Source organism: Sulfitobacter sp. HNIBRBA3233, from assembly GCF_040149665.1.
Lineage (GTDB): Bacteria > Pseudomonadota > Alphaproteobacteria > Rhodobacterales > Rhodobacteraceae > Sulfitobacter > Sulfitobacter marinivivus.
Window position 1 is genome coordinate 1,857,367 of the sequence record NZ_JBEFLP010000001.1, and the last position, 54,593, is coordinate 1,911,959.

Consider the following 54,593-nt stretch of genomic DNA (forward strand, 5'->3'; position numbering starts at 1 on the left):
CTCAAAGCGGGCATCGAGCGCGCGCTTCTGGATCTCGTACTGTTCGTTCAGGGCCTCGACGATTTTCGCGTCGTCCTCGTCCTCGAGCGCCAGTTGCCACCACTGACCGCGTGTCAGCGTGTCGTCCAGCAGTTCTTCGGTGATCTGGCTGTTCGCCTTCACGCCTTTCGGGCCCTTCACGGCCACCTTGCCCAGCAGCATCTCGCGCAGACGCGCGTAGATGTTGCGGTCGAGAATCGCGAGTTCGTCGTCGCGGTCACGGGCGAGGCGTTCGATTTCCTCACGCTCGATCTGCAGCGCACGTTCGTCTTTTTCCACGCCGTGGCGGTTGAAGACACGCACTTCGACGACCGTGCCGAAATCGCCGGGCTTCACCCGCAGCGAGGTGTCACGGACGTCCGACGCCTTCTCACCGAAGATGGCGCGCAGGAGTTTCTCTTCCGGCGTCATCGGGCTCTCGCCCTTCGGTGTGATCTTGCCGACCAGAATATCGCCCGGCTCCACGTCCGCGCCGATGTACACGATGCCCGCCTCGTCGAGGTTGCGCAGCGCTTCTTCACCGACGTTGGGAATGTCGCGGGTGATTTCCTCTGGCCCAAGCTTGGTGTCACGGGCGGCGACTTCGAATTCCTCGATGTGGATCGAGGTGAAGACGTCGTCACGGCTGACGCGCTCGGAGATCAGGATGGAGTCTTCGTAGTTGTACCCGTTCCACGGCATGAAGGCGACGACGACGTTCTTGCCGAGCGCCAGTTCACCGATGTCGGTGCTTGGACCGTCCGCGATCACTTCGTTCTTCTGAACCTTGTCGCCCACTTTCACCAGCGGACGCTGGTTGATGCAGGTGTTCTGGTTCGAACGCTGGAATTTACGCATGCGGTAGATGTCCACGCCTGCGTCACCCAGTTCCAGATCCTCGGTGGCTCGGATCACGATACGCGTGGCGTCGACCTGGTCGATGATGCCGGCGCGTTTCGCCATGATCGCCGCACCGGAATCCCGTGCCACGACTTCTTCGATGCCGGTCCCGATCAGCGGCGCTTCGGCCTGCAACAGCGGCACGGCCTGACGTTGCATGTTCGATCCCATCAGGGCGCGGTTCGCGTCGTCGTTTTCGAGGAACGGGATCAGCGAGGCCGCAACCGAAACCAACTGCTTCGGGCTTACGTCGATCAGGTCCACGTTTTCGACGGGTGCCAGCGTATAGTCACCGGATTGGCGTGTGTTGACCATCTCGTTGGTGAACTTGCCGTTCTCGTCCAGGGTCGCGTTGGCCTGCGCCACGGTGTGGCGCATTTCCTCTGTCGCGGACATGTAATGAACTTCGTCTGTCACCGTCGCGTCTTTGACAACGCGGTAAGGTGTTTCGATGAAGCCATACTTGTTCACGCGCGCGAAGGTGGCGAGCGAGTTGATCAGACCGATGTTCGGGCCTTCCGGCGTTTCAATCGGACACATCCGGCCATAGTGGGTCGGGTGAACGTCGCGGACCTCGAAGCCCGCGCGCTCGCGTGTCAGACCACCGGGTCCAAGCGCCGAGAGGCGGCGTTTGTGGGTGACTTCGGACAGCGGGTTGGTCTGGTCCATGAACTGCGACAGCTGGCTGGAGCCGAAGAATTCACGCACGGCAGCGGCAGCAGGCTTCGCGTTGATCAGGTCCTGTGGCATGACCGTGTCGATCTCGACCGAGGACATACGTTCCTTGATCGCGCGCTCCATGCGCAGCAGGCCGACGCGGTACTGGTTTTCCATCAGCTCGCCGACAGAGCGCACGCGGCGGTTGCCGAGGTGGTCGATGTCGTCGATGTCGCCGCGACCGTCACGCAGATCCACCAGCGCCTTGATACAGGCCACGATATCGTCGCGGTCCAGCGTGCGCTGCGTGTCTTCCTTGTCCAGCGCCAGACGCATGTTCATCTTCACACGGCCAACGGCGCTCAGGTCATAGCGTTCGCTGTCGAAGAACAGCGTGTCGAACAGCGCCGAGGCGGCTTCGACGGTGGGCGGCTCGCCCGGGCGCATGACGCGGTAGATATCCATGAGCGCGGTGTCGCGGTTCATGTTCTTGTCCTGCGCCATGGTGTTGCGCATGTACGGGCCGACGTTGATGTTGTCGATGTCGAGCACCGGAATCTCGGTGATGCCCGCGTCGATCAGCTCTTTCGCGGTGCCGCCGATCAGCGTGCCGTCCTTGTCGTATTCCAGCGTCAGCTCGTCACCGGCTTCGACATAGATCGCGCCGGTTTCTTCGTTGATGATGTCCTTGGCGACGAACTTGCCCTGAATGTGGTCGTAGGGCAGCAGGATGTTTTCGACCGAGCCTTCGTCGATCAGTTTCTTGACCGCGCGAGGGGTCACTTTCTTGCCTGCTTCGAACAGGATCTCGCCCGACGACGCATCGACGATGTCGTAGGTCGGACGGGTGCCGCGCACCCGCTCGGGGAAGAACGGGGCGACCCAGCCTTTGCTCTTCTCCAGCTTGTAGGTCACGGTGTTGTAATAGGCATCCATGATCGCTTCCTGGTCGAGCCCCAGCGCGTAAAGAAGCGTTGTCACCGGCAGTTTGCGGCGACGGTCGATGCGGGCGAACACGATGTCCTTGGCGTCGAATTCGAAATCGAGCCAGCTGCCGCGGTACGGGATGATGCGGCAGGCGAACAGCAGTTTGCCGGATGTGTGTGTCTTGCCCTTGTCATGGTCGAAGAATACGCCGGGCGACCGGTGCATCTGGCTGACGATCACGCGCTCGGTGCCGTTCACGATGAACGTACCGTTGGGGGTCATCAGGGGCATATCGCCCATGAACACGTCCTGTTCCTTGATGTCCTTGACGGACTTGGCACCGGTATCTTCGTCGATATCGAATACGATCAGGCGCAGCGTCACCTTCAGGGGCGCGCTGTAGGTCATGTCGCGCTGCTGGCACTCCTCGACGTCGTACTTCGGCTTTTCCAGCTCGTACTTCACGTACTCGAGAACCGAAGTCTCGTTGAAGTCCTTGATCGGGAAAACCGATTGGAAAACACCCTGAATGCCGTCACCGTCGGTGGGCGTCTCGGCATCGCCGGAGTTCAGGAACAGGTCGTAGGAGGATTTCTGAACCTCGATGAGGTTCGGCATTTCCAGCACTTCGCGGATTTTGCCATAATATTTACGAAGACGTTTCTGGCCAAGGAAGGATTGTGCCATGTGTCGTGTCACCTTTCGTGTCTCTTGCCGGGAGCATCATCGCCGGGGCCGCGATGCACATCCCTCAGAGCGGGTTGATCCGGTCAATGCTGGCACGCGTCCCACCGCGCACCTTCCGACCTTGGGACCTCTCCAGAAAGACACTCGGATCGCAGGAGTGCCTTTCAAGACAGGTTAGGCTGGACAGGGTTTTCACCCCGTCCAGCCATTTTTACGTGTGAGCGTCTGCCCACAAGAGAGGCTTAGGCCAGCTCGACTTCCGCGCCAGCTGCTTCCAGCTTGCCTTTGATGTCTTCTGCTTCGGCTTTGTCGACGCCTTCTTTGATCTTGCCACCGGCTTCGACCAGGTCTTTGGCTTCTTTCAGGCCGAGACCTGTGATGCCGCGGACTTCCTTGATCACGTTGATCTTGGATGCGCCGGCGTTCTTCAGAACGACGTCGAATTCTGTCTTCTCTTCTTCGGCAGCGCCGCCGCCGTCCGCAGGACCGGCCATCATCACTGCGCCGCCAGCGGCGGGCTCGATGCCGTATTCGTCCTTCAGGATTGTTTTCAGTTCTTGTGCTTCAAGCAGGGTCAGACCAACGATCTCTTCTGCCAGTTTCTTCAGATCAGCCATGTTTAGCTCTTTCCGTTAACGATATGTGTGTTCCAACGTGTCGGTTCAACCCGAACGCCGGTTTGACGTAGATGTTGCTTACGCAGCCTTGTCCTCGATCGTGGACAGGATGGATGCGATGTTGCTTGCAGGTGCGCCAATCGCGCCGGCAATGTTCGAAGCAGGTGCGCCCAGCATGCCCGCGATCGTGGAGATAAGCTCCTCGCGCGAAGGCATCTTGGACACGGCTTCTACACCGGCGACGTCCAACGCGTTCTCACCCATTGCACCACCGAGGATCACCAGCTTGGGGTTATCCTTGGAGAAGTCCTGAGCAACCTTGGCCGCGGCCACTGGATCCTCAGAATAGGTCAGAACGGTCATACCCGTCAGAAGGTCAGCAATGCTTGCGCATGGCTTGCCCTCAAGGGCGATCTTGGCGAGCCGGTTTTTGGCAACACGCACGGCCCCGCCCGCAGCGCGAGCGCGCGCACGAAGGTCCTGCATTTCGGCAACTGTCAGACCGGTGTAGTGGCTAACCACGACAACGCCAGAGCTTTCAAAGATCTGGCCGAGTTCGTCGACCAGCTGTTCTTTTTGTGCTCTATCCACAGTTTCACTCCAAAGTTACGGAGGGGATATCCCTCCGGGCTCGTTTCGTCAGGCAGAGTTGCCTGACAGCGGGTCCATACGGGTCCTTCCCAAGACCATCCGAGAGCGAAGCTCTGAAAAGTCGTGAATTCCCCGTCTCAGGCAGGATTTATGGAATGGTTCCCCAAACCACCGGCCATCTCGGACGAAGTGCAAAAAGCGCACGACGAATCGCACGCTTGATTGCAAGTGTTGGATTAGAGTGAATGCGGCGGAATGCCAACCGCAAAAAGGCCATCCGGGTAAAATGGCCTTGGTCCCACTACAAATTCTATCCCGAGACGGCGGCGGAAAGCAACGGATTTCGCGCGCCACGGCGCGATGCCCCGCCACCCCGCCGCCACGCGAAAACCGCGGACGGGGAACGGAAAAGGGCGCCCCGGTCACGGGACGCCCTGCTGGCACGCAATACTGCGAACCGTTGTCTTATTCGGTAACCGCGTTGTCCACAGAGACGGTCACACCGGGGCCCATTGTCGAGCTCAGTGCGATCTTCTTCATGTAGGTCCCCTTGGCACCGGCAGGCTTTGCCTTGGCCACGGCACCGACGAAGGCGCGCACGTTCTCGATCAGCTTGGCTTCGTCGAAGGACGCTTTGCCAACGCCGGCGTGCACGACACCGCCTTTTTCGGCTTTGAACTGCACTTCACCGCCTTTGGCGGCTTTCACGGCAGCTTCGACATCCATGGTCACTGTGCCGACCTTGGGGTTCGGCATCAGGTTCCGGGGGCCGAGAACCTTACCCAGACGGCCCACGATAGGCATCATGTCCGGTGTCGCGATGCAGCGGTCAAAGTCGATCTTGCCCGACTGAACCGTTTCCATCAGGTCTTCGGCACCGACGATGTCCGCGCCCGCTGCCTGTGCTTCTTCGGCTTTCGCGCCACGGGCGAAGACAGCGACGCGGACGTCCTTGCCTGTGCCGTTTGGCAGGCCGACTACGCCGCGGACCATCTGGTCTGCGTGGCGCGGGTCGATACCGAGGTTCATCGCGATTTCGACGGTCTCGTCGAACTTCGCGTTCGCATTGCCCTTGATCAGCGAAATCGCCTCTTCAACGGTCAGGTCTTCCTTGCCGACGAATGCTTCGCGCGCGGCGCGGCTGCGTTTTCCAAGTTTTGCCATCTTACTTTACCTCGATGCCCATGGACCGTGCGGAGCCCAGGATGATCTTCATTGCCGCTTCCACGTCGTTCGCGCTCAGGTCGGCGGCTTTCGCCTCCGCGATCTCGCGCAGCTGCTTGGTGGTGACGGTGCCGACTGTCTCACGCGACGGTGTCTTCGCGCCCGAGTTCACCTTGGCGGCTTTCTTCAGGTAGTAGGACGCAGGTGGCGTCTTGATGTCCATGGTAAAGGACTTGTCCTGGAAGTAGCTGATGACGGTCGGGCATGGGGCACCGGGCTCCATATCCGCTGTCTTGGCGTTGAACGCCTTGCAGAATTCCATGATGTTGATGCCGCGCTGACCCAGCGCAGGGCCGACTGGCGGGGATGGGTTGGCTTGCCCCGCCTTGATCTGCAACTTCATCGTACCGACGAGTTTCTTGGCCATTGGCCTTCTCCTTTCAACGCCTTCGGGACGCGTCCCTCAGGCTTTTCGTTGCGTGGTCCGGTTCGGATGCCGCGGCATCCTCGCCTCCCACAATGATGGGGCGCTGCCCCGATAAAGGGCCTGTCGCCCTTCATACGCTCGCGCCACCGGCGCGGGTGTCTCTCGTGGCGCCGACGGACGCCTGCGGGGCCTCAGCCCTGCTTGTTGACCTGCGTGAAGTCCAGCTCAACCGGTGTTTCGCGCCCGAAGATCGAAACCATGACCTTGAGCTTCTGGTTGTCCTCGTCGACTTCCTCGACCATGCCGTCGAAATCCTCGAACGGGCCGTCGGCCACTTTGACCTTCTCGCCCACTTCGAAATGGATCAGCGTGCGTGGCGTCTCTTCGCCCTCCTGCACGCGACCCAGGATCGCCTGGACTTCGGCATCGCGCATCGGCATCGGGCGACCCTGCGGGCCCAGAAAACCGGTGACGCGGTTGATCGAGTTGATCAGGTGGTAGCCCTTGTCCGACATCTCCATGTGCACCAGCACGTAGCCCGGCATGAAACGACGCTCGGTCGTGACCTTCTTGCCGCGCCGCACCTCGATCACCTCTTCGGTCGGCACCAGCACTTCGTCAATCTGGTCTTCGAGCTCCTGCTCGGCCACGGATGTGCGGATCTGCTCGGCGATCTTCTTCTCGAAGTTCGACAGGACGCTGACCGAATACCACCGTTTTGCCATATGAACTTTCCGCCCTTGTCTTGCGCGGACATCAGTCCGCAGAAACCTGATTTGCGGGGCGATGCCCCTGCCCGCCAGCGACAAAAAATCGGCGCGCAACTCGAATCGCCGCACGCCATGCCGTTGGTCAGGCCTGCGGACTAGCCCACGTACCTTCGGGAATCAAGCCTTCGAGGGGAAATTCGTGCAGCGCCCGAACGCGCCGCGATGCTGTCAGCCGAAGACGTTGAGAACGTACTGCAGGCCGGTCCGGATCACGATATCGACAAGCGCGAAAAACACCGCCGTCAATGCCGCAAGGATGAACACCATCACGGTCGTCAACATGACTTCGCGGCGGGTTGGCCAGACGACCTTCGCCACTTCGGCACGGACCTGCTGGATGAACTGAAGCGGATTGGTGGTGGCCATGGAACTGATCCCGTTGCTGTCGGTTGCCCCGCATCTATCCGCTCGGGACAGGTCTTTCAAGACTGCTGATCCGTACGCGCTCAGGCGTTGCCCTGACGCAGCCCTTCCAGCCGCCGCGCGACCGCCTCGTCATGGCGTTTGTTGGCGGCTTCGATCTGCCCGATGTCGGGCAGGTAAAGACCATCTACAGTCCCTTCGGGAAAGCGGTCGAGCACGGCATCCCATTTCATCGCGAAGGTATCGATACGGCGGTGAAGCACGGCGGCGCGGCTTGGCCGGCGGCGGCCGTACCAGCGCACCAGCTTGACCACGCCGTGCCAGAACCCGTCAAAACCGAGGATCAGGAAGATACCTGTCATGATGAAAGCGAACAGAAACAACAGCCCGACAACCAGCCACGGGCGCATCACCACAAGAAGCACGAGCGCCGCAAGCGCGATATGGCGCGGGGTCGGACGGTAGCCGAGAACGGCCGCCTTCGCCCGTGCGCTCGCGCCCTCCTCCGTGGCCTGTGGCTGCGCGCGGCGCGGGGGCGTCACCGCGGCGGGCTCGGCATAGCTGTCATAGGCGACGTCCTCGGCACCGCGGGCCTTCCGGCGCAGGCCGAGCCGGGGCAGCCGCAGACCGCGACGGCGCGAGGGCTTGCTGTCCCGCTCGTCCAGATATTCCGGTGTATCGTTGACGGCCTCTTCCAGCACTGGCAACGCATCGGCCTTGGTCCGCTTGCGCGGCGCGGGCTGCGGGGCCGGAGCGGGTTCGGGCGGGGCGGTGTCTTCGACTTCGCTGCGGCGTCGCGAGGGCGGTGCTTCGGCAAGTGCGGGCTCCTCCGCGATCAGCGACCGGATCGCGGCCAGCGATTCAGCGTCCAGCCCTTCGTCCGAAACATCGGACCCGGTTGTCTGGTTTTCGGAAACGGAGGTCGAGGCAGAAGTCATGAAGTAACACCATAGCGCTGTTCAGGAAATCTCGGCCTAGGTGGCCTTTGGGGCTGGAGCGTGGAGAAACCATGACCGAAATGCGTCAGAATTTCGCCCGCGAGGGCAATGGCCGCTCAGACGCGCGATTATCCCGCGACTGCGAACAGCAAGCGCGCAAACGATCCAATATTTCCGGAAATCTGGCAGGGGCTGAGGGACTCGAACCCACGACCCTCGGTTTTGGAGACCGATGCTCTACCAACTGAGCTAAACCCCTACGCCGCCGTGTCACTAGCCTTGATCGCGTGCGGGATCAAGAGCGTTTGCGCCCGTCCCGAAGGTTTTGACCGACAGGATTCATCGGAACGCTAACAGGTGTCGGACGTTGAACCAGTGACACAGATATAAGAAAGGGATCGATATGACACTCAATACGCTCCAAGACGTTTACAAAGACCAGCTTCAGGATCTCTACAGCGCATGCAAGCAATCGCTTGACGCCACGACCGAACTGGGCCGCGCGGCAGAGGACAAGGAACTCAGCGAGGCCCTGATCGCCGGAGCGAACGGCATCAGCGCCGGCATCGACGAGCTGAAGTCCCTATGCGCCAAGCACGACATCGACCCCGATGGCGAGCATTGCAAGGGCATGGAAGGTCTCGCACGCGAGGCGCGTTCCCACGGAATCGAACAGTCCTTCAGCGACAACGACGCGCGCGACGCGATGATCATCACGCAGTACCAGCGCATGGTCCACTACGCGCTCGCCGGTTACGGCTGCCTTGTGGCCTTTGCCAACCGTCTGGGACTGGGCGAGGACGCGGCAGTGCTTCAGCGCATGCTCGACGAAACCTACGACGGCGACCGTCGCATGACGCATATCGCGACCGAAGGCGGCATCAACAAAGAAGCCGCGTGAACGCATACGCGCATCTGAAAGAATGACCCCCAAACCCCCGCCGCGTGCGGGGGTTTTTCTATGAGCGCCCCGATCAGGCGGCGGTACGTGGCCTGACGAAATCGGGCGACTGCACGATCCCGCGATCGAAGAGCTGCGCAATTTCCGTGTCGGTCATGCCGACAACATCACCCAAGACCTCTTCGGTATGCGCGCCCAGTCGCGGGGCCGCCACAGGCGCCTTGCGCGGCCCGCTCGAGAAGGTCATCGGCGCGCCCGGGACCGGATACTGCCCGATTCCCGGCTGCTCGAGCGTGCGGAACATCGGGTTCGCGCTCGACAGGTCCGGATCTTCGGCAACCGCCCGACGGATCGTGCGGAATTGCGACCACGTCAGGCCCATCTTGTCGAAAAGCGGGGCGATCTCGCTCACCGCGCGGACGGCGAACCACGGCTTCAGGATCGCGGTGATCTCGTGCCGCACACGCCAGCGGGTGCCCTCGTCGCGCAGCGATGCGCCGGTCCGCGTCTCCAGATGTGCCATGGCGTTGGCGGTGCCCGTGGCTTTCACCAGACCGGACCATTGCCGCCCCGTCAGACCGATCACCATGACACGCTCGCCGTCGGCGCATTCGAAATCCTGCCCGTAGGCGCCATACAGCGCGTTGCCCGATTTCTGGCGCTCCTCCTCGTTCAGCACCGCATCGCCGATCAAGCCCAGATGCCCCATGGCGGCCGCCGCGACGTCCTTGAGCGCGAGTTCGACCTCCTGCCCGGTGCCGTGGCGCAGCCGGTGCCGTTCGGCGGCGAGCAGTGACGACACGCACAGGTTGCCCGCGATCAGGTCCCACGCCGGCACGGCATTGGCGACCGGTTCGTCGTGTCCTTCGGGGCCGGTGATATCCGGCACACCAAGCGCGGGATTGACGGTATAATCCACCTGCGGGCGACCGTGCCGGTCCCCCGTCAGCGTGACCGTGATCAGGTCACTTCGAAACTGCCGCAGCGTGTCGTAATCCATCCAGCCACGGACCCGCAGGTTGGTCAGGAACAGGCCCGCGTCCTCGCCCGGCGCCGTCACGATGCGCGTCACCAGTTCGCGGCCCTCCTCGGATTTCATGTCGACCGCGACCGACCGCTTGCCCTTGTTCAATCCGGCCCAGAACAGGCTTTCCCCCGTTGGCGCCAAGGGCCAGCGGCCCGCGTCCAGCCCCCCCTCGATCCGGTCGAAGCGGATCACATCCGCGCCCATCTGCGCCAGCGTCATTCCCGCCAGCGGCACCGCGACAAAAGCGGACCCTTCGACCACCCGCATTCCCTTGAGAATATGTGTCACATCAGATCTCCCATATGGCGCTGGCCTGCATGCCCTGATGGCTGCCGTCCGCGATTGTACAAAGCGACCATTCCGCATCGCCGGTTTTCTGTGCCGCAAGCGTCAGCCGGTCGGAGGCAAAGACCGGATGCACCCCGCGGAACGAGAACATGGAAGGGGCCCGTCCGCGTTCGCGTGTCGCCAGATCCATCAGCAGATTGGCCTGCAAAGGTCCGTGAACCACCAGATCGGGATAGTGTTCGACCTCCCGGGTGTAGGGCAGATCATAATGGATGCGGTGCGCATTGAAGGTGATCGCCGAGTAGCGGAACAGCAGCGGGGGCGAAACCTCGACCGTCTGGCTGATCTCGGCCTGCGGCGGCGCGATGGGCTTGGGCGCCCTGAACCTGTCGGGGATGTCCAGATAAACGATATCCTGACGCTCGCGCACGGCCAGCCCCTGCGCGCCGCTGATGTCATGCTCCAGCGTCACGAACACCATGTCGCCCGCCGCACCGCGCTTCTCCGAGATGTTCAGGATCCGCGTCTCGCGCGTCAGCCGTTCGCCCACATGCAACGGCGCAAGAAACTCCAGCGCGCCGCCTGCCCACATCCGGCGGTTCAGACGCACGGGCGGCAGCAGCCCGCCGCGACGCGGGTGGCCGTCCGCGCCCAGCCCCGCCATCGGTGTGACAGGCGCAAAGCCGAACCAGTGCCACAACTGCGGCAGGCGATCGCCCGCGCGGGGTGCCTGCGTCTCGGGCTGGCCCAGCACGGCGTGCGCCATGGCCGCCATGCCAGCATCCACACCGCCGGTGGTGATTTCACTGCGGTCGATCCATGCGGATAGGTTGATCTGATCCATAACGTGCCTCCCTCTATGCCTTCAGAGTTTGGACGGAACGATAAAAAATCAAGTAATTTTAATAGGTTAACGGTAGACCATGGTATACATTCGGGTTTGTGCTGCACTTGCATCCGCACAAGGCGCATTGAAATTGCTTGCTTTCGTCAGCTTTATTCACGCTCTGCCGCGACGCGGCAGAACACGCATTATTTTTAGGCAAACGGATGGATTTTCGGACCGCATGGCATGGGTGCCGTGGTCCGAAGGCGCAGAATCGGGGCGCAAACCGCCTCGCTTTCCTACTCTGCTGTCAGGGTCTTTGCAGGCTTCTTGCGGGTCGCTGTCTTGGTGCGCGGCGCGGCGGCCGGCTTGATCGGGGCCGGTTCCGCCCCGTTCCACTCCGCGATCAGATCCTTGAGCAGGGGAAAATACTGGATCATCCCATCCAGCTCTTCCGCCGAAACGGCATCGTCCTGATACCGGCCACGGCTGTCGTTATCGTCGTGCAGCGACCGGATGTAATAGGGCGACTGCGAATAGATCACCCGCGTCGGACGGTCACGCGGCACGTTGTTGTGCGAGATGTCAAAGAGGTTGTACTTGGTTTTGCTCGGCGCGACGATCGCGAGGCCAAGGTTGATCGCAGGCTTGGTCAGCCGGTGAAGCTCCAGCTTGCCATCGCGAAACAGCGCCGTCAGCCCGTTCGCAAAGGAAATGCACCCGAATTTTTCGCCCCGTGCGCGCATGTTCTTCACGCCGAAGGCCTCGACCTTCAGTTTCTCGTTGAAATCCATGGCAAGCGCGTCGTCGTCGTCGAGAACGATCTGGCAGCTCCACGGGTCCTTTGCGTGATACTCCCAGCGATAGTTCCGGAAATGCACGCGCGGCGGCGCCTCTGCGGCGCCAAAGATGACATGCGCGCGCTCGCCCAGACTGTCCTTGCACAGATCCGTCAGGCGGGTCTTGTACTTCTTCGGCATATCCTCGGAGGCCAGAACATTCAGCACAAAGTCCTGATCGGTCTGGTCCGCCAGTGACCGCAGCGTCACCTTTTCAAAGAAATATTCGCGCCGCGCGAGCCTTTTGCTGTCAAACAGCGCCTTCTTTTCCTTGCTCGCCTCGGACCGCCATCCCGGAGACGGATGGAAAAAGGAATACCGTGTCTGGTAGATCATATGCATGGAGTGACGTCCCGAACGCTGCCTCTGACTGTCCTGCCGCGTTTCCGGGCGCGGGTCGCGCGCTGTAGCAGGTTGGCCGAAAGCGTGGCAGCAAACCCGCCACCGAACCAAGCGGTTTCGTGGCAGCAATCCGACATTTTCCCCGACTATTGCGAAAACGACTCAATCACGGCACTTGCGCGCACGGACGGCGGGCGGGCGATGCCGCATTGATTTTCCAAGCAGTTTTTCCTCGCGCGGGGGGGGGACAGCCACTAGAAACACCCTGCACCCTTCCGACCTGCGACAGCGTGGACCCCGAATACCCATGACCAAAGACCGCAAGAACATCGTCCTGATCAGCTTTGATGATGCGTTTTCTTACTGGCACTACCGCGATGTGTTCGGTCTGCGCCTGCAAACCCCGAATCTCGACCGGATCTGTGCACAATCGACCGCGTTTCACGCCGCCTATTGCCAGTCGCCCCTGTGCGGCCCGTCCCGCGCCAGTTTCATGTCGGGCAAGACGCCCCCGCAGACCGGCGTCTACGACAACCGCAAGAAAATCTACGACGTCGTGCAGCCGCAGGACATGTGGCAGGTGCGGCTGAAGGACGACGGGTATTTCTGTTCCTCGGGGGGCAAGGTCCACCACGGGTTCAGGCCGCTTCCCGAAAAGATCCACAGCGTCCTCTATTCCGACAAGCGCAAACATTTCCGGATCGACCTCAAGCTGCGCGAGGAATTCGAACAATCGCGCAGTGGCGGAAACGGCGAAGGCATATCGACCACCAACCCCAAGGACGACGGCTATTACCACGACGCGCACAGCGCCAAATCCTTCGTGAAGTTTCTGGAGGACTACGATGGCGACGCGCCCTTCTACCGCGAGGTCGGCTTCTTCAGCCCGCACAGCCCCTTCATCACGCCGCTGCCCTACAAGCAGATGTATCCGTTCAAGGAATTCGATTACCCGGCGGAATGGGCGGAGGGCTTCGATCGCAGTGCCTTTGCCGACAAGAACGTGCGCCTGAATTTCAAGACCCAGAACACACGGCACTGGCGCAAGAGCGTGCGCAACTACTACTCGGCCTTCACCCACGGGGATCATCATCTCGGAACCGTGTGGGACGCGCTGATGGCTTCGCCTCACGCCGACAACACGGTGGTGGTGATCCTGACCGACCACGGCCACCATCTGGGCGAAAACCAGCGTTTCGGAAAATCCACACTCTACGAGCAGACCTGCCGCGTGCCGATGATCATCTACGATCCGGACCTGCGCAGACCGCAGGTGGTGAACGATCCGGTGGCCCTGCTCGATGCGGGGCCAACGGTGCTGGACTACGCCGGATTGCCGCCGCCGGAGGACTGTTTCGGCCGCTCGCTGCGGCCGATGGTGGACGGCACGGCGCAGGACCCCGACCGCGCGGTGCCCACGTTCAACCACCACGGATCGGCGATCCGCAAGGGCAATTACCGTTTCATCCGGTACCGCGACGGCACGACCGAGCTTTACGATCTGGAACAGGACTGGTGGCAGCAGCGCAATCTGGGCACGGCGCATCCCGATCACGCCGCGATGGCGCAGGCCCATGCCGCGTGCTGTCTTGCCCACGGGCTGGACCTGACCGGCGCGGATCCCGTCAGATAATCAAAGGCACGGGCCTGAAGTCAGACAGATCAGGGGCCAGTTCCGCCGCCCGCTCAATCCTGCTTGCGCAAAAGGGTCGTGATCTCTTTTTCAGGCGCGCCGTTATGGATACGCAGGAACCGCAGAGCCAGCCCTTCGTCGACCAATATGCGGTGGAATTCCTGGATTTCGTATTCCCCGGTCTCGTTGATGAAAAGAGAGAAGACAGACAGGGTATCCCCCTCCAGACGCGCCCAGACAAAGGGCTCTCCCTGCAAGGGATCCAGCGGGACTTCCTTGCCGAAAAGATTCTGCTTCATCGCGGACTGGTAGATGTTTTCGCGTGCCGACGGCACGAATTCGATCCTATAGGTCTTCGCCTTGGTCCGGCCTTCGGCCTTGTAGCTGACCGAGGTCCACGTCAGCACGAAACCCTGCTTGGTCGGCTCGATGGTGGTGCTCATATCGCGCCGCTGCATTTCACCGTCGTAGATGAAATCGGCTGAACCTGCGTAATCGCCCGCGAAACGGTCGATCCCTTGCGCACAGAGCGCGGCAGGCATCACCAGCGCGGCGACCAAGAGTAAACTGCGAATAATCGAATGAACCTGAGCCATAAGCCCCATATAGCACGCGCGGGGCGCAAGAACACGTCCTGCTTGTGACGCCGCGCGGCGCGGCGGGGATCCCTTTGCCGTGGCGCGTGATCATTGCCTGTCGGAGGCCATGCGCCTTCGGTATCTCCCATTGCGTTCTGCGCGCGCCGCAAATGCCAAGGGCCGCCCCCTGCGGGGCGGCCCTTGTTTGTTGCAACCGGTTTGTCTTCCTGCGCTTTCGCAGCCTTGCTTGCAGCAAGGCGCCGTCGCGCGGGAAGAGCGGCTTATTCCGTGATCTTCGACACCACGCCCGCGCCGACGGTGCGGCCGCCTTCGCGGATCGCGAAGCGCAGGCCCTGCTCCATCGCGATCGGTGCGATCAGCTCGACGTCGAACTTCAGGTTGTCGCCGGGCATGACCATTTCAGTGCCCTCGGGCAGCTGGACCGTGCCGGTGACGTCTGTTGTCCGGAAGTAGAACTGCGGACGGTAGTTCGCGAAGAACGGCGTGTGACGGCCACCCTCTTCCTTCGTCAGGATGTAGGCCTCGGCCTCGAACTTCGTGTGCGGGTTCACCGACTTCGGCTTGCACAGAACCTGACCGCGCTCGACGCCGTCACGCTCGATACCGCGCAGCAGAACGCCCACGTTGTCGCCCGCTTCACCGCGGTCCAGCAGCTTGCGGAACATCTCGACGCCTGTGCAGGTCGTCTTCTTGGTGTCGCGGATGCCCACGATTTCCAGTTCGTCGCCGACGTTCACAACGCCACGCTCGACACGGCCGGTCACAACCGTACCACGACCCGAAATCGAGAACACGTCCTCGACCGGCATCAGGAACGGCTGGTCCACGGCGCGCGCGGGCGTCGGGATGTATTCGTCAACGGCGGCCATCAGCTTGCGGATCGACTCTTCGCCGATCTCCGGATCGGTGCCGTTCATCGCCGCCAGAGCGGAGCCGGGGATGATCGGAATGTCGTCGCCGGGGTACTCGTAGGAGGACAGCAGCTCGCGGATTTCCATTTCGACGAGTTCCAGCAGCTCTTCGTCGTCAACCTGGTCAACCTTGTTCATGTAGACGACCATGTAGGGAATGCCGACCTGACGGCCGAGCAGGATGTGCTCGCGCGTCTGGGGCATCGGGCCGTCGGCCGCGTTCACAACCAGGATCGCGCCGTCCATCTGCGCCGCACCGGTGATCATGTTCTTCACATAGTCCGCGTGGCCGGGGCAGTCGACGTGCGCGTAGTGACGGCTCTCGGTCTCGTATTCCACGTGCGCGGTCGAGATCGTGATCCCGCGCGCTTTCTCTTCGGGCGCGCCGTCGATCTGGTCGTAGGCACGGAAGTCGCCGAAGTACTTCGTGATCGCCGCCGTCAGCGTCGTCTTGCCGTGGTCAACGTGACCGATCGTGCCGATGTTTACGTGCGGTTTCGTGCGTTCAAACTTTGATTTTGCCATGGGGGCGCCCTTCCAAATTCATGAGGACCCTGTGCAGGCCCGGATTCCATATGGCGCGCGGCATAGTTGGTCTGGCGGGCGAAATCAAGCGCGTCTTGCGCAAGCAACGCTATTTGCGCGCCCGCTCACCCTTCGACGGCAGCAGGCTCTTCTTCCGTCGCGGTTGCAACGGGCGCGCTGCCGAACCAGCCCTCTTCCTCGTTGCGCCTGACCAGATAGGTTTCGATCTGTTTCACGGCGTTCTGGCTGAGGTTCTTGAACTGCTCTTCGGCGGACTTCGTATAGCCCGATCCGACAAGCGGCCCCTGGTCGAGCGACTCGATCACGGTGAGCTGGTGCGCCTTCTCGGTCAGCTTCTTGTTCTTCGCATCATCCCAGACCGACAGGCGGATGATCATTGCCGATTTCGGCGCAGCGACCACCGGCACACCGGGCGGTGCAAGGAAATAGCTCTCGATCGAAATGCCGAAATGATAGAGCCCGGTCCCCTCGTAGCGTGCGAAACGCTCGTCGACGGCCTCTTTCAGCATCCGCTCCATCAGCGCCTTGTCCAACTCGCGCCCCAGCGGGACTTTCTGCGTCTTGGGTGTGACGACAATATTGTGGCCCAGCTTGAAATCGCCCAGCGGCACTGCCGGATCATCGAGGTCGGACGCCCCGTTACAGGCTGTCAGCAGTCCTAGAAGCAGCATCGCCGCTACGGTTTTCTTCCACATGCTCGGGCACCCTTCGGCTGTATCCTGCCTGTTTGGGTATCCCATGGCCGTCCGCCGCGCAACGCGCGGATGGCGGCACGCGAAAGTTTGCGATGCCCCGCCTGCGATCTATCTTTTAGGGTGTGAGCATCAAGAGCCCCTCTTTTCCCGTCCGTGTGCCGCTGCTAACGCGTGATCCGGGCCTGCTGCGCAGCATCTCGCTGGCGCGCGACAACATCCTGTCGATCATTCCCGCCGCAGCGCTGGAAGAGCCCATCGTCACCGGACGCACCGGCAAGCGCTGGCATATGGTGATGGAGCCGAAATCGATCCGCCGCGTGCTGATCGAACGGCTGGACAGCTATCCCAAGTCGGACGTCACCAAATCGCTGCTGTCCCCCGCCATTGGCGAATCGCTTTTCATCGCCGAAGGCAGCCATTGGCGCTGGCAACGGCGTGCGGCTGCCCCGGCCTTTGCACACCGCGCCATCCGCGACCTCGGCCCGGTGATGAGCGCGGCCGCCGCCGCCTGTTGCGACCGTATCGCGCAGGCGGGACCGCGCGCGGTCAACATGGCCGACGAGATGGTCGCAACCACCTTCGACGTGATCGCAGACGTCACTTTTTCCGAAGACGACACGCTGGACCGCGCCGCCGTGCACCGGGCCATCGACGAATACATCAACGCGGCGGGCAAGATCAGCGTGCTGGACGTGCTGGGCCTGCCCGACTGGCTGCCGCGTGCCGGGCGCGCGGCCTCGATCAGTCAACTCGACCAGACGAAACGCGCGGCAGATGAAGCGATTGCCCGCCGCCACGCACGGGGGCCACGGCAGGTGCCGGACCTTCTGGACCACCTGCTGGCCGCCGAAGACCCCAAATCGGGCCGCGCGATGACCACGCCCGAGCTGCGCGACAACCTGCTGACCTTCATTGTGGCCGGGCATGAAACAACGGCCCAGACGCTGGCCTGGGCGCTTTATCTGATGGGGTTCGACACCGAAACCCAAGCCCGCGCGCGGGCCGAGGCGCAGGCGGCGCTGGGGGGCCGTACCGCCACGGCGGACGATCTAGAGGCGCTGCCGCTGGTCCGGCAGATCATCGACGAGACGCTGCGCCTCTACCCAGCGGGGGGATTGCTGTCGCGGACCGCAAGGGCCGATGACACGCTCTGCGGCACGCGCATACGGCCCGGCGAGACGGTGATGATCCCCGTTTACGCACTGGGCCGTCACCGTGCCCTCTGGAACGATCCCGACCGGTTCGACCCCTCCCGCTTTGCCGAGCGCAGCCGCATCGACCGTTTCGCCTATCTGCCGTTCGGGGATGGCCCGCGCGTCTGCATCGGCGCGTCCTTCGCCCTTCAGGAGGCGGTCATCATCCTTGCCACGCTGCTGTCGCGCTTTCGCTTTGACGCGGTACGCGGCCGCACGCCCGAACCGAAGATGATCCTCACCCTGCGCCCCGAGGGCGGCGTGTGGATGACCGCAACGCCGGTCTAGCCCCTAGTCGCAGACCGATTTCAGCGCCCGCCATTGCGCGTCTGTCAGGATATCGCCGTAGTCCGCCTGCGGATCGGCAGCGGCGCGCGCGGCGGCGATCCGGCTGGTCAGTGTCGGGTGGCTGACGAAATGGGACACGACGCCTTCGGTATCGCCGTATCTGTTGCGCAACCGCTCGAACATGTCGCCCAGCGCGGCAGGGGACACGCCCGCGCGTTCAAGCGCGCCGTAGGCGAAGACATCCGCGCCCGCCTCGGCGCCCTGCGCGTATTTCGCGCTGATCAGGCGTTCGGTCAGAAACAGCACCACCGCACCGCCCGCGAAATCGCCGAACATCAGCCCCAGTATCCCGATGGACCCCGCCGAGCGCAGCGCGTGCCGGGTCGGATCGCGGTTCACCACATGGCCCAGTTCGTGCGCCATCACCGCGGCGACCTCGTTGGGGCTTTCGGCGGCGTCGATCAGGCCGCGAAAGAACACCACGAACCCGCCGGGCAGCGCGAAGGCGTTGACCATCTCGTGATCCAGAACGAAAACCGACAATTCGGTATCCGTAGCGCCCCCTGCCCCCAGCGTGGCCAGCATCGCGTCGAGCGCGGCAAGGCCCTCTTCGTTCTGGCAGGTCGCCAGCGGGGGCAAGGCCGATCCGGCAAGCGCCTGCCGGATCTGCTCGAAGGTCGCCTCGCCCAATGCGCGCTCGCCGGCGGGGGGCACAAAGACCGCCAGACGGTCGGCCAGCGCGGGGATCAGAAAGCCGATCTGGAGGCTGACCGCCGCCACCGCCGCCACGGCCCAGCCGGCCAGCCGCCGCCGGCCTTTCGGCGGTGCGGGGCGGCGCAGGTTCGGCATATGGCGCGTGATGTCGGCATCGTGCAGGTGCAGCCGCGCCAGCGGATCGGCGGTCCAGCGCAGGATCATCCGGTCGCGGCCCGCCACGTCCTCGACCGCCCGGATTTCCAACAGGGGCCAGACCACATCCGCCGCCCCCGCGCGCGCGATAACGAGCGCTCCGGCAGGCACATCCACCCGCAGCAGCACCGAGCGGGGCAGCGGCGCGTCGCCGTCGAAATAGGTCGCGTCATGGACGCGGGCCTGCACAGGCACCGGCGGCGGCTGGTGCGGTGGCGGATCGGGGGGCAGGGTCATATGGCAGCCCCCAGATCCAGCGCCTCGGCAAAGCCTTCTGCCTCGGCGAATTCATCGCGGGCGCGTTGGCTGACCTGCGCCAGCCCCGCCACATTCACCAGCGCCAGCGTGATTGCCATATGGCGCATCAGCGGGAAGGTGACAAAGACCTGATGCAGCACGCTCCACAACAGGAAAACGCTGAGGTAGGCAAACCCGAGCAAGCCGACAGACAGCCAGCGCGGCAGCGCCCCCAGCGGGTCCGCCGTGCCGATCTGCGCCTCCAGAAAGGCGTCCGGCCCCAGCAGGCCAAGGGCCAGCAGGACCAGGGCGACCACACCGAAAAACAGGATCGTATAGGCGATCGTCGTGCCCACCGCATAGATCACCGACACCCGCAGGCCGTTCAACTCCGAGCTCAGGCGCACCCCGTCCGCCACCTTGTGATTGGCCAGTATGCGCTTGCTGACAAACCGGTAGTGCACCGCGCCGTAGATCAGCAGCACGGCAATCGGCAGGACAAGGAACAGGCGCGCGGGGCGGTCCCAGTCACCGGGTATGAACCGGAAATCGACCACCGCCCCGATGTTGGTGAAAAGATCCGACAGCCCGTCCCCCGCCAGCGGTATCACGGGCCTGAACCACAGAACCCACGCCGCCCAGAGGACCAGCAGGCCAACACCTGCGATGAAGGGCCGCGCCGCACGGTAGAGCATCCACCACCGCCCCTCCTGCACCAGACGCGCGGAGCCGAACACGGTGCGGTCGGTCTTGTATTTTTCCAGCCAGAAGGTCATGCGCGGCCACAGGATACCCAGCGAACAGATCGTCACCAGCCAGTGGATCATCGCGCGCCACGCGTACCCCCACGCCCCCGGCTCCAGCCCGAAGCGCACGCCGCGCCAGCGGGTGCGCGCCAGCACGTAGCGCCGCGCGCGGTACTGCGCGAAAAACCACAGCGGAATCACACCCAGAAAGCTGGCCATGTACCCCAGAGAGGCGCTTTGGAAGACCGAGAAGCTGACGAACATCAGCACGAGGTTCACCAGCCCGATGTAGAATGTCAGGATCACCACGGCGATGAAAAACCCCAGCAGCTTTTCCCACGGATCGCCGGTATATTCCATCGCGTGACCGCCGGGGCGGATCGCGGACCAGTACCACCGGCGCAGGCGTGTTTTCATCCAGAAACGGTAGAAGCCGAGCGTCAGGATCGTCCAGAAGCCGGTCTTGATCGCCAGCCAGAACAGCGCCGAGCGGTTGCCGACAAACCAGACATCAAGCCCGTGTTCGGGCAGTCGCGGCGGTGCGCCGACCGCCGGAGCCGTTTCAGGTAAAGACGTTGTCACGCGGGAAGCCCCGTGGTGCCATACGGCCCGCCGACGCCCGCTTGCCGGTCCATTCCGCCAGATCGGTCTCGGTGCGCGTGCGCCCTGCCGGGTCGAGCCAGCTGAGCCCGTCGGCACGGGTAAAGGTCGTCACGTCAGACAGCCCGCCGTCCTTGTATTTCTGCAGCCGCACGCCCTTGCCGCGGCCCATTTCCGGCAATTCGTCCAGACCGAACACCAGAACCTTGCGGTTCTCGCCCACGGTCGCCACGCTGTCACCGCTGACGGGTTTGCAGACCAGCGCGCGGGTGTCGCCGCGCACGTTCAGCACCTGCTTGCCGCTGCGCGTCTGCGCGACCACCTCGGCCTCCGGCACGATAAACCCGTCCCCCGCCGAGGACGCCACGATCAGTTTGCCCTCGGGGTTGTGGATGAAGAGCGACACGATCTGCGCCTCGTTGGGCAGATCGACCATCAGGCGCAGCGGCTCGCCCATGCCGCGCCCGCCCGGCAGGTTGGCCGCAGACACCGTGTAGAACCGCCCGTTCGATCCGAACACCAGCAGGCGGTCGGTGGTATGGGCGTGGAATATGAACCGCGGCCCATCGCCATCCTTGAACTTCAACTCGCGGTCGAGGTCGATATGGCCGTTCATCGCGCGGATCCAGCCCATCTCGGAACAGACGACCGTGATCGGCTCGCGGTCGATCATTGCCTCCAGCGGCACTTCCTCGATCTCGGCGGCTTCCTCGATCAGGGTGCGGCGCGCGCCACCGGCATAGTCCTTGCCGAACTGCTTTTTCGTGGCACGCAACTGGTCGGTGATGCTGTCCCACTGCAGCGTCTCGCTTTCCAGCAGGTCTTCGAGGCCCGCGCGTTCTTCCATCAGCTCGGACTGCTCGCGCAGAAGCTCCAGTTCTTCGAGGCGGCGCAGACTGCGCAGGCGCATGTTCAGGATCGCCTCGGCCTGGGTCTCGCTCAGCTCTCCGTCGCCGGGGGGCGGCGTGACGTAATCCTTTTCGTCCATCGCGCGGACGTGGTCGCGGCCCCAGTCCTCGCGCATCAGCGCGGCCTTGGGATCGTCGTCGTAACGGATGATGTCGATGACGCGGTCGAGGTTCAGGAAGGCGACGATGAACCCTTCGAGCACTTCCAGACGGTGGTCGATCTTGGCCATCCGGTGGCGCGACCGGCGCACCAGCACATCGCGGCGGTGGTCGAGGAAGGCGCGCAGCACCTCCTTCATCGAACAGACGCGTGGCGTGACGCCGTCGATCAGCACGTTCATGTTCAGCGAGAACCGCACCTCCAGATCGGTGGCGCGGAACATCATGCTCATCATCACCTCCGGATCCACGTTCTTCGAGCGCGGCTCTAGCACCATGCGCACGTCTTCGGCGCTTTCGTCGCGCACATCCGCCAGAACCGGTATCTTCTTGGTCTGGATGGCCTCGGCGATCTTCTCGATCAGTTTGGACTTCTGCACCTGATAGGGGATTTCGGTCACGACGATCTGCCACTGGCCACGGCCCAGATCCTCGACCTCCCATTTCGCGCGCAGGCGGAAGCCGCCCTTGCCGGTGCGGTAAGCGGTCGCGATGTTCTCTGGCGGCTCGACGATCACGCCGCCGGTGGGGAAATCAGGGCCGGGTACGTAGTTGAGCAAGGTATCATCGTAGCAGTCGGGTTTCTTGATCAGATGAATGCAGGCATCGCACAGCTCGGCGATGTTATGCGGCGGGATATTGGTCGCCATGCCGACCGCGATGCCGGACGATCCATTCGCCAGCAGGTTCGGGAACTGCGCGGGCAGCACCACGGGTTCGGTCAGCCGTCCGTCATAGTTGTCGCGGAAATCCACGACATCCTCGCCCAGACCCTCCAGCAGCGCCTCGGCCACGGCGGTCATCCGCGCCTCGGTATAGCGGCTGGCCGCCGGGTTATCGCCGTCGATGTTGCCGAAGTTGCCCTGCCCGTCGACCAGCGGGTAGCGGACGTTGAAATCCTGCGCCAGACGCGCCATCGCATCATAGATCGCGGCATCGCCGTGGGGGTGGAAATCCCCCATCGTGTCGCCGCTGATCTTGGCGGATTTCAGAAAGCCGCCGGTCGAATTCAGCCGCAAGCGGTTCATCGCATAGAGAATCCGGCGGTGGACCGGCTTCAGCCCGTCGCGCGCGTCGGGCAGCGCGCGGTGCATGATCGTCGACAGCGCATAGGTCAGGTACCGGTCGCCCAGCGCGCGGCGCAGGGGTTCGGACATATCGGCAAAGCCGGTGCTTTCGGGATCGGTCGTATCAGCCATGCAGACTGCATATCGCCGCCGCCGCGCCCCCACAAGGACCGGAATGCCCGATCACGCGCGGCGCGGTCCTGTTTGTGGCAGATATGTGATGCGTCAACTTTCTTCCTTTTTCCCCTAAAAAGGAATCACCGCATTTGGTATTGAAACAAAAGGGTGTGGTACAGCGTTGTACTACAAATGATCTGCCGGGGTATTCTTTCATGAAAACGTTCATTGTTCTGACATTCGCATTTCTGGGCTTTGCCCTCTACGAAATGAGCGGCGGAGAGGATTTCCAGCCCGCGAGCGCACGCGCCGAGGCTCCTGCCCCCGTGGCAGAACCGGTCCAAGTCGCTGCCGCGCCTTCGCGGACCGAAACAGACGGACCCAATGCCAACGTGATCACAACTGCGGACGAGACACCGGCAGTGACCCGCGTCTCGCTGAACCTGACAAATGTCACCGAGGCTGCTCCCGCTGCCACCCAGACCACCGCGCCGGAGGCGCAGCCGGCGACCTTCAACGCGGGCACGATCACCGACAGCACCGAAACCCCGCAGATCATCCTGCCCAGCCTGATCGCCACGTCGCCACGGACCGAAACCGCGCTGAACGGCTCTGTCGGGGATGTGCGCATCGTGTCGGGCAACCGGGTCAACGTGCGCGGCGGGCCATCCACCGACTACGGCGTGGTGGGCAAGCTTGCGCGCGGCGACGAGGTCCGCGTGATCGAGGACAACGGCAACGGCTGGGTCCGGATGGAATCGCTCGACACCGGCGAAGAAGGCTGGATGGCCGATTTCCTGCTCACATCGGGCTGATTTGCACGGGCCGATTGCCAAAGCGGCCTAAAACGCGCATGGGAGGCCTCGAAACTTCGGGGCCTTTTTCATGTCAGAACGTGCGATCCTCATCACCGGCTGTTCCTCGGGTATCGGCTATGCCGCCGCACACGGGCTGCGGGCACGCGGCTGGCGCGTCTTCGCCTCCTGCCGTCAGGAGCTTGACTGCGCCAACATGCGCAGCGAAGGCTTCGAAAGCCCGCGCATCGATTACACCGACGCCGACAGCATCATCACCGGTCTGGCGGACACGCTCGAAGCGACGGGCGGGCGGCTGGACGCGCTGTTCAACAATGGCGCACATGCCACTCCCGGCGCGGTCGAGGATCTGCCGACAGAGGCCCTGCGCGATATTTTCGAGGCGAATTTCTTTGGCTGGCACACACTGACCCGCGCGGTGATCCCGGTGATGCGCGATCAGGGCCACGGGCGCATCGTGCAATGCTCATCGGTGCTGGGGCTTGTCGCCTACCCGTGGCGCGGTGCCTATACGGCGACGAAATTCGCCCTCGAGGGGCTCACGGATACGCTGAGGCTGGAAATGCGCGGCACGGGCGTGGTGCCGATCCTGATCGAACCCGGCCCGATCACCACCCGGTTCCGCCACAACGCGATCGCCCATTTCGAACGCTGGATCGATTGGGAAAACTCGGCCCGCGCCGAGCAATACGAGACCCAACTGGCGCAACATCTCTACAACGATCACAAGGCGAAGTTTGAACTGCCGCCCGAAGCTGTCGTAAAGAAACTTGTCCACGCGGTCGAAAGCCGCCGCCCGCGCCCGCGCTATTACGTCACCACACCGACGCATGCGGCGGGGCTGCTGCGGCGGATGCTGTCCACAAGGGCGCTCGACAGGCTGGCTGGCAGATAAAGAATTTGCACTCACGGCTCGGACCGCTACATCGCGGCCCAGCCAACCCCAGGAGTATTACATGGCCGACGCGTTTTTCATTCTCGTCATCATTTCGGTTCTTGCCGTGGTGGTGGTTCTCATGTTCGGGCTGGGCGGCTTCGCCAAAGGCGGCAAGTTCAATCGCGAGAATTCGAACAAGCTGATGCGCCTGCGCCTGATCACGCAGTTCATCGCGGTCTGCCTGATCGCAATCTACGTCTTTTTCATCAGGGGCTGAGCAGATGGTCGTTCTCAACAAGATCTACACCCGCACGGGCGACAAGGGCGATACCGCACTGGGCAACGGCGCACGCGTGGCCAAACACGACGTGCGCGTCGAAGCCTACGGCACAGCGGACGAGTTGAACTGTTTTGTCGGCGTCGCGCGCCTGCACGCCACCAAGGAAACCGACGACGCGCTGTCGCGCATCCAGAACGACCTGTTCGATCTGGGGGCCGATCTGTGCCGCCCCGACATGGAAAAGGACGCCGAGGCGGAGTATCCCCCCCTGCGCATGACCGATGCGCAGGTCGACCGGCTGGAGGCCGAAATCGACCTGATGAATGCCGAACTCGAACCGCTGCGCAGCTTTATCCTGCCCGGTGGCAGCGAGCTGTCCGCGCATCTGCACGTCTGCCGCACCGTCGCGCGCCGCGCCGAACGGCTGGCCACGGAACTTGCCCTGAATGAAACTGTCAATGCCGCCGCCGTGCGCTATCTTAACCGGTTGAGCGACTGGTTCTTCGTGGCCGCACGCATGGCAAACGACAGTGGGCGCAAGGACGTGCTCTGGGTGCCTGGCGCCAACCGCTAGGCCGCTCGCGCCTCTGCGCCATCTCGTCGCACAAAGGCCGGGATGCCCGCGGGTGAATTGGTCACGAAATAATCTTGCTATTTCCGCCCGAAGATTATTGTTACGTGACGTGTCCGGACCGCCGTAAGGCGATTTTTCCCTGTTTTGGCCGGTCACGCTTCGGTAGACAGGGCGCAGATTCAACGATCCGGGGGTCTCCCCCGAGTCGCAAACAAGGAGAGAAACGCTCATGAAGGTGCTCGTACCTGTCAAACGCGTGATCGACTATAACGTGAAAGTCCGTGTCAAAGCGGACGGTTCCGGTGTCGATCTCGCCAACGTGAAAATGTCCATGAACCCGTTCGACGAAATTTCCGTCGAGCAGGCGATCCGCATGAAAGAGGCCGGTCAGGTCGATGAAGTCGTCGTCGTGTCCATCGGCGTCAAGCAAAGCCAGGAAACCCTGCGCACCGCTCTGGCCATGGGTGCCGACCGCGCGATCCTGATCGTCGCCACCGACGACGTGCACAACGACATCGAACCGCTGACCGTTGCGAAAATCCTCAAGGCCGTCGTCGAAGAGGAACAGCCCGGTCTGGTGATCTGTGGCAAGCAGGCGATCGACAACGACATGAACGCGACCGGCCAGATGCTGGCGGCCCTTCTGGGCTGGAGCCAGGCCACCTTTGCCTCCGAAGTGGAAATCGACGGCGACAAGGCGAAAGTCACCCGCGAGGTTGACGGCGGTCTGCAAACCATCGAGGTCGCCATGCCGACGGTCGTCACCGTGGACCTGCGCCTGAACGAACCGCGCTACGCCTCCCTGCCCAACATCATGAAGGCGAAGAAAAAGCCGCTGGATGAAAAGACACCCGCCGACTACGGCGTCGAGGTGAAGAACCGTCTCGAAATCGTCAAGACCGAAGAGCCGCCGGAACGCTCCGCCGGGATCAAGGTTGAGTCCGTGGACGAACTGGTGGCGAAACTTAAAGAGAAGGGCGTTGTATAATGGCTGTTCTACTCCTTGCAGAAGTCAATGACGGCGAACTGGCGATGGACGCCACCGCCAAGGCCGTAACCGCAGCCAAGCAGCTGGGCGAAGTGACCGTGCTCTGCGCGGGCGGCTCTGCTGCCGCAGCGGGTGAAGCCGCCGCGAAGATCGACGGCGTGTCGAAGGTTCTGGTTGCCGAAGACGACAGCCTTGGCCACCGTCTGGCGGAATCCACAGCGGCGCTGATCGTGTCGCTGGCTGGCGACTACGACCACATCACGGCGCCCGCGACCACGGACGCCAAGAACGTGATGCCCCGCGTGGCGGCCCTGCTTGACGTGATGATGATCTCCGACGCCTCCGGCGTTGTGGACGCGGATACGTTCGAGCGTCCGATCTACGCGGGCAACGCGATCCAGACCGTGAAATCTTCCGACGCCAAGAAGGTCATCACCTTCCGCGGTGCGTCCTTTGACGCGGCTGGCGACGGCGGCTCCGCCTCGGTCGAAACCATTTCGGCTGCCGAAAACCCCGGTCTCAGCACATGGGTCGAGGACAAGCTGGCCGAAAGCGACCGTCCCGAACTCACCTCCGCAGGCGTTGTCGTCTCCGGTGGTCGCGGTGTCGGCTCGGAAGAGGATTTCGCCCTCATCGAGAAGCTCGCGGACAAGCTCGGCGCCGCCGTTGGCGCGTCGCGCGCGGCTGTCGACAGTGGCTACGCCCCGAACGACTGGCAGGTTGGCCAGACCGGCAAGGTCGTCGCACCCGAGCTCTATGTCGCCGTCGGCATCTCCGGTGCGATCCAGCACCTCGCGGGCATGAAAGACAGCAAGATCATCGTCGCGATCAACAAGGACGAAGAGGCCCCGATCTTCCAGGTGGCGGATTACGGCCTCGTGGCCGACCTCTTCGAAGCCGTGCCAGAACTGACCGAAAAGCTCTGACAAGGGTTTCCCCGAAGAACGACCGAAGGCCCGCCGGTTCCGGCGGGCCTTTCGCGTTTCACCACCCGCCGCCCCGTCAGGGCAGCATGTCGAGAACCGGCAGCAGCGCACGCGCCACACGGCGGTGCAGCTCCGGCCCCGGCACCCGCGCGGCGGCTGCTTCTTCGAGCGGCGAGAAATGCTTGCCCTCCCGCTCCGCGTCGCCGCCTGTTTCGGCAAAGGGCACATGCACCCGCGCGACATAGAGCGGCGCCAGCGCATCCAGCATGGCCCGCGTCACGAAACGCGGCGCTGCGGTCGGGCCGGCCACGCATTGCACCGGCGGCGCAGCCTCCGCCAGCCACAGCAGGACCACAGGCCCGTCGATCCGCTTCAACAGATGCTCCATCCGTCGCAGCCCCCCGCGTTGCAGATGCTTGCGCACCACATCGAACCGGCCCGGATCGCACCGCTGCAGCGTGGCAATCAGATGCTGCGTGAAGGCGACCGCGGTAAAATCAACCTCCGGATACAGCCGCTGCAACACAGGATGCGCCGCCAGGAAACGGTCGTTCCGGCGCGGATGTACGCTGTAGAAACGGTTGCTGAAGTTCACCGCCCCCGGCACCTCGATCACCGTCACGCGCGCGCCCTGCGCCGCCTGTGTCAGAACAGGATCCGTATGGAACAGATCCGGCCCCGCATGGCACTGGCCGAAATTGACCGACGGAAATCCTGTCAGATGTTCAACCAGCAGCGGAAAGGGCTGTTCGATGAAGCGCCCGAAGGTCAGCATACCGCCCAGAAATGCGGTATAGGGCCCTTCCAGCCGCCGTTCGGGCCCACGAAAGTTCAACTTGGACGTACCATACCGGCACGTCAAATAGTCAAGAGCCGGAGGCCCCAGCACATCAAAGGTCATCACACCCACCTCATTTTCACCCAGCTGAACAATGCTGCGCGCGCGGTTGTGATTCGGTTAAACGCGCAAATCTTGGAAAGTTTTGCGCGCCTGCGGCCCTTGCGGCATCCCGCCGCTCCGTCCTAGAGTGGCGCGAAATGTGAAAGGGCGTAGAAACATGGACATCCGGACAATCGGTATCGTCGGGGCCGGTCAGATGGGCAACGGCATCGCGCATGTGATGTCGCTCGCGGGGTACGAGGTGCTGCTGAACGATGTCAGCGATGACGCACTGAGCCGCGCGATGGAAACCATGCGGGGCAACATGTCGCGTCAGGTCGGACGTGGCAAGATTTCCGAAGAGGACATGCAAGGCGCGCTCGACCGCATCAGGACGACTTCGAAACTGACCGATCTGGGCCCATCGGACCTGATCATCGAGGCCGCGACCGAACGCGAAACGGTCAAGCAGGCGATTTTCGAGGATCTTCTGCCCCACCTGAAACCCGAAACGATCCTGACCTCCAACACCTCCTCGATCTCGATCACGCGGCTGGCGAGCCGGACGGACCGGCCCGAAAAATTCATGGGCTTCCATTTCATGAATCCCGTGCCGGTCATGCAGCTTGTCGAACTGATCCGCGGGATCGCCACCGACGAAGAGACCTTCGATGCCTGCAAGGCCGTGGTGGACAAACTGGGCAAGACCGCCGCCTCGGCCGAGGATTTTCCCGCCTTTATCGTCAACCGGATCCTGATGCCGATGATCAACGAGGCCGTCTATACGCTCTATGAGGGCGTGGGATCGGTGCAATCCATCGACAGCTCGATGAAGCTGGGGGCAAATCACCCCATGGGTCCGCTGGAACTGGCCGATTTCATCGGTCTCGATACCTGCCTTGCGATCATGAACGTGCTGCACGACGGGCTTGCCGATACCAAGTACCGCCCCTGCCCGCTGCTGACGAAATACGTTGAAGCGGGCTGGCTGGGCCGCAAATCCCAGCGCGGTTTCTATGACTACCGTGGGGATGTGCCCGTTCCGACGCGCTGACCGGCGCGCGGGCGGATGCCGGGGAGCAGCCGCCGCCCTCGGCACCCCATGGACAGGACCGAACCGGGGCCGGAAGAAAAACGTCCTAGTCTGTCAACGCCAGCGTCTTTTCGCGCAACCACGCCATGAACTTGCGCGGGTCATCAGCGCGCGCGTCGATTTCCGACTGCGGGATCGGGTGGCCCACGATGGGTGCCTGCGGCTTGTTGCAGCTGTGCACGATCTCGTGCAGCAACAGGCCCTGCCGCAGCATCGGCGACACGCGGTTCGCGATCTGGTAGGCGCGTGAATTCTGTCCGGGAAAGCGGATCGGCACCACGGTCGCGCCCGACCGGCGGATCATCTTGGCGGTAAAGACGTTCCATTCCGCCTCGACCGCCGGCCCCCACCAAGTCTCGGAGGCGGCGACGACACCGGAAGGAAACAGCGCAACCACGCCCCCGTCCTTGAGGTGCGCCATCGCCTTTGCCCGCATCTCGACCCCTTTGCGCTGCGCATCGGGATCGTGCGGAAATGGCACGGGGATCATGAAAGATCCGGCGACCTCGTCGATGGATGTCAGCAAAGAGCGGGTCAGGATCCGGTAATCGGGCCGCACCCGACCGATCAGATCGGCAAAAATCATGCCGTCGACCATGCCGTGCGGGTGGTTCGCCACCACGATGACAGGCCCCTCCGCCGGGATCCGCTGAAGCTGCTCTTGCGGGGTCTCCAACGCGATGCCCATCGTATCGAGTGCCGCGCGCCAGAACGCCTGCCCGCTGGGGGCGCCGCGACGCTCGAACTTGCGGATCAGCCGCAGGATGGTCAGCTTGCCGGTCAGCAGCTCGATGGTCGAAATGACGCGGCTTTTCCACGGATCGTCGAATGTCGACGCGTAGGACAGGCTGCTGCGATCATATTTGGTGAAATTCACCTGACCGCTTTCGGCACTGCTCCGGTCACGATTGGCCAAGCTATGCGACTCGTCGATCAAGCAACTCCCCTCCCAGGCATTCCTTGCACGTGTGCTACATGCCTTCGCCGAATTTGCCCGCGACAAGAGCCGACAGCGCCTGTGCCAGCGCATCGGCATCCGGTCCGGACGTTTCGACGTCAATAGAGCTTCCCTTGGCCGCTGCCAACATCAAAAGCCCCATGATACTGTCGCCCGACGCGCTCATCCCGTCCTTGCTGACCTCGGCGCTGGCGTCGAATCCTTCGACAACCTCCACCAGCTTGGCGGAGGCACGGGCATGCAGCCCCTTTTCGTTGACGATCTCAAGCGTGATACGCGGCATGGCGGTGCTCTGTCTTTCGTGCTGGTTTTATTCGGCGCTGACGTTTTGGGCGTCGATATACTTCTTACCAGCTTCCAGCGCCGCACGCACGGCTTCCGCGACGGGCCTGTGGCGGCTTTTCGCAAGTTTGATGAGCATGGGAAGGTTTGCACCGTAGAGAATGCGGCGTCCGGCGGGTTTGCACGCGGGCAGGCTGAGGTTCGAGGGCGAGCCACCGTAAAGGTCCGTGACCACCACAACGCCCTGCCCGGTGTCCACGGCATCGGCGGCTTCGGCGATCTCGATCTTCTTGGCGTCGCGGTCGTGGTCAGCGCGGATCTCGATCGCACGGATCCCGTTCTGTGACCCAACGACATGCTCGATCGCCGCGAGATACTCCCGCGCCAATCCGCCATGTGCCACGATCACGATACCGATCACGTCTCTCGCGCTCCTTCACGCTGCCGTGCAGCAATTTCCCTGTGCCTTATTGACACCTGCCAGCCCACTTGCGCAAGGCGCAAAGCGTGTTCTTCCGCAAGGGTCACGGAACGATGTTGCCCGCCGGTACAGCCGAACGCCACGGAAAAGTGGCTCTTGCCCTCTTCCTGACAGGCCGGAAGGATCAGCAGACTGAGGTCGAGAACCTGCTGCGCGAAGGACGCATAGCGCGGATCGGTCGCGACATATTCGGCGACGCGGGCGTCTGTGCCGTTCAGGGCGCGCAACGACGGCTCCCAATAGGGGTTCTTGAGGAACCGGCAGTCATAGACCATGTCGACAGACCGCGGCAGGCCGCGCTTGTACGAAAACGACTGTACCGTCACCGCAAGGTGACGCTTCCCGCCGGGGGCAAACCATTGTTCGACCTCGGCGCGCAGCTCGTGAACGTTGAGATCGCTGGTGTCGATCAGCACATCCGCACGTCCGCGCAAGGGGGCCAGCAGCTCCTGTTCGGCCTCGATCCCCTCGGCGGGGCGATCCGCGGGGGCCATGGGATGCCTGCGGCGGGTTTCGGAAAACCGGCGCAGCAGCACGTCGGTGCTGCAATCGAGAAACAAAAGCTCTGCCACGACGCCCGGTCGGGCGGACAACTGGCCCAGGAGGTCGATCACCGCGTTAGTGGCGAAATCACGGTTGCGCGCATCGATGCCCAGCGCCAGCGGGCGGGTCTGCGCGGCGGCCTCCAGCAGCGCGGGCATCAACCGGAGGGGCAGGTTGTCGATCACCTCGAAGCCCGCGTCCTCAAGCACGTTGAGCGCAGAGGAGCGCCCGGCACCCGAGGGGCCGGTCACAAGGACAATGCGGTGATGGTTAGGTTCTGTCTGTGTCATTCGGGATCTGTACCACTGCCGCTAAGATAGGCACGAATGGCGGCAGGAAAATAGGGTGCGTCAACCTTGTGCAGACAGGGCAGCTCCCTGTCCAGCAGATCGACGCTGCGCTGCGGCGGTAACCGGTCGGTCTCCGCGATGTCCATTTCGACCGCAAGCACCACTTCCGCCGCTGCGAGGTAGGGCATCCGCAGGATTCCGACGTGGCGCGCCTCGATCCGGCCCGCGATGGTGGCGGGCGGCGCGGCCCAGAGGCGACCGTCCTCGACCCACAGGTTGGTCCGGTCATCGGACACAAGCGCGGCCCCGAGCGCGATCAGTTGCAGCGCCAGCGCTGATTTCCCCGACCCGGATGCCCCGCGGACAAGCACCGCACGCCCCTCCACGGCCACTGTGGTCGCGTGGAGCGTCAGCATGCCCACCCTCAGATGGGCAGGCCCACCACGAACCGCGCACCCAGCGGGTCCGAGGTGATGTCGGCCTCAGTCGGACGAATATTCTCGGCCCAGATCACGCCGCCGTGCGCTTCGACGATCTGCTTGGAAATCGCCAGCCCCAGACCCGAGTTGTTTCCGAAATGCTGTTCGGGACGCTCGGAATAGAACCGTTTGAAAATTTTCGACAGGGCCTGATCGGGGATGCCGGGGCCTGTATCTTCGACCACCACCAGCACGCGGTTGTCGCGCTTGCGCGCCCAGATGCGGATCGCGTCGCCGTCTTCGCAGAACGAAATCGCGTTGGTGATCAGGTTGACGAAAACCTGCGCCAGCCGCGCTTCGAGACCGTGAACGGTGATCGGGTTCTTCGGCAGATCGACGATGAAATCGATGCCCTTGGATTTCGCGTCCTCGCCCAGATACTGCCCCAGATTACCCAGCATGTTCAGCAGATCGAAGGGTTCTTCCTCTTCCTTGACCAGTTCACTGTCGAGGCGCGAGGCATTGGAGATATCGCTGACCAGACGGTCCAGACGGCGCACATCGTGATCGATCACATCCAGCAGCTTTTCGCGCTGGTCCTCGCGCTTGACCATGCGCAGCGTTCCAACCGCAGAGCGCAGCGAGGCGAGCGGGTTCTTGATCTCATGCGCGACGTCGGCGGCGAACTGTTCGTTGCCGTCGATGCGGTTGTAGAGCGCGCTGATCATCCCGCGCAGCGCACCCGACAGGCGGCCGATCTCGTCCGGGCGTCCGGTCAGATCGGGGATGCGGATGCGGCCGGGGTTCATCTTGCGCGCGTTCTTGTCGCGGCCGAGCTCCGCGGCGGCCGCCAGATCGGCCAGCGGATTGGCGATGGTCGAGGCGAGCACAAGGCTCAGCCCCACCGAAACCAGTGTTGCGATGATGAACATCTGGAGGACGCGCTCGCGCTCCCCGCGCACCAGCCTGTCGATCTCGCCGCTGGCAGAGGCGATGGCAACGGCGCCGACAGCGGTACCGCCCTGTTCGATAGGGGTCGCGATGGCAAGCAGCGTCGCGCCCTCTTCATCCTGCTCTTCCTTGATCTGCGGACCGTTGGTCAGGCTCTCGGCGACGACCGGCTTCAGCCGCTCCTCGATGGTCAGGGCCGCGCCGCTGCCCCAGGAGAACGGCGCCGAAACCGCGTTCCACAACCACGACAGACCATCGGTCAGCACCGTCTTGCTTTCGACCTGGTTCTGGCCCGTTGTAGACAGCGTGTCCCGCGCGCCCTCGAACCGCGAAATCAGGGTGCCGCCGGTGTCGTAGACGAAAACCTGAATGCCGCTGCGCAGGTCCAGACCCGCCAGCGTTTCCTCGACATTCACGTCCTGTCCCGACGCGATGTCGGACACGCCCCCGCGCGGAAGCTGCGCCTCGATCACATCCGCGATCAACTCCGCCTCCGACACCAGCGAGGCGGCGCGCTGCACGGCCAGACTGTCACGCGACGAGTTCAGATAAAGGATACCGGCGACAAGAACGTTCAGCGCGATCAGATTGAACGTGATGATCTTCCGCGTCAGCGGCGACGCCCGCAACGAAAAAAGGCCCCGCCGTTCGCGGCGCACCCTTATTTCGTTGGGCGCCGCGCTGTCCGGTGCGACCCAATCGTCCCCCAGAACAACATCGGCATCCCGTTTTGACGGGCCCGTATCGCGCACGAAGTTCCTTTCGGCCAGTGCCATCTTAATGGATCACTCTTCGTTGTATCTGTAACCGATACCGTAAAGCGTTTCGATTGCGGAGAATTCTTCATCCGCGGACCGCATCTTCTTGCGCAGCCGCTTGATGTGGCTGTCGATGGTCCGGTCGTCCACGTAAACCTGATCGTCGTAGGCCACGTCCATCAGCTGGTCGCGCGACTTTACGAAACCGGGCCGCTGGGCCAGTGCCTGAAGCAGCAGGAACTCCGTGACGGTCAGCGACACGTCCTTGCCCTTCCAAGAGACCGCGTGACGCAGCGGGTCCATCCGCAGATCGCCGCGCTCCATCACCTTGGTCTCTTCGGTGTCGCCCACCTCGTCGGTGGCGACAGCATCCTGACGGCGCAGCAATGCCCGGATACGCTCGACCAGCAGACGCTGCGAGAACGGCTTCTTCACATAGTCGTCGGCCCCCATCCGCAGACCGAGAACCTCGTCGATCTCGTCATCCTTGGAGGTCAGGAAGATCACCGGCATCGCCGTTTTCTGGCGCAGGCGCTGCAACAGATCCATGCCGTCCATGCGCGGCATCTTGATGTCGAGAACGGCCATGTCCGGCAAACGCTTGTTGAATGCGTCCAATGCAGCCTGACCGTCGTTATAAGTTTCCACTTCGAAACCTTCGGCTTCGAGAGTCATCGAGACAGACGTCAGGATATTCCTGTCGTCGTCCACCAATGCAATTTTTGACACTGCCTGTTTCCTTGTACTGCTCAATGGATTGTTATTTTTTCCGCCATTGATGCCTCCTTTCGCGGTCGAATCAATTGAAAAATGCGAATCAGCGCATGCAACAGCCACATTTCAGACATAAAATCTTTCGGAATGGCTAAATTGCCGCACATCCTGAGGAAATGCCCAAAAACGCCGGCCGCCCCGCAGATTGGCCTCAGGCTTGCCTGCATCGCTTGGTGGAGCGTATCGCAAATCATCGCTTTGGTGGCGCTAACTGTTCAAACCCGTCTGTTCATTGCGCAAAACCTCATGTTAAGAGGCCGCATCGTGAACCCGCCGCAGGCCGGAAACTCCTGCGGCAATTGCTTCATTTCCGCTCGCGTCATCAGCGCAGGTTCTACAGGAGACACCGGATGCAAACAGGACGGGTCAACCCGAAATTCAGCCTCGAAGATCAAGGGATCAGTGGGCTGGGCGATGTCTACTACAACCTGATCGAACCCGCCTTGATCGAAGCCGCGCTCAAGCGCGACGAAGGCACACTGGGCAAGGGCGGCGCGTTCCTCGTCACCACCGGCAAGTTCACGGGCCGCTCGCCCAAGGACAAGCATGTCGTGCGCACACCGAATGTCGAAGACACGATCTGGTGGGAAAACAACGCCGAGATGTCGCCCGAAGGGTTCGACGCGCTGCACAAGGACATGCTCGCCCACATGCAGGGGCGCGAGTATTTCGTGCAGGATCTTGTGGGCGGGGCCGACCCCAAGCACGCGATCAACGTCCGTTTCGTCACCGAACTGGCATGGCACGGCCTGTTCATCCGCCACATGATGCGTCGCCCCGAACGCGACCAGCTGGATGATTTCATCGCCGATTTCACCGTCATCAACTGCCCCAGCTTCCAGGCCGACCCGGCCAAGCACGACTGCCGCTCCGAAACCGTCATCGCGATGAACTTCGACCGCAAGATGATCCTGATCGGCGGCACGGAATACGCGGGCGAGAACAAGAAATCGATCTTCACCCTGCTCAACTACATGCTGCCCGAAAAGGGCATCATGCCGATGCACTGCTCGGCCAACCACGCCACCGGCAACCCCGTCGATACCGCGATCTTCTTCGGCCTGTCGGGCACCGGTAAAACCACGCTCAGCGCCGATCCCGCGCGCACATTGATCGGCGACGACGAACACGGCTGGTCGAATACCGGCACCTTCAACTTCGAGGGCGGCTGCTACGCCAAGACGATCAACCTCAGCGAAGAGGCCGAGCCGGAAATCTACGCCACCACCGAGAAATTCGGCACCGTGATCGAGAACATGGTCTTCGACGAAGAGACCAAGGAACTCGATTTCGACGACGACTCGCTGACGGCCAACATGCGCTGCGCCTACCCGCTGCACTACATTTCGAACGCCAGCTCCAAGGCGACCGGCGGTCACCCCAAGAACATCATCATGCTGACCTGCGATGCCTTCGGCACCCTGCCCCCCATCGCCAAGCTGACACCGGCACAGGCGATGTACCACTTCCTCTCGGGCTTTACGTCCAAGGTGGCGGGCACAGAGCGCGGCGTCACCGAACCCGAGCCGACATTCTCCACCTGTTTCGGGGCCCCCTTCATGCCCCGCCGCCCCGAGGTCTACGGCAACCTGCTGCGCGAAAAGATCGCCCAGCACGGCGCGACCTGCTGGCTGGTCAACACCGGCTGGACGGGCGGCGCCTACGGCACCGGCAGCCGGATGCCGATCAAGGCGACCCGCGCACTGCTGACTGCCGCGCTGGACGGGTCCCTGCTGAAAGGCAAGTTCCGCACCGACGAGAATTTCGGCTTTGACGTTCCCGTCTCCGTGCCGGGCGTGGCAGACATCCTGCTCGATCCGCGCCGCACATGGGACAACCCCGAAGCCTACGACCGTCAGGTCCAGAAACTGGTCGCGATGTTCGCCGAGAACTTCGAACAGTATCTGCCGCATATCGACGACGAAGTTCGCGCCGCCGCCATCGGCTAGGCCCGACCCCCGCACAAAGGAAAAGGCCGTTGATCCGCTCAACGGCCTTTTTCTTTTGTTCGCCTGGGTTTAGCGGGTCAGGCAGCCATCGCGAACAATTCGCGCAGCGGAAGCTCCAGAAGGAAACTCAGGTCTTCGCGGTGCATGTAGGCCATGAAGGTTTCCATCGGAATCTCGTTGTCCCGCTCGAACCAGCGCAGCGCGCAGGGATCGGTATGCATCCAGCCCGCACGCTCGACCAGCCCCTTGAAGGCAACCGGCTTGAGGATGAAGGCGATGATGTGGTCCGGATCCCAATGCTGGATCGCCTCCCAGAAGCCATAGCGCCCCAGAACGCAGGAAACGCCCTGCCCGCGGAACTGCTTGTCCGCGCCGCCGATCCAGAATTCGCCGTGGTAGGCCACCTGCCCCGTCATGCGCCGCGCCCCCGGTCCTGCGCGATACCGCGACCGTGGCAAATCCAGATCGACATCAGAGGGCGGGAAGGCGCGGAAATTGGCGGCAAGATAATCCGCCACGGTCATCTCGGCCAGCGACAGCATCCGCAGCGCCTGTGTGTGGATAATATCACCTTCGCGGTTGCGACCGATGATCCAGAAGGCGTTACCGGGCCTGATATCCTGCAAAAGCGGGTCGAACGGCGCCCCCAGCGTGTGATCCGGACGTGCCTTGGCCAGATGCTTTCTGTACATTTCGAAGTCGTATCCAACCTCAAGGCCAATGCCGTATTCATTCAGAATATCAGCACTGCTTGCGATGAAGCGATCACCCGGAGGCATGGTAACAAGAGACATATGAGTCGGCCTTTCCTTTTACAGTTAAGGAAAGTCTACCAAAAAAATTCCGTATTGGATGCTTTATTGCAACTTACGATAGGAAATCGATGGCCGCGCTGAGCGGCATGTCGTCCAAAACCGCCGGATCGACACCCGTAATCCGTAGGTCGCAGGGCCGGTCGACGATGGAAATCAGCGCGGGGCTGCCGTCGGGAAGGCGCCCGCCCATCAGAAGCCTTTCGAACACCAGCATGTCGCGCGGACCGCCATCGCTGCGCGGCACATACAACAGCACCTGATCCAGCCGCAGACCCCGCCGCGACTGGATGTCGGCAAAGGGGATGTTGATCAGGTTGGCGAAACGGTCCCCGCCCGGAAACTGGTCAAGCGGCCGGCCCACGCTGCTGCGGGCCTGCGCCCAACCGAACCAGTTGGCGTAAAATGATTTCTCGCCGATTTCCGTACAGATCCAGCTGTCCAGCGAATCGCGGTAGACGATCATGTAGGGGCGGATGCGCTGCATCGCCGGATGCTCCAGCTGCCCCTGGGCTGTGGCCCAGTCGCACACCGCGGCACGCATCAGATCGGACCGGCCCTCCCAGACCCCGCTCAGCGGCTGCTCTTGCTGGTGATAGCCCCAGCCGTCCTGTTCATCGTGGCTGAACCGGTTCATGCCACCGATGAAATCGTAGTTGCCGTTGTACCAGGCTTCACCCTTGTCGAGGATCAATTGCGCGGGCGTCGTGGCGCGCTCACCCAGTTCAGTCAGGGCGTAGCGGCGGTGCTCCACCTCGAACAGCTTGCCGCCAATTGCCTCTTCTAGTTGCGAAATATGGCGCCGGACGGTCTGGCGGGTACTTCCCAGCTCTTCTACGGCCTGCGACAGATTCAACGTGCGGGCGAGTACGGTGAAAGACCGCAACATTTCGTGCAAAAGCGCCGGTGACCCGCGCGACACGCGGCAGTCCGATTTTATGTCCATTTGTTTATTCACAGATCAATTGTTAAATTTATCACCCATTAATGCAACATATATCATCCATCACGTTACCATAAATGTCAGGAAATTGAATAAATCTATCCAATTGATCCAATAAGCTAATTTGCCGAGAACTATGGCATCACAACCAGAGGTTAAAACAGATGGCCCATCCCGTAGATGTTCATGTCGGTCAGAAACTGAAGCAAATTCGGACCTTGCGTCGAATGTCTCAGACAGATGTTGCCAACCGGCTAAGCCTGTCTTTTCAGCAGATCCAGAAGTACGAAATCGGCTCTAACCGCATCGCTGCAAGCCGTCTTTTCGAACTTGCGCAGATCTTCGACGTATCGCCAGCCTATTTCTTCGAAGGCCTTTATGACACGAGCGAAGAGAAATCGGCAAAAGACGACAACTGCATGGAAATCGTCAATGCCATTGCCGCGATCAAGGACGACACCGTCAAAACGCGAATCGTTACCTTTATCGAGGATGTGTCGGGCATGACGGTTGCTCGTCACGGGTGATCAACCCCAGATTGCTCGACGCAACAGGTTAAGACCAGCAATGGTCAGAACCAGCAAGGTCAGGCGGCGAAACACCGTCTGATCGATTCGGTCCATGATACGCCCGCCGACCCACATCCCGATCCCGGCGGGCACGACCAACGCGGCCGAAAACCACAAGGTCTCCATCCGCAGCACGCCGGACACGGCGTGCGCAATCACCAAGGCCACCGCGCCAAGGCCGTAAATCACCCCCTGCACACGCATCTGGTCGTGCTTGGCGGTATCGAGCGCGGTCAGATACAGGACCGTCGGCGGCCCCCATATGCCGGAAACGCCGCCCAAGGCCCCGGCAACACCGCCGACAGCCGCTTCGAGCGGCCTCGACCTGCGCGCCAGTTTCGGCCGCCAGCCCACCAGTTGCAGCAGCGCGAAGAACGTCACCGGACCGCCGATCACCAACAGCATCACCTGCGCCGGCAAAATCCGCACGAACTGTGCGCTCACCAGCAGCGCCAACCCGCCCGCGATCAGGAATGTCCGGAACCGCAAGGTCGATTCGATTGCCGCACGCGGCCCCTGCCGCAGCGCCTGCTGCCCGTTGCTGACCAGCGTCGGCAGAATCAGCCCCGCCAGCGCCAGATCGGGGGCCATGATCATCGTCAGCCCCGACACGAACACCAGAGGCATCGCGAATCCGACGACACCTTTGACAAACCCCGCGACCAGCGCGACCATAAGCGCAAAGATGAGGTCCGCCGTGGAAATAAGGGGTGAAATCGCATCCATGACCCTACATATCATGCAGGATGACAGCCGCACCTCTAATCGCGGGCGAAATTTTCGTCCAAATTGACGCAGCCAAACGTATGTTTGTTGCGCTGCACCTGCAAAGTGGCTATGCCCTGCGGCAACCGGAAAAGGATATGATGAATGGCACATGACGGACAGCTGACAGTCGAAGAACCCATCCTGCTCGACGATCTTCTTTCCCTGGCGGGTGCGGCTGTGGCCCCCGTGGAAACCCTTCTCGAAAAGGCCCGCCAAAGCGTCAAGCGCATGGTGACCGAAGACGGCCGCGTGTCCAACGCGCTGGTAGAGGCCAATCAGACCGCCGCCCACGGGCTTGCGTGGCTGGCCACATACGCGCAATCCCTGCGCCAGATGCAGGCCTGGGCCGAGGCGCTTCAGGCCGACGGCAAGTTCGGCGAAACAGAGGCCCTGATCCACCAGATCGCATTCGGTGAATACCTCTGGCAGATCTACGGCGGCATCCAGATGAATCAGGGCGAAATCGTGCGCCTGCAGGATCTCGGCCTCGGTCAGGAAGACCAGCGCGACCTGATGGACCCCGCGATCATGGCGCTGACCCAGCGCGGCAACACGCAGGCGGCGCGCACGCGCCTTGTCGAGCTGATGCAGGAACAATCAGCCAATGCCACAGTCGGCGCCTCCGGCCTCGACGAGGAGCTCGAGATGATCCGCGACCAGTTCCGCCGCTACGCCGCGGAAAAGGTCGAACCCTTTGCCCACGAATGGCACCTCAAGGACGAACTGATCCCGATGGAAGTCATCGAGGAGCTCGCCGAGATGGGCGTCTTCGGCCTGACGATCCCTGAGGAATACGGCGGCTTCGGTCTTTCCAAGGCGTCGATGTGCGTCGTCTCCGAAGAACTCTCGCGCGGCTATATCGGTGTCGGCTCGCTCGGCACACGCTCGGAAATCGCCGCCGAACTGATCATCGCCGGCGGCACCGAAGAGCAAAAGCAGAAGTGGCTGCCAAGAATCGCATCCGCCGAAACCCTGCCCACAGCGGTCTTTACAGAACCCAACACCGGCTCCGATCTCGGCTCCCTGCGCACCCGCGCGGTGAAAGAGGGCGAGACCTACAAGATCACCGGCAACAAGACGTGGATCACCCACGCCAGCCGCACCCATGTGATGACGCTGCTGGCGCGGACCGACCCGTCGACGGACAATTACAAGGGTCTGTCCATGTTCCTTGCCGAAAAGACACCGGGCACCGACGAAGATCCTTTCCCGACCCCCGGCATGACCGGCGGCGAGATCGAGGTGCTGGGCTACCGCGGCATGAAGGAATACGAACTCGGCTTTGACGGCTTCGAGGTTAAGGCAGAGAACCTGCTTGGCGGCGAGGAAGGCAAGGGCTTCAAACAGCTGATGGAAACCTTCGAATCCGCACGCATCCAGACAGCCGCCCGTGCGGTCGGTGTGGCGCAATCCGCACTCGATATCTCGATGCAATACGCGCAGGATCGCAAGCAATTCGGCAAGGCGCTAATCAACTTCCCGCGCGTCAGCTCGAAACTGGCGATGATGGCCGTCGAAATCATGGTCGCCCGCCAGCTGACCTATTTCTCGGCCTTCGAAAAGGATCAGGGCCGCCGCTGCGACGTCGAGGCCGGCATGGCCAAGCTTCTGGGCGCGCGCGTGGCATGGGCCGCAGCGGACAACGGCCTGCAGATCCACGGCGGCAACGGTTTCGCGCTGGAATACAAGATCAGCCGCGTGCTCTGCGATGCCCGCATCCTGAACATCTTCGAAGGTGCCGCCGAGATTCAGGCGCAGGTGATCGCCCGCCGTATCATGGGCTGAACCTGACGGCTTCCCCGAAGCGCGTTTACCGCGCTTCGGGATTTTTTTCACGATCCGCCCCCTGACGGATTTGTCATCCGCCCCGCTTCAGAATCGGGCAGATCCCTTTCGCGCCGTTCCAATTCGGCCAAAGACCGCCGATCCCCCGTGCCGCCTGCTTGCCGGAGGCGCCCCACGGGCGTAGTTCTGCGCGCATGCCAACCCAACGCCTCTCGCCCGAAAAATGGATCACCGCCGGCTTCCTTGCGCTGGCGCAGAAAGGGCCGTCCGCCCTCGCTGCCGAACCGCTCGCGCGGCAACTCGGCACGACCAAAGGGTCGTTCTACTGGCATTTCAAGGATGTCCCCGCCTATCACGCCGCGCTGCTGCGTGAATGGCACGCCGCCGCGCTCGCCGATGTGCTCGACCTGCTCCGCTCGGACGGGCCCGCCGATGCCCGGCTGCGCCAGTTCGGACGCAGCATTCTCGACGATCCCGCCGAAGCCGCCCTGCGGGTCTGGGCACATAGCGACAAGACCGTTGCGACCACCCTCGCCGAGGTCGACGCCGAACGGCTGATCTACCTCGAACACCTGCTGAAACAGGCCGGTCTGCGCAATCCCGCCTTCGCACAGGCAGCACTCGCTTCGCTGATCGGCCTCCCCCAGATGCAAAGCCACGCCGCCCAGCACGCCGCCTTCGACGCGCTTGTCGATACGGTTCTCGCGCTGGCATGAAGCCCGCGCTGGCGCTGATGGCCTGTCTGGCCCTGATCGCCTGTCAGGGGGATGAAACCGTGCGCGCCTACGGCGGTGCAGACCGCGTCTGGACGCTCAAGGAACTCAACGGCAGCACATTCGGCGCGCGCGCCACGCTCACCTTTCCCGAACCCGGCGAAATCGGGGGCGAAGCCCCCTGCAACAGGTTCTTCGGCGCCATGGAGGCGCCCTATCCGTGGTTCGAAACCGGTGCGATCGGCAGCACGCGCATGGCCTGCCCGGATATCGAGGCCGAAAATGCCTATCTCGCCGCCCTCGATGCGGCCACGCTGGCCGAGGTTTCCGGCGACACGCTGATCCTGTCGAATACGACAGGGCTGGTCATGGTGTTTGAAGCGACCGACTGAACAATTCCACGAATCGCGCGCGCGCCTCCGGCAGGGGCCTCGCCCCCAGATCGGCCGCCAGATGCGCCTGCAGGAAATGCCCCGTGGTGCGGAACGCCTGCGCGATCTCGTGATCGGGCGCATCGCCCTCGCCGCGCAGAACCGGCGGCAAGGGCAGCAACCGGTCGGCCCAGTCGCCCGCGCCCGCCGCCGAAACCGCACGCCCCGACCGCGGCGACACATAGCGCAAATCCTCCGCACTGCCGGTGACGGCGCAGACCGACAGATCCAGCGCATAGCCCATTTCCTCGAGAAGCCCCAACTCCCAGCGCAGATAGGCCAGGGGCCAAAGCTCCATCTGTCCCAGCAGATCCAGCAGCGCCTCGGTGCGTGCGTAAAGCGCCGGATGCGGCTCGCGCTCGGGCAGGCAGAACCCGACAAGCGATGTCACCGCGTTCAGCCCGGCCAGCGCCAGTCGGTCGCCCATGGCCACGGCCGCGCGACTGCGCACCGGCTCCACGGTGAAAGCCCCGATATGATCTTCCAGCCGCGCCCGCCAGGCCAGGTCCAGCTGTGCGCCGGGCTGCAGGATCGGCGCGATCTTGCGGCTGGTCCCGCCGCGCACGACACCGGCGTGGCGCCCCTGTTCGGGTGTGAATACCTCGATGATGGCCGACGTCTCGCCGTGGCGGCGCGCACTCAGAAGGATCCCCCGGTCGCGCCACTCCATCAGCCAAGCCCCTCCTGATCCAGCAGATGCCGCCCCGCGCGGTCTTCTACCTCGATCACCCACAGGTCGGGATCGAACCCGCGCTGGCGGGCGATGGCCGCTTCGACCTCCCCTTCGGGCCCCGCGATCAACTCGCCCCAGACCCTCTCACCGCTCTGCAAATCGAAACTGCGCTGGAAAACCCGCGCCTGCCCGTCAAGCGTGGCAAGCTTCACGATCACGGCGCCGCCGGTATCGTCACCGTGGGCCACGACGAATGCGGGGATATCCATCAGCCGCAACCGCGCCAGATAGGCATCCACCCAGAACCGCGCCGTCAGCCGTGCCAAAGCGTTCTCCACCTGCGCGCCTCACGGGCGCCGCCTGCGCGGCGGCTGCAAGGGGCCACGGCCGGTGTCTCCATTTTGCCCATAAACTCAATCCCGCAGATGCTCCGCGCGCGATGGTTTCCTGCCGGTCTCAACCGTTGCCGTCCTTGAACTCGAGGCCCATCTCGGAGTAGCGCTCGGCCTCTTCCAGCCAGTTCGGCCGCACCTTCACCTGCAGGAACAGATGCACCTTTCGGCCCAGAAACTCGGTCAACTCCTCGCGCGACGCCTTGCTTACCGACTTGATCGTCTCGCCCTTGTGGCCCAGCACGATGCCCTTGTGGCCGTCGCGCATGACATAGACCACCTGATCGATCCGCGCCGATCCGTCCTTGCGCTCTTCCCAGTTCTCCGTCTCCACGGTCAACTGGTAGGGCAGTTCCTGATGCAGCCGCAGGGTCAGCTTCTCGCGGGTCATCTCGGCGGCGATCATGCGCATCGGCAGATCGGCGATCTGGTCCTCGGGATAGAGCCACGGCCCCTCCGGCAACCTGCCCGCCAGCCAGCGGCGCAGATCGTCCACCCCGTAGCCGCGCTCGGCCGAGATCATGAAGGTCTCCTCGAAACCGTAGCGCGCGTTCAGGTTCTCGGTCAGCGCCAGCAGCTTCGGCGCCTCGACGCGGTCGATCTTGTTGATGGCCAGCGCCACGGTCCGGCCCTGCCCGACCTCGGCCAGCCCTTCGAGGATCCGCTCCACCCCTTCGGTCACACCGCGGTGCGCCTCGACCAGCAGCACGATCACATCCGCATCCGATGCCCCGCCCCAGGCGGCGGCGACCATCGCGCGGTCCAGCCGGCGGCGCGGCTGGAACAGGCCGGGCGTGTCGACGAAAACGATCTGCGCGTCGCCTTCCATTGCCACGCCGCGGATGCGCGCGCGGGTGGTCTGCACCTTGTGGGTGACGATCGACACCTTCGCGCCGACCATACGGTTCAGCAGCGTGGACTTGCCCGCGTTGGGCTCTCCGATCAGCGCGACGAATCCTGCGCGTGTGGTCATGGTTCCTGCTCCAGCTGGCTCAGCAGCGTTCTGGCCGCGTCCTGTTCGGCAGCCCGCTTGGCGGGCCCGGTCGCGGCGGCTTCCTCTCCCGTTTCAAGACGGGCGGCAATCGTAAAGACGGGCGCGTGATCGGGCCCGCTGCGTTTCACCAGCACATAGCGCGGCGGTTCCAGACCGCGCGCCTGCGCCCATTCCTGCAAGGCTGTCTTGGCGTCGCGGGCATCTTCCTCGACGCTGCTGATGCGGTCACCCCAGAGCGACAGGATCACCCCGCGGGCCGCGTCGAACCCCGCATCGAGGTATACGGCAGCGATCACCGCCTCCATCGCGTCCCCCAGCAGCGCCTGCTTGCGCCGCCCGCCGGACAGCATCTCGGACCGGCCGAGGCGCAGCACCGCACCGATATCGATCTGGCGCGCGACATCCGCGCAGGCTTCCTTGCGCACCAGCGCGTTGAACCGCGGCGCAAGCTGCCCCTCGGTCGCCCCGCGGTCGTGCGCCAGCAGGGCTTCGGCCATCACCAGCCCCAGCACCCGGTCGCCCAGAAATTCCAGCCGCTGGTTGTCGTCGCGGTTGGGCGTGGACATCGACGAATGGGTGACCGCCTCGTTCAGCAAGGCAGGTCGGGCGAAGCTGTGGCCCAGGCGCTTTTCGAACGCCCTGAGTTCGCCCGACAGCTTCACTTGACCGCTTTGAAGAAACGATCGCCGCGCCATGTCCAGAAGAACAGCATCGACCGCCCGGCAGAGCTGAAGACGATGCGATCCGCACGCCCGATCAGGTTCTCGAAAGGCACGAACCCGACCCCGCCGGCCGTCTGCGCAAGGCGGCTGTCGGCAGAGTTGTCGCGGTTGTCGCCCATGAAGAAATAATGCCCCTCGGGAACCGTATAGACCCCCGTATCGTCCGAAGCCTGCCTGCCGATGTCGAGAACCGCGTAGCTCACACCATTCGGCAGCGTTTCGATGGCGCGGCCCTTGGAACAGGTGCCCCCCTGCCCCACGGCACCGTTGGCACAGCGCGGACGCAGCCCCTGCGGTCCCTGCAGCTCCATCAATTCGTCGAACTGGCCGTCGGCCACCTGCGTGACCTGCTCGCCGTTCAGGGTGACGATCCCGCCGGATACCTGAACCTTGTCGCCGGGCAGCCCGATCAGCCGCTTGATATAGTCGCGCCCCGACACGGGATGGCGGAACACCACCACGTCACCGCGTTCGGGCTGGCTGCCGAACAGGCGCGCATTGTCGCCGTCGAACACGCCGCAGAGCTTCTTGGCGTCCAGATTGATCCCGAACCGTGGCAGAACAACGCTGGGACAGGAGGCATAAGAATAGCCGTAGGCCATCTTGTTGACGAACAGGAAATCGCCGATCAGCAGGGTCTCCTTCATCGACCCCGACGGAATCCAGAAGGGCTGGAAGAACAGCGTGCGGAAAACACCCGCAATCAGCAGCGCGTAGACCACCGTCTTGATGGTCTCGACAATTGCATTGCCCTTCTTTTCGGTCTTGGCCATGGGGCGATCCTCGTTCCGGGGGGAGTGTTGGCTTCAGGCTACATCGCTGCGCCGTGCGGTGGTGTCAAGGTGCGGACCGGTCGCGGGGCCGTGCCTCGATCACGACAAAGGCCTGCGCCCAGGGGTGATCGTCGGTCAGTGTGACGTGGATGATCGCCTCGTGACCCTCTGGTGTCATCGCATCCAGCCGCTCGCGCGCCCAGCCGGTCACCGCCATCACCGGCTGGCCGGTGTGCAGGTTGCTTACCGCCATGTCGCGCCACGCGATCCCCATGCGCAAACCCGTGCCCAGCGCCTTCGAGCACGCCTCTTTCGCGGCCCAGCGCTTGGCATAGGTGCCCGCAACATCGCGCCGGCGCTCTGCCTTGCGCTGCTCTGTCTCGGTGAACACACGGTTGCGAAACCGGTCGCCGAACCGGTCGAGCGTCCCCTGGATCCGCTCGATATTGGCCAGATCGGTGCCGACGCCGAGGATCACGCGCGCGCCCCCTCAGGCATCTGCCCGCGCCTCGTCCATCAGGCGGCGCATTTCCGCGATCGCGGGCTGCAATCCGCGGAAAATCGCCTCTCCGATCAGGAAATGCCCGATGTTCAGCTCCATCAGTTCGGGAAAGGCCGCGACAGGCGACACCGTGTCATAGGTCAGCCCGTGGCCCGCGTGCACTTCCAGCCCCAGATCATGGGCAAAGCGCGACATCTCGCGCAGCCGCTCAAGTTCGGCGTCGCGCGCGTCGGTCCGCCCTTCGGCGTGGGCGTCGCAATAGGCACCGGTGTGCAGTTCGATCACCTCGGCCCCGATGCGGTGCGCAGCCTCGATCTGGCGCTGCTCGGCGGCGATGAAGATCGACACACGGCTGCCCGCCTCGCGCAGCGGCGCGATGAAATGCGCCAGCCGGTTTTCTTCCCGCGCGACCTCAAGCCCGCCTTCGGTGGTGCGCTCCTCGCGTTTTTCCGGCACGATACAGACCGCGTGCGGCTTGTGGCGCAGGGCGATCTTCTGCATCTCGTCGGTGGCCGCCATCTCGAAATTCAGCGGCACCGTCAGAACCTCCATCAGCCCCTCGATATCCGCGTCCGAGATATGGCGACGGTCCTCGCGCAGGTGCGCGGTGATGCCGTCGGCACCGGCTTGCTCGGCGATGCGCGCGGCGCGCAGAGGGTCGGGATAGGCCCCGCCGCGCGCGTTGCGCACGGTCGCCACGTGGTCGATGTTTACGCCGAGGCGCAGTTTACCCTGTTCAGCCATTGGCATTCCCCTTCTTGTCCTTCGCGCCCGCACGTTTCTTTTCCTCGGCCTTGGCCGCCGTCTTGGCCTTCAGCGCCTCGAACTTCGCCTTGATCATGCCGCGCCTGCGTTTCTGGTAGGCGCGCAGGACCGGCACCATCAGATAATAGGCCACGGTGGCAAAGAAGATACCGGGCACAATGCCGCCGATAAGATAGGGATAGAACACATCGCGCGAGAAGATCGCCAGCCCCGACCAATCCATCTGCGCATCGGTGAAGATCGCGATGACATTGTGCCAAAGGTCACTGCCCGCATCCGAAAACTTGCGGCTCAGCGCGCGCAGCTCGCCCTCGTCGAGCTCGTTGCCCAGGATCCAGTGGCCCGATTTCAGCGATGCCAGCGCGATGAACACGAACGTCAGCGGGTTGCCGACAAAAGTCGCCATCAGGGACGCGACGATATTGCCCTTCATCAGCTTCGCCAACAGCGCCGCGAAAACAAAATGCAGCCCAAAAAGCGGCGAGAACGTCACGAAAACCCCCGCCCAGATGCCACGCGCGATACGCTCGGGGCTGTCGGGCAGACGCCGCATCCGGTGCTTGACGTAGTGGAACGCGCGCGTCCAGCCGCCGCGCGGCCACAAGAACTCGGCCACCGACCGCAGCAGGGGTTTGGGATCGCGCCGCTTGAAAATCACGGCGTCACCTTCGCGGGATCGGGCCGCGACTGCGTCGTTCCGCGGTCACGGTGACGCGAGATCTGCGCCACGTCGCTGTCTGCCTCCAGCGTCATCATCAGCCGGTGCAGATGCGAGGCATCGCGGAACTCGATCCGCATCAACAGGCGGAAGAAATCGGGTTTGCGTTCGATAAAGGTCAGATCGGCGATATTGGCGTCCGCCTCCCCGATCAGCGTACAGATCCGGCCCAGAACGCCACGGTCGTTGCCGATCGTCAGGTCCAGCGTGGCATCATAGACGGTCGGGTGGCTGCCGTCATGCCAGCGCAGGTCCAGCCAGCGCTCGGGCTGGTCTTCGTAAGCGCTCAGCTTGTCGCAATCGATGGCGTGCAGGGTCACCCCCTTGCCGCGAAAGGTAATGCCCACGATCCGCTCGCCCGGCAGCGGCTCGCAACAGGCGGCGCGGTCAAACGACTGCCCGGGCTCCAGACCGATCACCGCGCGCTTGCGGTCGATGGCGTCGCCCTCGCGGCCACGCAGATCGGGATAGACCGCCTCGACCACTTCGCGACCGGTCAACTCGGCACTGCCCAGCTTTTCCATCAGGGTGTCGGTGTCTTTCAGACGCATGTTGCGCGCCACGGTTTGCAAGACCTTGTCGGTGGCGCGCTTGCCCACATGCTCAAAGGCGGAGCGGGCCAGTTCATGGCCCAGCTTGATGAACCGCTCGCGATCGAGTTCGCGCAGCGACCGCCGCACGGCGGTCTTGGCCTTGCCGGTGGTCGCAATGTCCAGCCACGTCGCCTGCGGCGTCTGGCCCTCGGCGGTGATGATCTCGACCGACTGGCCGTTCTTCAGCCGCGTCCACAGCGGCACGCGCAGCCCGTCGACCTTCGCCCCCACACAGGCCGATCCGATGCGGGTGTGGATCGCGTAGGCGAAATCAATCGGCGTCGCCCCGCGCGGCAGCTTGATCACCTCGCCCTTCGGCGTGAAACAGAACACCTTGTCGGTGTACATCTCCAGCTTCACCGCCTCGAGAAAGCTTTCGTGATCTTCCTCGGCGTCGAACTGTTCGGTGAGCGTGCTGATCCACTTGACCGGATCGACCGCGAAGGGGTTCTCCGACCGCACGCCGTCACGGTACGACCAATGGGCGGCCACACCCGATTCGGCCACGTCGTGCATCTGGCGCGTGCGGATCTGCACCTCTACCCGTTTGCCGTCGCGCCCCGACACGGTGGTGTGGATCGACCGGTAGCCGTTGGATTTCGGCTGGCTGATGTAATCCTTGAACCGCCCCGGCACCGCGCGCCAGCGCTGGTGGATCGCGCCCAGCGTGCGATAGCAATCCTCCTCGGACCCCACGATGATGCGGAAGCCGTAGATATCCGACAACCGCGAGAAGGATTGCTCCTTTTCCTCCATCTTGCGCCAGATCGAATAGGGCTTCTTGGCGCGGCCGAAAACCTCGGCCTCGATGCCGGCCTTGCCCAACTCCTTGCGCATGTCGTTGGTGATCCGCTGGATCACATCGCCGGTCTCGCGCTGGAGCGTGATGAACCGGCGGATGATCGACGCCCGCGCATCGGGGTTGAGCACGCGGAACGCCAGATCCTCAAGCTCCTCGCGCATCCACTGCATGCCCATCCGGCCCGCCAGAGGCGCGAAAATATCCATCGTCTCGCGGGCTTTCTGGGCCTGCTTCTCGAAGCGCATCGCCTTGATCGTGCGCATGTTGTGCAGCCGGTCCGCCAGCTTGACCAGAATCACCCGCAGGTCTTTCGACATGGCCATGAACAGCTTGCGGAAATTCTCCGCCTGCTTGGTCTCTGTCGAGGTCAGTTGCAGGTTGGTCAGCTTGGTCACCCCGTCGACCAGTTCGGCCACTTCGGTGCCGAACTTCGCCTCGACCTCCGAATAGGAGGCGGGGGTATCTTCGATCGTGTCATGCAGAAGCGCGGTGATGATCGTCGCATCGTCCAGTTGCTGCTGGGCCAGAATGGCGGCCACGGCAACGGGATGCGTGAAATAGGGCTCGCCCGAGTGGCGCGTCTGCCCCTCGTGCATGCGCTCGCCATACTCGTAGGCGCAGCGCAGAAGTTTCGCGTTCGTTTTGGGGTTAAACCCTTTGACGAGTGAGATCAGGTCGTCGGCAGTCGTCGTCATTGTCTGCCTCTAAAACCCGGCGGTCGGGACAGAATATCCCGCTGCGATCACCCCTGCCCTTGTGCAGCCATCAGCTGCCGCAAAAGCATCTCTTCGGACATGCTGTCTTCTTCCGGCTTGTCCTGCTCGGCACCCATCAGAAGCGCCATTGCGTCTTCTTCTGGCTCGTCCACCTCGATCTGGGTCTGGTTCGATTCGATCAGACGCTCGCGAAGATCCTCGGCCGATTGTGTCTCTTCCGCGATCTCGCGCAGGGACACGACGGGGTTCTTGTCGTTGTCGCGGTCCACTGTCACAGGCGATCCCGCCGAAATCTCGCGGGCCCGATGCGCGGCAAGCATCACCAGCTCGAACCGGTTCGGGACTTTATCAACGCAATCTTCGACTGTGACGCGGGCCATTGGACACTCCAATTAAATAACTGTCAGAGTGTGGTATCTAGGTCGCTTCGCCCTGATTTACAAGCAGGTATTAAAGGGCGACCACCGCCGCGCGCTCCGCTTGCGGCAGGGCATCGTGCATCTCGCGCACGGTCCGGCCAAGCAGCGGATGACGCCAGTCCGGCGCGACCTCCAGCAGCGGCACCAGCACGAAGGCACGGTCCTGCATCCGCGGGTGCGGGACGATCAGCCGGTCGGGCACGCGCGTCTGTTGTGCACGGACAGGCAGGTCCCGCCACATCTGGTGGGTGGCCGGGTCCGGCAGCACCCGTTCGCCCGCTGCCAGCAAATCCAGATCCAGCGTCCGCGCGCCCCAGCGGGTGCGCCGCTCGCGGCCCTGCTCGGCCTCTGTCTCGTGCAGCAGCGCCATGATTTTTGCAGGATCATCCGGCCCCTCGACCACAGCCGCCGCATTGACGAAATCCGGCCCGCTGCCTTCTGGAAAGGCCGGCGTGCGGAAAAACCGGCTACAGGCCCGAATCAACAGGCCTTTCCCCTCCAGTGACCGGATCGCGGCGCCTAGAATTTCGGCCGGTTCCGCATCCTCCCTACGCAGATTTCCGCCCATCGCAATCAGGTATTCAGCCGCCAAATCATCGGTCCTTTGTTACTTTTCCCCGCGTTTCGCTCTTGCGACCCGCTGCATTTTCCTTAGACGTGACTTTCTGTAGCGCGGTCGGCTATCCTGACTGTAATTTGAGTCAATGCATTTTGGCCAGCGACACAGGACACGTTGGCTTAGGAGAATGTGATGTTTTACAAAGACGAGCGTCTGGCGCTCTTCATCGACGGCTCAAACCTTTATGCCGCCGCCAAAACCCTCGGATTTGACATCGACTACAAGCTGCTCAGGCAGGAATTCATGCGCCGTGGCAAACTGCTGCGCGCTTTCTACTACACCGCCCTGCTTGAAAACGACGAATACTCCCCGATCCGCCCGCTGGTCGACTGGCTGCATTACAACGGCTTCTCGATGGTGACCAAGCCCGCGAAGGAATACACCGACAGCATGGGCCGCCGGAAGGTGAAGGGGAACATGGACATCGAACTGGCCGTCGATGCGATGGAACTTGCCCCGCGCGTCGATCACATCGTGATTTTCTCCGGCGACGGCGATTTCCGTCCGCTGGTCGAATCCCTCCAGCGTCAGGGCGTGCGCGTTTCGGTTGTCTCGACCATCCGCAGCCAGCCTCCGATGATCTCCGACGATCTGCGACGTCAGGCCGATAACTTCATCGAACTCGACGATCTGCGCGATGTGGTGGGCCGCCCGCCACGCGATCCCGCGCAAACCCGCAGCGAAGACTGATCCGCTCCGCGCCACCCACGTTTAGCCGTTGCAAAAAAATCACTCCAACGCGCCCGAAAGCGCGCCGGAGTGTCCGCGTCATTGAAATGGCGGGCGAGTATCCCACACGCTCGACACGTGCTGCCCTTGCGTAAATCTAACCAAGCAGTCAAAAGTTTTCTCCCCCCTGAATAGGGGGGCCGTACAGGAAATCTGTCGTTTCATGTTGTTCGACCACGCAGCCCGGCTTGAGAAGATCGAAGATATCGACGCACTCTGGGCAGAGATGCTCAGTGTGTTCGGCACGGCAGGGATCGACCACGTTGTCTATCTCAGCGTCGCCAATGATTTCTCCGACGTCTTCGCCCGCGCCACGATCGAGGACCTCTACTCAGACCGGCCCGCCGCCGAGGATCCTTTCCTGCAGTATTGCTGCGACAGCTACGATGTGATCCTCGCGGGCGCGGCACATATCGACCGCCACCCCTATGTCTCGGACGAGGAACGCGCCTTCATCGAACGCGCCGCGCGCTTTGGCCTGAATGCCGCGCTCGCCATTCCCATGCGCCTCAAGGGGGCGCGCCGTTTCGGCGGTTTCATCATCGGCAACGGCCAGACGCAGGCCCAGTTCCGCACGAAAATCCTGCCCCGCGCCGAGGAACTGCGGCTGTTCTGCATGATCGTGCACCGCCGTATCGAAGAACTGATCGCGCCCGAGTCGATCCGTCAGGATCCCGACGTGCGCCCCGGTCTGGTGGACCGCAAGCTGCCCGACGCCTTCGACAAGCTCACCCCGCGCGAGACCGAGGTCATCATGCTGCTGTCACAGGGCAAGACCCGCGCCGAAAGCGCGCGGTTGTGCGGGATCTCGATCCATACGCTGTCGGACTATGCCAAGGCAGGGTATCGCAAGCTTGGCGTATCGAACGCCGCAGGGGCCGCGGCGCTGATGATCCCGCCCCCCGAAATCCGCAGCAAATAGGGGCCGGCGCTGGACCTCGGCGGCAGGGCTGATTAAGTGCCCCAAAGGCCCCTATTCGCCGCTTGCAGTTTGTCGCGGCAGACGAAAAGCTGGCGACACCGGCCAGCACGACGGAGTTGACGATGACCAAACCGCCCCTCACCCTCTACCTCGCCGCCCCGCGCGGCTTCTGCGCGGGCGTGGACCGCGCGATCAAGATCGTGGAAATGGCGCTCGAGAAATGGGGGGCCCCCGTCTACGTCCGCCACGAGATCGTGCACAACAAATTCGTCGTGGACGGGTTGCGCGACAAGGGCGCCGTGTTCGTCGAGGAACTGTCGGAATGCCCCGATGACCGGCCGGTGATCTTCTCGGCCCACGGGGTGCCCAAATCCGTCCCGAACGCCGCACAGGCGCGCAACATGATCTACGTCGATGCCACCTGCCCCCTGGTCAGCAAGGTCCATATCGAGGCACAGCGCCACGCCGACAACGGCCTTCAGATGATCATGATCGGTCACGCCGGCCACCCCGAAACCATCGGCACCATGGGCCAGCTTCCCGAAGGCGATGTATTGCTCGTCGAAACCCCGCAGGACGTGGCCACGCTGGACGTGCGCGATCCTGACCGGCTGGCCTATGTCACGCAGACCACGCTCAGCGTCGACGATACCGCCGACATCGTGACCGCCCTGCAAAACCGGTTTCCGGCCATCGTCGGCCCCCACAAGGAAGACATCTGCTACGCCACCACGAACCGGCAGGAAGCGGTCAAGGCGATGGCCCCCAAATGCGACGCCATGCTGGTCGTGGGCGCGCCGAATTCATCGAATTCCAAACGCCTCGTCGAGGTCGGCGCCCGCGCCGGCTGCGCCTACGCGCAGCTTGTCCAGCGCGCGGAGGATATCGACTGGCGCGCGCTCGACGGGATCACCAGCATCGGCATCACCGCAGGCGCCTCCGCGCCCGAAGTGCTCATCAACGAGGTCATAGACGCCTTTGCCGACCGCTTCGACATGACGACGGAACTGGTGGAAACCGCGGTCGAGAACGTGGAATTCAAGGTGCCGCGGGTCCTGCGTCAGGCGGGCTGAGAGCCGCCGGTTTAACCACGCTCCAGCAGTGCGAAAAACGCGGCAAGCGCGCGGTCGCTGCGCGCCTTTACCCACGCGGGCGTCGGCACCGGCTGCACGCCGATCACCCGCTTTATCTGGCTGTCCCCGATCAGCAGGCTGACAAACAGATCCGTCAGCGCCGGCAGATCTGTCGTGTCTGGTGGCCCCAGCCGCGCCATCACCTGCCCGATGAGCGGCTGGATCACCTCGCGCCCGCCAGCCGAAATCGCCATGCCCAGTTCCCCCGACGGGTCAGCCGCCGCCGCGCGGTTCAGCAAGACAGCGCGCTCTCCCAGCAGCATCGACAACAGCAGCGGCGCGATGGTCCGCAGCGTATGGCGCGGCGCGTCCCCCTGCTCGATCGCGGCCTCCAACCTGCGCCGGATGTCTGCGGCGTTGTCGCGCACCAGC

The 54,593-nt window shown here is 63.1% G+C and carries 58 protein-coding genes and 1 tRNA gene (2 of these 59 only partly in view); 18 read left to right on the plus strand and 41 right to left on the minus strand.

The window, feature by feature from the left end; genetic code table 11:
- The 9 genes from rpoB to ABMC89_RS09090 all read right to left on the minus strand — a co-directional run.
- On the minus strand, window positions 1-3,189 hold the 5' portion of the coding sequence (gene rpoB, locus ABMC89_RS09050; RefSeq protein ID WP_349567376.1) for a DNA-directed RNA polymerase subunit beta. It extends 951 nt beyond the left edge of the window; the window shows 3,189 of its 4,140 coding nt (coding positions 1-3,189); the start codon lies at window positions 3,187-3,189; its stop codon lies off the left edge, out of view.
- Between the two features lie 242 nt (window positions 3,190-3,431).
- Window positions 3,432-3,806, minus strand: a complete 375-nt coding sequence (gene rplL / locus ABMC89_RS09055; protein ID WP_152464494.1) for a 50S ribosomal protein L7/L12 — start codon at window positions 3,804-3,806, stop codon at window positions 3,432-3,434.
- Window positions 3,807-3,884: 78 nt separating this feature from the next.
- Window positions 3,885-4,397, minus strand: coding sequence for a 50S ribosomal protein L10 (gene rplJ / locus ABMC89_RS09060; protein WP_349567378.1), 513 nt, complete (start codon window positions 4,395-4,397; stop codon window positions 3,885-3,887).
- Between the two features lie 465 nt (window positions 4,398-4,862).
- Window positions 4,863-5,561, minus strand: coding sequence for a 50S ribosomal protein L1 (rplA, locus tag ABMC89_RS09065; protein ID WP_349567380.1), 699 nt, complete (start codon window positions 5,559-5,561; stop codon window positions 4,863-4,865).
- A 1-nt stretch (window position 5,562) separates the two neighbouring features.
- The gene (rplK, locus tag ABMC89_RS09070; RefSeq protein ID WP_349567382.1) at window positions 5,563-5,988 is read right to left on the minus strand and encodes a 50S ribosomal protein L11; all 426 of its coding nucleotides are present in this window, start codon (window positions 5,986-5,988) and stop codon (window positions 5,563-5,565) included.
- Between the two features lie 191 nt (window positions 5,989-6,179).
- Window positions 6,180-6,713, minus strand: a complete 534-nt coding sequence (gene nusG, locus ABMC89_RS09075) for a transcription termination/antitermination protein NusG (protein ID WP_349567384.1) — start codon at window positions 6,711-6,713, stop codon at window positions 6,180-6,182.
- A gap of 213 nt (window positions 6,714-6,926) precedes the next feature.
- Complete coding sequence (secE, locus tag ABMC89_RS09080; RefSeq protein ID WP_349567386.1) at window positions 6,927-7,124, minus strand: preprotein translocase subunit SecE; 198 nt, start codon at window positions 7,122-7,124, stop codon at window positions 6,927-6,929.
- 80 nt (window positions 7,125-7,204) lie between these two features.
- Window positions 7,205-8,059, minus strand: coding sequence for a hypothetical protein (locus ABMC89_RS09085; RefSeq protein ID WP_349567388.1), 855 nt, complete (start codon window positions 8,057-8,059; stop codon window positions 7,205-7,207).
- A 183-nt stretch (window positions 8,060-8,242) separates the two neighbouring features.
- Window positions 8,243-8,318 (minus strand) — tRNA-Trp (locus ABMC89_RS09090).
- Between the two features lie 144 nt (window positions 8,319-8,462).
- Here ABMC89_RS09090 and ABMC89_RS09095 point away from each other — a divergent pair.
- Window positions 8,463-8,960 (plus strand): DUF892 family protein, encoded by a 498-nt coding sequence (locus ABMC89_RS09095; protein WP_349567390.1) that lies wholly within the window; start codon window positions 8,463-8,465, stop codon window positions 8,958-8,960.
- 73 nt (window positions 8,961-9,033) lie between these two features.
- On the opposite strand, the gene ABMC89_RS09100 is transcribed toward ABMC89_RS09095, so the two are convergent.
- From ABMC89_RS09100 to ABMC89_RS09110, 3 genes are all read right to left on the minus strand, one after another.
- Complete coding sequence (locus ABMC89_RS09100) at window positions 9,034-10,275, minus strand: CoA transferase (protein ID WP_349567392.1); 1,242 nt, start codon at window positions 10,273-10,275, stop codon at window positions 9,034-9,036.
- Window position 10,276: 1 nt separating this feature from the next.
- Window positions 10,277-11,119 (minus strand): HTD2 family dehydratase, encoded by an 843-nt coding sequence (locus ABMC89_RS09105; protein ID WP_349567394.1) that lies wholly within the window; start codon window positions 11,117-11,119, stop codon window positions 10,277-10,279.
- A gap of 281 nt (window positions 11,120-11,400) precedes the next feature.
- Window positions 11,401-12,282: a glycosyltransferase gene (locus ABMC89_RS09110; RefSeq protein ID WP_349567396.1), complete on the minus strand. Its 882-nt coding sequence runs from the start codon at window positions 12,280-12,282 to the stop codon at window positions 11,401-11,403.
- Between the two features lie 307 nt (window positions 12,283-12,589).
- Here ABMC89_RS09110 and ABMC89_RS09115 point away from each other — a divergent pair, with 307 nt between their 5' ends.
- A complete protein-coding gene (locus ABMC89_RS09115; RefSeq protein ID WP_349567398.1) occupies window positions 12,590-13,915 on the plus strand; it encodes a sulfatase-like hydrolase/transferase in 1,326 nt (441 codons plus the stop codon).
- A 53-nt stretch (window positions 13,916-13,968) separates the two neighbouring features.
- Here ABMC89_RS09115 and ABMC89_RS09120 read toward each other — a convergent pair whose 3' ends face one another.
- The 3 genes from ABMC89_RS09120 to ABMC89_RS09130 all read right to left on the minus strand — a co-directional run bounded on the left by ABMC89_RS09120 (window position 13,969) and on the right by ABMC89_RS09130 (window position 16,666).
- The gene (locus ABMC89_RS09120; RefSeq protein ID WP_349567400.1) at window positions 13,969-14,511 is read right to left on the minus strand and encodes a hypothetical protein; all 543 of its coding nucleotides are present in this window, start codon (window positions 14,509-14,511) and stop codon (window positions 13,969-13,971) included.
- Between the two features lie 263 nt (window positions 14,512-14,774).
- Complete coding sequence (gene tuf / locus ABMC89_RS09125) at window positions 14,775-15,950, minus strand: elongation factor Tu (protein ID WP_349567360.1); 1,176 nt, start codon at window positions 15,948-15,950, stop codon at window positions 14,775-14,777.
- Between the two features lie 125 nt (window positions 15,951-16,075).
- Complete coding sequence (locus ABMC89_RS09130; RefSeq protein ID WP_349567402.1) at window positions 16,076-16,666, minus strand: hypothetical protein; 591 nt, start codon at window positions 16,664-16,666, stop codon at window positions 16,076-16,078.
- 122 nt (window positions 16,667-16,788) lie between these two features.
- Between ABMC89_RS09130 and ABMC89_RS09135 the strand changes: the two genes are divergently transcribed.
- Complete coding sequence (locus tag ABMC89_RS09135) at window positions 16,789-18,147, plus strand: cytochrome P450 (RefSeq protein WP_349567404.1); 1,359 nt, start codon at window positions 16,789-16,791, stop codon at window positions 18,145-18,147.
- Between the two features lie 3 nt (window positions 18,148-18,150).
- On the opposite strand, the gene ABMC89_RS09140 is transcribed toward ABMC89_RS09135, so the two are convergent.
- The 3 genes from ABMC89_RS09140 to ABMC89_RS09150 all read right to left on the minus strand — a co-directional run bounded on the left by ABMC89_RS09140 (window position 18,151) and on the right by ABMC89_RS09150 (window position 22,905).
- The gene (locus ABMC89_RS09140) at window positions 18,151-19,293 is read right to left on the minus strand and encodes a M48 family metallopeptidase (RefSeq protein WP_349567406.1); all 1,143 of its coding nucleotides are present in this window, start codon (window positions 19,291-19,293) and stop codon (window positions 18,151-18,153) included.
- Window positions 19,290-20,522 (minus strand): DUF898 family protein, encoded by a 1,233-nt coding sequence (locus ABMC89_RS09145; protein WP_439655660.1) that lies wholly within the window; start codon window positions 20,520-20,522, stop codon window positions 19,290-19,292. The genes ABMC89_RS09140 and ABMC89_RS09145 overlap by 4 nt, the downstream gene beginning before the upstream one ends.
- Before the next feature lie 79 nt (window positions 20,523-20,601).
- The gene (locus tag ABMC89_RS09150; protein ID WP_349567410.1) at window positions 20,602-22,905 is read right to left on the minus strand and encodes a DNA topoisomerase IV subunit A; all 2,304 of its coding nucleotides are present in this window, start codon (window positions 22,903-22,905) and stop codon (window positions 20,602-20,604) included.
- A 200-nt stretch (window positions 22,906-23,105) separates the two neighbouring features.
- Here ABMC89_RS09150 and ABMC89_RS09155 point away from each other — a divergent pair, with 200 nt between their 5' ends.
- The 6 genes from ABMC89_RS09155 to ABMC89_RS09180 all read left to right on the plus strand — a co-directional run bounded on the left by ABMC89_RS09155 (window position 23,106) and on the right by ABMC89_RS09180 (window position 27,350).
- Window positions 23,106-23,705 (plus strand): SH3 domain-containing protein, encoded by a 600-nt coding sequence (locus ABMC89_RS09155; protein WP_349567412.1) that lies wholly within the window; start codon window positions 23,106-23,108, stop codon window positions 23,703-23,705.
- Between the two features lie 70 nt (window positions 23,706-23,775).
- Window positions 23,776-24,600, plus strand: coding sequence for an SDR family oxidoreductase (locus tag ABMC89_RS09160; RefSeq protein WP_349567414.1), 825 nt, complete (start codon window positions 23,776-23,778; stop codon window positions 24,598-24,600).
- A gap of 61 nt (window positions 24,601-24,661) precedes the next feature.
- Window positions 24,662-24,859, plus strand: a complete 198-nt coding sequence (locus ABMC89_RS09165) for a twin transmembrane helix small protein (protein ID WP_349567416.1) — start codon at window positions 24,662-24,664, stop codon at window positions 24,857-24,859.
- 4 nt (window positions 24,860-24,863) lie between these two features.
- The gene (locus ABMC89_RS09170) at window positions 24,864-25,436 is read left to right on the plus strand and encodes a cob(I)yrinic acid a,c-diamide adenosyltransferase (RefSeq protein WP_349567418.1); all 573 of its coding nucleotides are present in this window, start codon (window positions 24,864-24,866) and stop codon (window positions 25,434-25,436) included.
- A 229-nt stretch (window positions 25,437-25,665) separates the two neighbouring features.
- On the plus strand, window positions 25,666-26,424 hold the full coding sequence (locus ABMC89_RS09175; protein WP_349567420.1) for an electron transfer flavoprotein subunit beta/FixA family protein: 759 nt from the start codon (window positions 25,666-25,668) through the stop codon (window positions 26,422-26,424).
- A complete protein-coding gene (locus ABMC89_RS09180) occupies window positions 26,424-27,350 on the plus strand; it encodes an electron transfer flavoprotein subunit alpha/FixB family protein (RefSeq protein ID WP_349567422.1) in 927 nt (308 codons plus the stop codon). The genes ABMC89_RS09175 and ABMC89_RS09180 overlap by 1 nt, the downstream gene beginning before the upstream one ends.
- A 76-nt stretch (window positions 27,351-27,426) precedes the next feature.
- Here the strand turns inward: ABMC89_RS09180 and ABMC89_RS09185 are convergent, their stop codons facing one another.
- Window positions 27,427-28,251 carry a DUF6473 family protein gene (locus ABMC89_RS09185; protein WP_349567424.1) on the minus strand — a complete coding sequence of 275 codons (825 nt, stop codon included), beginning with the start codon at window positions 28,249-28,251 and terminating at the stop codon, window positions 27,427-27,429.
- Window positions 28,252-28,408: 157 nt separating this feature from the next.
- On the opposite strand from ABMC89_RS09185, the gene ABMC89_RS09190 reads away from it, so the two are divergent.
- Window positions 28,409-29,284: a 3-hydroxybutyryl-CoA dehydrogenase gene (locus ABMC89_RS09190; protein ID WP_349567426.1), complete on the plus strand. Its 876-nt coding sequence runs from the start codon at window positions 28,409-28,411 to the stop codon at window positions 29,282-29,284.
- Between the two features lie 85 nt (window positions 29,285-29,369).
- Here the strand turns inward: ABMC89_RS09190 and ABMC89_RS09195 are convergent, their stop codons facing one another.
- From ABMC89_RS09195 to ABMC89_RS09225, 7 genes are all read right to left on the minus strand, one after another.
- Window positions 29,370-30,200 (minus strand): lysophospholipid acyltransferase family protein, encoded by an 831-nt coding sequence (locus tag ABMC89_RS09195; protein ID WP_349567428.1) that lies wholly within the window; start codon window positions 30,198-30,200, stop codon window positions 29,370-29,372.
- A 94-nt stretch (window positions 30,201-30,294) separates the two neighbouring features.
- Window positions 30,295-30,564: an HPr family phosphocarrier protein gene (locus tag ABMC89_RS09200; protein WP_349567430.1), complete on the minus strand. Its 270-nt coding sequence runs from the start codon at window positions 30,562-30,564 to the stop codon at window positions 30,295-30,297.
- A 27-nt stretch (window positions 30,565-30,591) separates the two neighbouring features.
- The gene (locus ABMC89_RS09205; protein ID WP_349567432.1) at window positions 30,592-30,984 is read right to left on the minus strand and encodes a PTS sugar transporter subunit IIA; all 393 of its coding nucleotides are present in this window, start codon (window positions 30,982-30,984) and stop codon (window positions 30,592-30,594) included.
- A complete protein-coding gene (gene rapZ, locus ABMC89_RS09210; RefSeq protein ID WP_349567434.1) occupies window positions 30,981-31,877 on the minus strand; it encodes an RNase adapter RapZ in 897 nt (298 codons plus the stop codon). Before rapZ ends, ABMC89_RS09205 begins: the two co-directional genes overlap by 4 nt.
- Complete coding sequence (locus ABMC89_RS09215) at window positions 31,874-32,293, minus strand: HPr kinase/phosphorylase (RefSeq protein ID WP_349567436.1); 420 nt, start codon at window positions 32,291-32,293, stop codon at window positions 31,874-31,876. The genes rapZ and ABMC89_RS09215 overlap by 4 nt, the downstream gene beginning before the upstream one ends.
- Before the next feature lie 8 nt (window positions 32,294-32,301).
- Window positions 32,302-34,023, minus strand: coding sequence for a sensor N-terminal transmembrane domain-containing protein (locus ABMC89_RS09220; protein ID WP_349567438.1), 1,722 nt, complete (start codon window positions 34,021-34,023; stop codon window positions 32,302-32,304).
- 9 nt (window positions 34,024-34,032) lie between these two features.
- A complete protein-coding gene (locus ABMC89_RS09225; protein WP_349567440.1) occupies window positions 34,033-34,734 on the minus strand; it encodes a response regulator transcription factor in 702 nt (233 codons plus the stop codon).
- Window positions 34,735-35,129: 395 nt separating this feature from the next.
- Here ABMC89_RS09225 and ABMC89_RS09230 point away from each other — a divergent pair, with 395 nt between their 5' ends.
- Window positions 35,130-36,728, plus strand: a complete 1,599-nt coding sequence (locus ABMC89_RS09230; RefSeq protein ID WP_349567442.1) for a phosphoenolpyruvate carboxykinase — start codon at window positions 35,130-35,132, stop codon at window positions 36,726-36,728.
- 77 nt (window positions 36,729-36,805) lie between these two features.
- Here ABMC89_RS09230 and ABMC89_RS09235 read toward each other — a convergent pair whose 3' ends face one another.
- Window positions 36,806-37,522, minus strand: coding sequence for a hypothetical protein (locus ABMC89_RS09235; protein WP_349567444.1), 717 nt, complete (start codon window positions 37,520-37,522; stop codon window positions 36,806-36,808).
- Window positions 37,523-37,595: 73 nt separating this feature from the next.
- Window positions 37,596-38,498 (minus strand): helix-turn-helix domain-containing protein, encoded by a 903-nt coding sequence (locus tag ABMC89_RS09240; protein ID WP_349567446.1) that lies wholly within the window; start codon window positions 38,496-38,498, stop codon window positions 37,596-37,598.
- 149 nt (window positions 38,499-38,647) lie between these two features.
- Here ABMC89_RS09240 and ABMC89_RS09245 point away from each other — a divergent pair, with 149 nt between their 5' ends.
- Window positions 38,648-39,010, plus strand: a complete 363-nt coding sequence (locus ABMC89_RS09245) for a helix-turn-helix domain-containing protein (protein WP_349567448.1) — start codon at window positions 38,648-38,650, stop codon at window positions 39,008-39,010.
- Here ABMC89_RS09245 and ABMC89_RS09250 read toward each other — a convergent pair whose 3' ends face one another.
- Entirely contained in the window at window positions 39,011-39,778 is a 768-nt protein-coding gene (locus ABMC89_RS09250; protein WP_349567450.1) for a sulfite exporter TauE/SafE family protein, read from the minus strand.
- Window positions 39,779-39,922: 144 nt separating this feature from the next.
- Here ABMC89_RS09250 and ABMC89_RS09255 point away from each other — a divergent pair, with 144 nt between their 5' ends.
- The 3 genes from ABMC89_RS09255 to ABMC89_RS09265 all read left to right on the plus strand — a co-directional run bounded on the left by ABMC89_RS09255 (window position 39,923) and on the right by ABMC89_RS09265 (window position 42,710).
- Window positions 39,923-41,605: an acyl-CoA dehydrogenase family protein gene (locus ABMC89_RS09255; protein WP_349567452.1), complete on the plus strand. Its 1,683-nt coding sequence runs from the start codon at window positions 39,923-39,925 to the stop codon at window positions 41,603-41,605.
- A gap of 194 nt (window positions 41,606-41,799) precedes the next feature.
- Window positions 41,800-42,321, plus strand: a complete 522-nt coding sequence (locus ABMC89_RS09260; RefSeq protein ID WP_349567454.1) for a TetR/AcrR family transcriptional regulator — start codon at window positions 41,800-41,802, stop codon at window positions 42,319-42,321.
- Window positions 42,318-42,710 carry an META domain-containing protein gene (locus tag ABMC89_RS09265; protein WP_349567456.1) on the plus strand — a complete coding sequence of 131 codons (393 nt, stop codon included), beginning with the start codon at window positions 42,318-42,320 and terminating at the stop codon, window positions 42,708-42,710. The genes ABMC89_RS09260 and ABMC89_RS09265 overlap by 4 nt, the downstream gene beginning before the upstream one ends.
- On the opposite strand, the gene recO is transcribed toward ABMC89_RS09265, so the two are convergent.
- The 11 genes from recO to folK form a co-directional block, all read right to left on the minus strand.
- Window positions 42,685-43,419 (minus strand): DNA repair protein RecO, encoded by a 735-nt coding sequence (recO, locus tag ABMC89_RS09270; RefSeq protein WP_349567458.1) that lies wholly within the window; start codon window positions 43,417-43,419, stop codon window positions 42,685-42,687. The genes ABMC89_RS09265 and recO overlap by 26 nt on opposite strands.
- Window positions 43,419-43,748, minus strand: a complete 330-nt coding sequence (locus ABMC89_RS09275) for a DUF1491 family protein (RefSeq protein WP_349568579.1) — start codon at window positions 43,746-43,748, stop codon at window positions 43,419-43,421. The genes recO and ABMC89_RS09275 overlap by 1 nt, the downstream gene beginning before the upstream one ends.
- Window positions 43,749-43,878: 130 nt before the next feature.
- Window positions 43,879-44,787, minus strand: coding sequence for a GTPase Era (era, locus tag ABMC89_RS09280; protein WP_349567460.1), 909 nt, complete (start codon window positions 44,785-44,787; stop codon window positions 43,879-43,881).
- Entirely contained in the window at window positions 44,784-45,470 is a 687-nt protein-coding gene (rnc, locus tag ABMC89_RS09285; RefSeq protein ID WP_349567462.1) for a ribonuclease III, read from the minus strand. Before rnc ends, era begins: the two co-directional genes overlap by 4 nt.
- Entirely contained in the window at window positions 45,467-46,303 is an 837-nt protein-coding gene (gene lepB, locus ABMC89_RS09290; RefSeq protein ID WP_349567464.1) for a signal peptidase I, read from the minus strand. Before lepB ends, rnc begins: the two co-directional genes overlap by 4 nt.
- A gap of 64 nt (window positions 46,304-46,367) precedes the next feature.
- Window positions 46,368-46,781, minus strand: a complete 414-nt coding sequence (gene acpS / locus ABMC89_RS09295) for a holo-ACP synthase (RefSeq protein WP_349567466.1) — start codon at window positions 46,779-46,781, stop codon at window positions 46,368-46,370.
- Window positions 46,782-46,793: 12 nt separating this feature from the next.
- Window positions 46,794-47,549: a pyridoxine 5'-phosphate synthase gene (locus ABMC89_RS09300; RefSeq protein WP_349567468.1), complete on the minus strand. Its 756-nt coding sequence runs from the start codon at window positions 47,547-47,549 to the stop codon at window positions 46,794-46,796.
- On the minus strand, window positions 47,542-48,228 hold the full coding sequence (locus ABMC89_RS09305) for a DUF2062 domain-containing protein (RefSeq protein ID WP_349567470.1): 687 nt from the start codon (window positions 48,226-48,228) through the stop codon (window positions 47,542-47,544). The genes ABMC89_RS09300 and ABMC89_RS09305 overlap by 8 nt, the downstream gene beginning before the upstream one ends.
- Entirely contained in the window at window positions 48,225-50,378 is a 2,154-nt protein-coding gene (locus ABMC89_RS09310) for a RelA/SpoT family protein (RefSeq protein ID WP_349567472.1), read from the minus strand. Before ABMC89_RS09310 ends, ABMC89_RS09305 begins: the two co-directional genes overlap by 4 nt.
- Window positions 50,379-50,425: 47 nt before the next feature.
- On the minus strand, window positions 50,426-50,779 hold the full coding sequence (rpoZ, locus tag ABMC89_RS09315) for a DNA-directed RNA polymerase subunit omega (protein WP_349567474.1): 354 nt from the start codon (window positions 50,777-50,779) through the stop codon (window positions 50,426-50,428).
- Window positions 50,780-50,849: 70 nt separating this feature from the next.
- Entirely contained in the window at window positions 50,850-51,410 is a 561-nt protein-coding gene (gene folK, locus ABMC89_RS09320) for a 2-amino-4-hydroxy-6-hydroxymethyldihydropteridine diphosphokinase (RefSeq protein WP_349567476.1), read from the minus strand.
- Between the two features lie 159 nt (window positions 51,411-51,569).
- Between folK and ABMC89_RS09325 the strand changes: the two genes are divergently transcribed.
- The 3 genes from ABMC89_RS09325 to ispH all read left to right on the plus strand — a co-directional run bounded on the left by ABMC89_RS09325 (window position 51,570) and on the right by ispH (window position 54,161).
- Window positions 51,570-52,127: a LabA-like NYN domain-containing protein gene (locus tag ABMC89_RS09325; protein WP_349567478.1), complete on the plus strand. Its 558-nt coding sequence runs from the start codon at window positions 51,570-51,572 to the stop codon at window positions 52,125-52,127.
- Between the two features lie 202 nt (window positions 52,128-52,329).
- A complete protein-coding gene (locus tag ABMC89_RS09330; RefSeq protein WP_349567480.1) occupies window positions 52,330-53,088 on the plus strand; it encodes a helix-turn-helix transcriptional regulator in 759 nt (252 codons plus the stop codon).
- Between the two features lie 122 nt (window positions 53,089-53,210).
- The gene (gene ispH, locus ABMC89_RS09335; RefSeq protein ID WP_349567482.1) at window positions 53,211-54,161 is read left to right on the plus strand and encodes a 4-hydroxy-3-methylbut-2-enyl diphosphate reductase; all 951 of its coding nucleotides are present in this window, start codon (window positions 53,211-53,213) and stop codon (window positions 54,159-54,161) included.
- Between the two features lie 11 nt (window positions 54,162-54,172).
- Here the strand turns inward: ispH and ABMC89_RS09340 are convergent, their stop codons facing one another.
- On the minus strand, window positions 54,173-54,593 hold the 3' portion of the coding sequence (locus ABMC89_RS09340) for a TetR/AcrR family transcriptional regulator (protein WP_349567484.1). It continues 173 nt past the right edge of the window; 421 of the gene's 594 nt are visible here — the last part of the coding sequence; the start codon falls outside the window, past its right edge; its stop codon occupies window positions 54,173-54,175.

Excerpts from the sequence above, each read along its gene's own strand:
- ABMC89_RS09165 (WP_349567416.1), top strand. The coding sequence starts at position 24,662 with ATGGCCGACGCGTTTTTCATTCTCGTCATCATTTCGGTTCTTGCCGTG.
- ABMC89_RS09310 (WP_349567472.1), bottom strand. The coding sequence starts at position 50,378 with ATGACGACGACTGCCGACGACCTGATCTCACTCGTCAAAGGGTTTAAC.
- ABMC89_RS09245 (WP_349567448.1), top strand. The coding sequence starts at position 38,648 with ATGGCCCATCCCGTAGATGTTCATGTCGGTCAGAAACTGAAGCAAATT.
- ABMC89_RS09325 (WP_349567478.1), top strand. The coding sequence starts at position 51,570 with ATGTTTTACAAAGACGAGCGTCTGGCGCTCTTCATCGACGGCTCAAAC.
- tuf (WP_349567360.1), bottom strand. The coding sequence starts at position 15,950 with ATGGCAAAATCAAAGTTTGAACGCACGAAACCGCACGTAAACATCGGC.
- ABMC89_RS09095 (WP_349567390.1), top strand. The coding sequence starts at position 8,463 with ATGACACTCAATACGCTCCAAGACGTTTACAAAGACCAGCTTCAGGAT.
- ABMC89_RS09130 (WP_349567402.1), bottom strand. The coding sequence starts at position 16,666 with ATGTGGAAGAAAACCGTAGCGGCGATGCTGCTTCTAGGACTGCTGACA.
- ABMC89_RS09255 (WP_349567452.1), top strand. The coding sequence starts at position 39,923 with ATGGCACATGACGGACAGCTGACAGTCGAAGAACCCATCCTGCTCGAC.
- ABMC89_RS09170 (WP_349567418.1), top strand. The coding sequence starts at position 24,864 with ATGGTCGTTCTCAACAAGATCTACACCCGCACGGGCGACAAGGGCGAT.
- rapZ (WP_349567434.1), bottom strand. The coding sequence starts at position 31,877 with ATGACACAGACAGAACCTAACCATCACCGCATTGTCCTTGTGACCGGC.
- ABMC89_RS09110 (WP_349567396.1), bottom strand. The coding sequence starts at position 12,282 with ATGCATATGATCTACCAGACACGGTATTCCTTTTTCCATCCGTCTCCG.
- ABMC89_RS09180 (WP_349567422.1), top strand. The coding sequence starts at position 26,424 with ATGGCTGTTCTACTCCTTGCAGAAGTCAATGACGGCGAACTGGCGATG.
- ABMC89_RS09260 (WP_349567454.1), top strand. The coding sequence starts at position 41,800 with ATGCCAACCCAACGCCTCTCGCCCGAAAAATGGATCACCGCCGGCTTC.
- ABMC89_RS09155 (WP_349567412.1), top strand. The coding sequence starts at position 23,106 with ATGAAAACGTTCATTGTTCTGACATTCGCATTTCTGGGCTTTGCCCTC.
- ABMC89_RS09140 (WP_349567406.1), bottom strand. The coding sequence starts at position 19,293 with ATGACCCTGCCCCCCGATCCGCCACCGCACCAGCCGCCGCCGGTGCCT.
- ABMC89_RS09230 (WP_349567442.1), top strand. The coding sequence starts at position 35,130 with ATGCAAACAGGACGGGTCAACCCGAAATTCAGCCTCGAAGATCAAGGG.
- ABMC89_RS09150 (WP_349567410.1), bottom strand. The coding sequence starts at position 22,905 with ATGGCTGATACGACCGATCCCGAAAGCACCGGCTTTGCCGATATGTCC.
- ABMC89_RS09235 (WP_349567444.1), bottom strand. The coding sequence starts at position 37,522 with ATGTCTCTTGTTACCATGCCTCCGGGTGATCGCTTCATCGCAAGCAGT.
- ABMC89_RS09120 (WP_349567400.1), bottom strand. The coding sequence starts at position 14,511 with ATGGCTCAGGTTCATTCGATTATTCGCAGTTTACTCTTGGTCGCCGCG.
- ABMC89_RS09105 (WP_349567394.1), bottom strand. The coding sequence starts at position 11,119 with ATGGATCAGATCAACCTATCCGCATGGATCGACCGCAGTGAAATCACC.
- ABMC89_RS09250 (WP_349567450.1), bottom strand. The coding sequence starts at position 39,778 with ATGGATGCGATTTCACCCCTTATTTCCACGGCGGACCTCATCTTTGCG.
- ABMC89_RS09185 (WP_349567424.1), bottom strand. The coding sequence starts at position 28,251 with ATGACCTTTGATGTGCTGGGGCCTCCGGCTCTTGACTATTTGACGTGC.
- ABMC89_RS09330 (WP_349567480.1), top strand. The coding sequence starts at position 52,330 with ATGTTGTTCGACCACGCAGCCCGGCTTGAGAAGATCGAAGATATCGAC.
- ABMC89_RS09160 (WP_349567414.1), top strand. The coding sequence starts at position 23,776 with ATGTCAGAACGTGCGATCCTCATCACCGGCTGTTCCTCGGGTATCGGC.
- ABMC89_RS09265 (WP_349567456.1), top strand. The coding sequence starts at position 42,318 with ATGAAGCCCGCGCTGGCGCTGATGGCCTGTCTGGCCCTGATCGCCTGT.
- nusG (WP_349567384.1), bottom strand. The coding sequence starts at position 6,713 with ATGGCAAAACGGTGGTATTCGGTCAGCGTCCTGTCGAACTTCGAGAAG.
- recO (WP_349567458.1), bottom strand. The coding sequence starts at position 43,419 with ATGGAGTGGCGCGACCGGGGGATCCTTCTGAGTGCGCGCCGCCACGGC.
- secE (WP_349567386.1), bottom strand. The coding sequence starts at position 7,124 with ATGGCCACCACCAATCCGCTTCAGTTCATCCAGCAGGTCCGTGCCGAA.
- ABMC89_RS09175 (WP_349567420.1), top strand. The coding sequence starts at position 25,666 with ATGAAGGTGCTCGTACCTGTCAAACGCGTGATCGACTATAACGTGAAA.
- ABMC89_RS09300 (WP_349567468.1), bottom strand. The coding sequence starts at position 47,549 with ATGGCTGAACAGGGTAAACTGCGCCTCGGCGTAAACATCGACCACGTG.
- rpoZ (WP_349567474.1), bottom strand. The coding sequence starts at position 50,779 with ATGGCCCGCGTCACAGTCGAAGATTGCGTTGATAAAGTCCCGAACCGG.
- ABMC89_RS09220 (WP_349567438.1), bottom strand. The coding sequence starts at position 34,023 with ATGGCACTGGCCGAAAGGAACTTCGTGCGCGATACGGGCCCGTCAAAA.
- rplL (WP_152464494.1), bottom strand. The coding sequence starts at position 3,806 with ATGGCTGATCTGAAGAAACTGGCAGAAGAGATCGTTGGTCTGACCCTG.
- ispH (WP_349567482.1), top strand. The coding sequence starts at position 53,211 with ATGACCAAACCGCCCCTCACCCTCTACCTCGCCGCCCCGCGCGGCTTC.
- rplA (WP_349567380.1), bottom strand. The coding sequence starts at position 5,561 with ATGGCAAAACTTGGAAAACGCAGCCGCGCCGCGCGCGAAGCATTCGTC.
- ABMC89_RS09215 (WP_349567436.1), bottom strand. The coding sequence starts at position 32,293 with ATGCTGACGCTCCACGCGACCACAGTGGCCGTGGAGGGGCGTGCGGTG.
- lepB (WP_349567464.1), bottom strand. The coding sequence starts at position 46,303 with ATGGCCAAGACCGAAAAGAAGGGCAATGCAATTGTCGAGACCATCAAG.
- ABMC89_RS09190 (WP_349567426.1), top strand. The coding sequence starts at position 28,409 with ATGGACATCCGGACAATCGGTATCGTCGGGGCCGGTCAGATGGGCAAC.
- rplK (WP_349567382.1), bottom strand. The coding sequence starts at position 5,988 with ATGGCCAAGAAACTCGTCGGTACGATGAAGTTGCAGATCAAGGCGGGG.
- ABMC89_RS09085 (WP_349567388.1), bottom strand. The coding sequence starts at position 8,059 with ATGACTTCTGCCTCGACCTCCGTTTCCGAAAACCAGACAACCGGGTCC.
- ABMC89_RS09115 (WP_349567398.1), top strand. The coding sequence starts at position 12,590 with ATGACCAAAGACCGCAAGAACATCGTCCTGATCAGCTTTGATGATGCG.
- ABMC89_RS09200 (WP_349567430.1), bottom strand. The coding sequence starts at position 30,564 with ATGCCGCGTATCACGCTTGAGATCGTCAACGAAAAGGGGCTGCATGCC.
- era (WP_349567460.1), bottom strand. The coding sequence starts at position 44,787 with ATGACCACACGCGCAGGATTCGTCGCGCTGATCGGAGAGCCCAACGCG.